Genomic DNA, 57,671 nt, shown 5'->3' on the forward strand with positions numbered 1-57,671 from the left:
CATACCACAATCTTTTGCAGCGTTGAACAAGGCAATATCCAATACCCGCCCCATACATAAATGTTTCTCTACCGTCCACGAAATGGTGGACAGCAACAATAGCAAAGCCATTGTTATAGAAAAAAGTTTATGGAGTGAATTTTTCATTATTACAAAATTACAAAAAAATCGATATTTAAAATCCTAAATATCATTTCTTTAACGAAACATTGGCGCGATTAACTATAATTCTCTCATACTTGTTTAAAAAACAGGATTCTTAGTATACGATTATTGTTGTTTTCAAGTTAAAGGAGTAACACATTTTAACAGTTAACTATCATTAACCATTTTAAACACTAATTATTAAATTTAAAAAAACATGAAAAAACATTTAAAATACACGTTTCTAATATGTACTATCGCTCTTTTTATAGGTGGTTGTAGCTCTGACGACGGTTCAGTTTTTGACACACCAATTCCTGACAATACAGGTGGAGAAGATGGTGGTGATGAAACAGAGGAGCCCGAAGTAGCTACCATAGTTTTTAACGAAGCTGTTCCTTCTTCAAATATTACAACAGCCTCTGCAAGCGGAGAAGCAGGTACAACCGTTACTGGTAGAGTTATTTTTACATCAGACGCTACTACCCAACGTAGAATGTACATTACTCAAAATTATTTAGGACAAGGAGAAATGCCTTTTAGTTCTTTTGATTTGGTAAGTGATGATTTAACTAAAGCTTTAAAAGCTGATGGTTCTATTGATTTAGATGGTGCTACAAAAAAAGAAATTGATTTCTCTTTCCCACTTCCAGTTCCAGATATCGATAACGGAGAAATCGTTTACACTTTTTGGACTACAACCGGTAAAGGCGACTTTAGAGATGTCACTAAAAGATTAGCTCTTGGAGCTGGTCAAATAACAGTAACAGTTGGTACAGGTACTAACCCTGCTGCTGCAGTTAGAGAATTTACAGACATTAAATTATTTGCTCCAGCACAAGATGGAACAACAGAATCTTTCTTTTCCCTATTGAACGAAACCGTTTATAGAATTAATGTGGGACCTGAATTTAGAGCATTCTGGGATTTTGGTTACTATTATGGTGCTTCTGGTGATTCAGCCGGTGACAATGCTTCTTTTGCTTCTACCGAACAATATGATGCATCTTTTGGATTTGCTGTAGATGGACTTGAGCCTGGCGCAGACGAAGAAAACTCTGAAACAGAAACATTGAATCAAATGTTCTTTGCTAGCTCAACAACAATAGACGCTGCTGCATTTGACGCAATCACTTTAAATGGTGAATTAAATTTTATTGCTAGCTCTGATGCTCAAAAAATTACAAATCTAAGCGTTGGAGATGTAGTAGAGTTCGTTGACAACTACGGTAAAAAAGGTTTAATAAAAATTACTGCCATTGAACCAGGTTTTAATAATAATGATTTTATTGAATTTGACGTTAAAATTCAACCATAAGTTCAACAAACAATATTGAATTTTAAAAAGAGGATGTTTTAAAAACATCCTCTTTTTTATTTTTATAAGATTGATAACACTACCAAATATGAACAATTCTTACTTTTGCAAAAAAAAGTTATGTTAGAAGCACTTCGTCCACAAGTAAGTTCTATTATAGATTCAAACAACACTGCAGATGCCAAAATGCAAGAGATTTGTGAGCTTTTAAAAGCCGAAGTACCTCATTACGACTGGGTAGGGTTTTATTTTAAGAATGGTGACAAGCGTGAGCTAAAACTAGGTCAGTACGCAGGTGCACCAACAGATCATACCATTATTCCGTTCGGAAAAGGTATTTGTGGTCAAGTAGCAGAAAGCAACGAAAATTTTGTTGTGCCAGATGTTCAGGCTCAAGACAATTATATTGCATGTAGTATTACCGTTAAAGCAGAAATTGTAGTTCCGTTGTTTGTAAACGGCGAAAACATTGGTCAAATAGACATAGATTCTAATACACCAGACCCATTTACCAAGGCAGATGAGAGCTTTTTAGAATTCGTAAATTTTGAAGTAGCCAAAATTCTTTAAAACTTTAGGCTTTTTGTTGATAAACTTGCTCATTTGGTAGCTGCAAAAAAATTACTTTTGCTTGCTTATTAAAAACATTTAAGCATCATACAATGAGCAGTGTAAAAAAAGCGTCTTCAGCCTTAATTTCAGTTTTCCATAAAGATGGGCTAGAGCCTATAGTAAAGAAATTTCAAGAATTAGGAATCACTATTTATTCTACCGGTGGTACAGAAAAATTCATAACCGATTTAGGAATAGATGTTGTTCCCGTAGAAGATGTAACCAGCTACCCTTCTATTCTTGGCGGAAGAGTAAAAACTTTACACCCAAAAGTATTTGGTGGTATTTTAAATAGACAGGATAATGAAAGTGATGTTGCACAACTTGCCGAATTTGAAATTCCACAAATAGATATCGTTATTGTTGATTTGTACCCTTTTGAAAAAACGGTTGCAAGTGGAGCTTCTGAACAAGATATTATTGAAAAAATCGATATAGGCGGAATTTCACTTATTCGCGCTGCTGCCAAAAACTTTAAAGATGTTACTTGTGTTTCTTCAATGGAAGACTATGCAGATTTTCTTGAAGTAATTTCTGCAGATAATGGAAACATTAGCCTAGAAGACAGAAAACGTTTTGCCGCTAAATCTTTTAATGTTTCTTCTCATTATGATACTGCTATTTTCAACTACTTCAATAAAAACCATGATACCGCTGCCTTAAAAATTAGCGAAACACAAGGTAAGGTTTTACGTTATGGAGAAAATCCACATCAAAAAGGATTCTTTTTTGGAGATTTTGATGCTATGTTCTCTAAATTACATGGAAAGGAATTATCCTATAACAATTTATTAGATGTTGATGCTGCGGTAAACTTAATGCTTGAGTTTAAAAACGACGAACCAACATTTGCCATTCTAAAACATAACAATGCTTGTGGACTTGCACAACGCGATTCCTTGCACCAAGCTTACGTAGATGCTTTAGCCGGAGACCCAGTTTCCGCTTTCGGAGGTGTTTTAATCAGCAACAAAGAAATTGACAAAGCTACTGCCGAAGAAATTCATAAATTATTCTGTGAAGTGGTAATTGCACCAAGCTATAACGCTGAAGCTTTAGAAATTCTAAAAGGAAAGAAAAATAGAATTATTCTAATTCAGAATGAAGTTGAAATGCCACAGATGCAAGTAAGAACTTGCCTAAACGGTATACTTCTTCAAGAAAAAGACCATAAAACAGATACAGTTGACGATCTTACCAATGCGACCAATACGAAGCCTACAGATCAAGAATTAGAAGATTTGATCTTTGCCTCTAAACTTTGTAAGCACACGAAATCGAACACGATTGTTATTGCAAAGAACAAACAACTATGCGCAAGCGGTACGGGACAGACCAGTAGAGTTGATGCTTTAAACCAAGCAATACACAAAGCACAAACGTTTAATTTTGACCTTAAGGGTTCTGTAATGGCGAGCGATGCATTCTTCCCTTTCCCTGACTGTGTGGAGATTGCAGACAAAGCTGGCATCACTAGTGTAATTCAACCTGGTGGCTCAATTAAAGACCAATTAAGTGTTGATTATTGCAACGAACATAAAATTTCAATGGTGATGACGGGTACACGTCATTTCAAGCATTAATTTCATTACTTTTGTCGATGAAATACACCCTTTTATCTAAAATTTAAACATCACATATGGGATTTTTTGATTTCTTGACCGAGGAAATAGCTATAGATTTAGGTACAGCGAACACCCTTATAATACATAATGACAAGGTAGTTGTCGATAGCCCATCCATCGTTGCCAGAGATAGAATTAGTGGAAAAATCATTGCGGTTGGTAAAGAAGCCAACATGATGCAAGGAAAGACCCATGAGAACATTAAAACAATTAGACCTTTGAAAGATGGTGTAATTGCAGATTTTGATGCATCTGAAAAGATGTTGATGATGTTCATTAAAAATATTCCGGCATTAAAGAAAAAATGGTTTCCACCTGCATTGCGTTTGGTAATTTGTATTCCTAGTGGCATTACCGAAGTAGAAATGCGTGCGGTAAAAGAATCTGCCGAACGTGTTAACGGTAAAGAGGTATACTTAATTCATGAACCAATGGCTGCCGCTATAGGTATTGGTCTAGATATCATGCAACCAAAAGGTAATATGATTGTTGATATAGGTGGTGGTACTACTGAAATTGCAGTTATAGCTTTAGGAGGTATCGTTTGTGATAAATCGGTAAAAATTGCGGGTGATGTATTTACAAATGACATCATTTATTACATGCGTACACAGCACAACCTATATGTTGGTGAAAGTACAGCAGAAGCAATTAAAATTGAAATAGGATCTGCAACTGAAGACTTACAGTCGCCGCCAGATGAGAAATCTGTTCAAGGACGTGATTTGTTGACAGGAAAACCAAAACAAGTTCAAATATCATATAGAGAAATTGCAAAAGCTTTAGATAAATCTATTTTACGTGTTGAGGATGCCGTGATGGAAACATTATCTCAAACTCCGCCAGAATTAGCTGCCGACATTTATAATACTGGTATTTATCTTGCAGGTGGTGGTTCTATGCTACGTGGTTTAGATAGAAGATTGTCTCAAAAAACAGACTTACCTGTTTATATTGCAGAAGATCCATTACGCGCTGTAGTACGTGGTACAGGTATTGCACTTAAAAATCTAGAACGTTATAAGAGTATATTGATTAAATAAGTTGGTTGTACCAACTTATTTAATCTTAAAAATTTAGGGGTGAATGCAGCAGATTATAAATTTTCTAATTAGGTATAAGATTTTTTTACTATACCTTTTTCTGTTATTAATATCCTTTATTTTTACTTTTCAATCACATTCATACCACCAATCTAAATTTTTAAATTCTTCTAATTTTATTACTGGAAGCATTTATACTTTTTCAGACAATGTAACTTCTTATTTCAGCTTAAGAGAAGAGAACAACAAGCTTGTTGAAGAAAATAAAAAACTTAGAGATAAGCTATTCAATAATGTATTACTTTCTCCTTCAAAAATAGACTCTACTACTGTAGATTACGAAGTTGTAAGGGGTCGAGTTATAAATAACAGTTATGCTGATCAACGTAACTATATTACTATCAACAAAGGAAAGAATGATAGTATAGTTCAAGATATGGGTGTTATAACCGACAAAGGAATTTTAGGTATTGTTGAGAATACATCAGATAATTTTTCTACTGTACAAAGTATTTTAAGTGACAAATCTAACATCAATGCCAAGATCAAAAACTCTAATCACTTTGGATCTTTAGTTTGGGAAAATACAACAGATTATAACGTTGTTCAACTTATTGATATTCCAAGATTGGTACCACTTACTATTGGCGACACTATTGTAACAGGAGCCATGAGTAGTATTTTTCCGGAAAACATTCCTATCGGCACCATTAAAAGATTTGATTTAGACAACTCAAAAAGTTTCTATTTTATTGATGTAGAACTATTCAATGACATGACCAATATTGGTAACATTTACATCATTAGAAATTTAAACCGAAAAGAAGTTTTAGAATTAGAAGCAGAAACAGAAGCCAATGATTAATAGTACTTCATTTTTAATTGTGCTCCGATTTATTTTATTGGTGCTAGTGCAGGTGCTAGTATTCAATAAACTAAATTTTTTCGGCTATATAAATCCGTTGATTTATATTCTGTTTCTTTACTGGTATCCTATCAAACAAAATAGAACTACCTTTATTATTCTATGTTTTTTTTTAGGACTATGCGTAGATATTTTTTCTGACACACTTGCCATAAACGCGGCAGCTACCGTTACCATAGCTTATCTACGACCAACCATTATGCGTTTTGTCTTTGGTGTCAATTATGAATTTCAAAGTTTTAAGTTAAACAACAGTACTAAGGCACAACAATTCACGTTTTTAGCGTTATTGATTATAATACATCACTTGGTATACTTCACTTTAGAAATTTTCAGCTTTTCTAACAGCTTGTTAATTTTGCAAAAAACACTAACAGTGGGTGTATCTACATTGATTTTGGGCATATTGTTCAGTACGTTATTCAGCAGTAAAAAAGAATGAGAAAAATTCTTTTATCATTAATAATAGTTGTCATCGCAATTACCTTTTTGGGAAGGCTATCCTATTTGCAAATTTTTAGCTTTTCTGCAGAGCAAGTTTTAGAAGATCCGGCAATAAAAGCTATTTATGACTATCCTGAACGTGGCTATATTTACGATAGAAATGGTCATCTATTAGTTGGTAATGATCCCGCATACGATGTCATGGTTATACCAAGAGAAGTTAAACCCTTAGATACTTTAGAATTTTGCGGTTTACTTGGTATTAACAAAGAAAAGTTTATTGAAAAATTAAGAAAAGCAAGAGTTTACTCCCCTAGACTTCCTTCTGTTTTGGTTCCTCAGCTCTCTAAGCAAGATTATGCCAAATTGCAGGAGAAAATGCGTAAATACAAAGGTTTCTATATACAGAAAAGATCTTTACGCTATTACGACACCCCAAGTGCAGCAAACGTTCTTGGATACATTAGTGAGGTTAACGAAGGTGATTTAGCTGTCAACAAATACTATGTTCAAGGCGAACTAAAAGGTAGAACCGGGGTAGAACGTTATTATGAGGATTTACTTAGAGGAAGAAAAGGTGTTCAGTATATACAGAAAGATAGATTTAATAGAGATATTGGACCCTATAAAAATGGAACCATAGACACTTTACCAGAACAGGGTAAACAAATAAGCATCACCATTGACAAAACATTGCAAGAATATGGTGAATTATTAATGAACGGTAAAAGAGGTGGTATTGTAGCCATAGAGCCTGCTACGGGTGAGATTCTTTCTATGATTTCTGGACCAACCTATGACCCTGCATTATTGGTTGGGCGTGAGCGGTCAAAAAATTACACAAAGCTTTATAACGATACAATTGCAAACCCTACATGGGATCGCTCCATTCATGCACAACAACCTCCAGGATCTCCTTTTAAAACATTAAATGCTTTAATTGCATTACAAGAAGGAGTATTGGACGAATCTAGCACTATTCAGTGCTATCATGGTTTTTATGTTGGCAAGAAAAAGAGAGGTTGTCACTGTGGCGGTGGTTTACGCAATATGAACCAAGGTATATACCAATCATGTAATGCTTATTTTGCCGGAGCATTTAGAAAAATATACGAAAAATTTGAAACTACCGACGAAGGCATGGATGTTTGGGAAAAACACATGCGGAGTTTCGGCTTGGGAGATTACCTTGGATATGATTTACCTTTTGGTCAAAAGGGACGTATACCAAGTAAAGAGTATTATGATAAATGGTATGGTGACAATAGATGGAGCTCTTCTTATATAATTTCAAATTCAATTGGACAAGGAGAAATATTAGCTACACCTGTGCAACTGGCAAATATGACAGCGGCAATTGCCAATAGAGGACATTACTTTACACCTCATATTCTTAAGAAAATTGAAGGTAAGGATATTACAGAACCTAAATTTACGGAAGCTAAGCACACTACTATAGATCCTAAACACTTTGAACCTATTGTTCAAGGTATGGCAGATGTTTACCGAAAAAGAGGAGGTACAGCTTATTGGCTTCAAATTCCAGATATTGAAATTGCCGGTAAAACAGGTACTGCCGAAAATTTCACCAAAATTGATGGTGTACGTACTCAATTGACAGACCACTCAGTTTTTGTGGCTTTTGCACCTGTTGAGGATCCTAAAATTGCTATTGCCGTTTATATTGAAAATGGTTATTTCGGCTCTAGATATGCTGGTCATATCGCTACTCTTATGATAGAGAAATATTTAAAAGGCGAAATCACCAGAACCGATCTTGAAAAAAGAATGCTAGAAAAAACATTAGAGGCAGAATACGCGAAACCCTACAGTGGGGAAGAGTTCAAAATTAACGAGCGTGTCTGGTAGAAGCATCTTAAAAAGAATTGATTGGCTAAGTGTCTTTATCTATTTTGCACTTGTTTTTATTGGCTGGATCAATATATACTCAAGTACATTCACTGACGAACATAGTTCCATTTTTGATTTTGGCACTTTATATGGCAAACAATTATTCTTTATTGGTGTCAGTCTAGTTACTATAGTTATAATCTTGGCACTTGAGGTAAATTTTTACGAACGCTTTTCTAGTTTGCTTTATCTAATATCCATGATATCCCTTCTTGGGTTATTTGTATTTGGAAAAACAATTGCTGGCGCTACATCTTGGTACGACCTAGGTTTTTTTAACCTACAGCCTTCTGAGTTAGCGAAGGTGGCCACTGCCCTAGCTCTCGCCAAATACCTCAGTGATATTCAAACGGATATAAAGCGCAGAAAAGATCAACTTTATGCTTTTTTAATAATACTTATTCCTGCAATATTAATTATACCACAACCAGACCCAGGTAGTGCATTGGTATTCTTTGCAATGATATTTGTAATATTTAGAGAAGGATTACCCCTTTTCTATTTAGTTATTCTATTAAGCCTTATTCTCGTATTTGTCATCACCCTAATGTATGGTACTGTTTGGCTAATTATTGGTTTGGCTTTATTGATTATAATTTTATTCGCATCAAAACGTAAAACTTTAAAAATACCGGTAATTCCTCTTAGCTTAATCAGTGTAGCAGTTATCCTATTCTCCTTATCGGTGAACTTTGTATTCAATAATGTTTTTGAACAACGACACAGAGACCGTTTTGGACTATGGCTACGATTAGAAAAAGACCCTAATAAATTAGAGCAGATAAGAAAATCTATTGGATATAATACTTATCAATCTGAAAAAGCAATTGAATCTGGTGGGTTCTTTGGAAAAGGTTTTCTTGAAGGCACACGTACAAAAGGTGATTTTGTACCTGAACAACATACAGATTACATTTTCAGTACAGTTGGTGAAGAATGGGGATTCTTGGGTACTGCCACAGTAATAATATTATTTTCGGTTTTATTCTTACGATTGATATCCTTGGCGGAACGACAGAAAAATGCGTTTGCCAGAATGTATGGCTACGGCGTAATTTCTATTTTATTGATACACTATTTCATTAACATTGGTATGGTAATCGGTATTTTACCAACTATCGGTATTCCTTTACCTTTCTTCAGCTACGGTGGATCAGGACTATTATTTTTTACGATTTTACTCTTTATCTTCTTGCGATTAGATACCAACCGATTGAAAGAAAGTTTCTAAAATTTCCAGCCAGTAGTATTTTTACTTCCTTCGAAAGCACTTTGTTGCTTTTCTGATAGTTTGGCAAAAAAGTCGATTCCAGTTTCTTTTTCTATCTCATCAACAGACACTACGAAATTTCGTAAAGATGAAAATTGAGGTTTATTCGGTATCATAAAAGATATTGAATATATTTTGTCTCCATCTTTGCGAGCAATTATTTTATAAAAAACATCTGGCACATCAACATCCTCTTGCCCGATCTCTTCTAATCCACTTTCTAACACGCCACCGGTAAATATATACAACGTACCATACTTTTTTGCCCAACGTCTTGTTTGCTGCTCTAAATCGTTCCATATACCAGCATTGAACTCTCTATCTTGCGGACTTATATTACTTGTATAAAATGTTTCATTATATGCTTGCAATGAAAACCTACGGTCACCTGCAGGCACTAAATGCCCACGATCATAACCAGACCCCTTATAATTACGCCAATCTGCAGATTTAGAGGAAACGTATGGGTCCTCTATAAAATACGGTCGCTTTCTATCATCATATGTCAAGTGACTTTTGTCAAGAGTATACGCCACCCACTCTGCCTGTTCATATGGTTCATTATAAGACAATGTAAAATATTCATGATTTACAATTTCACCAGTAGTTGACGACGGAAGCAGCTCTTTCGGGAATTCATTTGAGATTGGTTCCTTATCACTATTTGAATAAGTAGCCGGAGTATAAAAGTTTTCAAATAACCAAAAGCCAATTACACATACTAGAATTAAAACACTATAAACAGTTCCATTTTTTTTACGGTATGCCATGCGCCAAAATTACCGTAATTTTGTAAGATATTAGGTAATTTACCGACCAATATACCTGGTATTTAAAGTCTAAACGAAAGGAAAAATATGATATTAACTTGGAAAGATATAATTCATTTTTCAGTAGATGGTAACCCTAAACCTGATAGAAGAGTTGAAAAAACAGAACAGGAATGGAAAGAAATTCTAACCCCTGAACAGTTTAGAGTTACTCGAAAAAAAGGTACAGAAGCCCCACATTCTGGCGCACTATGTAGCGCCCATGAAGCTGGAAAATATGAATGTGTTTGTTGTGGCACGCCATTATTCGATTCTACTATAAAATTTGAATCTGGTACCGGTTGGCCAAGTTTTACACAGCCTATTAAAGAAAATGCAATAAAATACCATAAAGATGTTTCATTTGGTATGATACGCGTAGAAGTTTTATGCAATACTTGCGATGCCCATTTAGGTCATATATTCCCTGATGGTCCAGAACCCAGCGGATTACGCTATTGTATTAATTCAGAATCCATGCAATTAGAAAAGGAGGAATCCAATGGCTAATACTAATTTAGAAATTGCCACCGTTGGTGGTGGATGTTTTTGGTGTACCGAAGCGGTATTTCAAGAAGTGAGGGGCGTTCATAAAGTTGTCTCTGGATATACAGGAGGTAAAGCCCCAGGTAGACCAACATACAGAGAAATTTGTTCTGGATTAACTGGTCACGCAGAGGTGGTACAGGTTTCTTTTGACCCATCGATTATTTCTTATGAAGATATTCTTATCATTTTTATGACAACGCACGACCCTACATCTTTAAACCGACAAGGTGCGGATGCAGGAACCCAATATCGTTCTGTCATTTACCATCATAATGAAGCGCAACAGAAAAAGGCTACAGTAGTCTTAGAAGAGATGCAAGCGGTGTATGAAAAGCCTATTGTAACCGAACTGAGTGCATTAGGCATTTTTTATGATGCAGAAGCAGATCACCAAGATTATTACAAGAATAATTCAGAACAGGGTTATTGCCAAGTGGTTATTAACCCTAAATTGGCTAAACTTCGCCAATTTCATGCAGACAAGCTTTTGAATTAAATATATTTTAGCTGGTCTTAAGAAAAATTCCATTCAGCTACAGCTATTTTCAATTCACCTATGAAATCCTAAATATTTCATAGGTGAATTTATTTTTGAGATATAATAACATAAAACCTACTTATTATGAATTCTCAAAAATCAATTTATTATATTGTATTAGCTCTTTTCGCAACAGCGGTTATTGGATCAATCATTAATTCTATTGTAAATTTTGATGTAGTTTCAACCACATTTACAAAGCTAGGTTATCCAGTCTATCTAATTCACATATTAGGTGTATGTCAATCAATAGGACTGTTAATGATTTTTACTAATAAATCTCACTGGTCTTTAGAATGGGTATATGCAGGTTTCTTTATGAATTACACTTTAGGTGCCATAGCCCATTTAGCTATTAAAGATGGTAACGGTGCATCTGCAGTAGTTTGTATTGTCTTATTATTTGTTACTTATATTCAAAGTAGAAAAATACGTAACACCAACAACGACTTGGCAGAATTTGGAAAGCCTAAGTATGCCAAGTACATTTAAAAATAAGTATTCCCCAAAAACAAAAAAAACCGCTACATGTATTATGTAGCGGTTTTTTAATTAAATTTTTATTCTAGTTCTTAACACTAGCCAGTTTACCTTGCTTAATATTATTCATTTTCAAATCTTCTAAGACGTTTACTGCTTCTTCAACATAAACATCTTTTGCTAGAAATTTATGCCATCTGTTACGTTTTTCACGAAGTACAGAATCTTTAGTGAATAACTCTTCTTCATAACCCAAAGATTGAAATGTAAGTTTAGAATCATAATCAGTCAATCTTTTAAAGTATTCTGACTGTTCCTTATCCTTATCCTTTTCTTCTTTATAAACCTCGAAGTTTAATGAAATTTCGGTTTCATCTTGTTCTGCCTTTAACCATTTTGCATTTTCTTCAATCAACTTAATCTGTTGACTAGAAGCCATTCTTTTCTTACTGTCTGCAATGGTTTTTTCATAGTCAATATAACCATCCCAAGCTTTATAATCTGCAGGAGTAATCTTATCCCAACCTAATGGATTAGACTGATCTCTTTCTCCCAAATCAATATAACTATACCTGTCTGGCACAACAATATCACTCTTAACACCTTCTAACTGAGTAGAACCACCGTTAATTCTATAAAACTTCTGTGTAGTAATTTTTATAGCACCTAAATCTCCATGCTCATTACTACGTAGCATATTGTTTAAAGGAATTACGTTCTGTACGGTTCCTTTTCCAAAAGTCTGCTTACTACCTATTACAATAGCTCTTTTATAATCTTGCATTGCAGCTGCTAAAATCTCTGAAGCAGACGCAGATAATTCGTTTACTAGAATAACCAAAGGACCGTCCCATTGAATTCTCTCATCTTTATCATCATAGACATCTTTGCCCTTATCTTTTGACTGTACTTGTACTATTGGACCGTCTTTAATAAACAAACCTGCCATCTCAACAACAGTCTTTAAAGATCCACCTCCGTTATCACGTAAATCAAGAATAAGCCCTTCCATGCCTTCTTCCTTTAAACGCTCTACTTCTTTAGCAACATCGGTTGCGGCATTTCTTTCACTATAATCATTGAAATCAACATAAAATTTTGGAAGGTTTATAATCCCAAATTTCTCTTGGCCTTTTATAATATTGGCTGATTTAGCATAAGACTCTTCTAATTCAACAACATCTCTTGTTAAAGAGACAACATCTAAAGAACCATCTACTTTTCTAACGGTTAAGTCAACAATAGTACCTTGAGCTCCTTTTATCAATTTAATAGCATCATCTAAACGCATACCAATAATATTGATCGGCTCTTCTCCATTCTGACCAACTTTAATAATTTCATCACCAACTTCTAATCGTTGATCTCTCCAAACTGGACCACCAGAAATAATCTCAACTATTTTTGCTCCTTCAGATTTTTTCTGAAGCTTTGCTCCAATTCCTTCAAATTTACCAGACATACTAGTATCAAACTTCTCTTTTTCTTCTGGTGCGAAGTAAAATGTATGCGGATCAAATTCATCTACAATTGTGTTGATATATTGTACGAACCAATCTTTACGTTCTAAATCATCAACGAAATCAAAAAATTCATCTAAAGTCGTTTCAGTAGATTTTCTAGATTCTTCTTCTGCTTCTTCAAGAGAATGTGCATTATGATCATGCTCATCTGTACTTTCTATTTCTTTGTTCTCCATATGGGAGATTTTAGAATCATAAGTTCCTAACGTCGCATATTTCAATTGTTTTCTCCAACGTTCTTTAAGCTCTTCTCTATCTGCAGCAAAAGGCTCTTCATCATATTTAATGCTAATGCTTTCGTTTTCCGAATAATCAAAAGGTGTTTCTAAAACTTCTTTATAAATATCCTTAGCATCGCCCATACGTTGCATCAACCTTTCATATACTATATTGAAGAAAGTGATATCCGTATTCTTAATTTCATCATCAATCTGATATTTATACTTTTCAAACTCAGCAATATCAGACGCTACAAAATATCTTTTAGTAGGATCAATAACGTCAATAAAATCTTCAAAGACATGTACAGAAAAATCATCATTAAGCACTTTAGGCTCATAATGTCCTTTTTCTAAAACATATGTAATTAAATCTAACAACAACTTATCCTTGTCGTCATTTTCAAAAGTTTTATTTGTAAAACTGCACGATGCTACTGTTGCGAGCATTAATAACAGTACGTAGGCTAAATTTCTTTTCATAAAATTATCTTTTACTTTCCTTTTCAATATCTCCGAATTTGAGGGTTATTAGCGACAGCAATAGCCACTTAAACCCCTAAGGTAAAGAAAAAACCATGCCATTTATTGTGCTTAGAATTAATTTTTTGTTAAACGGCATTTCGGGCTTATCATATTTAAAAACGTATTTTTACTACAGAAAGTATGTGTTATGGAAAAACCATTAATCTTAGTAACAAATGACGACGGCATTACTGCGCCAGGGTTACGAATGCTAATTTCTATTATGAAAAAAATAGGCGACGTGGTCGTGGTGGCCCCAGATAGTCCGCAATCTGGTATGGGACATGCCATTACTCTAGATACAGCCCTCTTTTCTAAGAAAATGAAGATTGACCTTGACAGCGATAATATTGATGAATATAGCTGTAGTGGAACACCGGCAGATTGTGTGAAATTAGCACTTCAAGAACTATTGCCAAGAAGACCAGACATTTGTGTTAGCGGCATAAACCACGGATCTAACTCTTCTATAAATGTAATTTATTCCGGCACCATGAGTGCTGCGGTTGAAGCAGGTATTGAAGGTATTCCCGCAATAGGTTTTTCTTTATGCGATTACAATTGGGAGGCAGATTTTACGCAGGCACAAGACTATATTTACACTATAGTTACCCAAGCTTTGGAAAACGGTATTCCTAAAGGGACCGTATTAAACGTAAACATCCCTAAGCTTCTTAAAAAGGAAATTAAGGGTATTAAAGTTTGTAGACAAGCAAAGGCAAACTGGAAAGAAAAGTTTGATAAACGCACCAACCCAATGGGCAAAGATTATTACTGGCTTACAGGTGAATTTGAGTTATTGGACAAAGGTGAAGATACCGATGAATGGGCGTTAGCCAACGGGTATATATCAGTAGTACCAACTCAATTCGATTTAACCGCACATCACGTAATTCAGGAACTAAATACGTGGGACTTTTAATAAAACACATTCATAGATTACAATAATTACGCATAAAAAATTTAAATGAATACCAAAAAAGAAATCCTCATCGGTTTTATAGTAGGCATTATCGCCAATGCTATTGGCACTTTGCTATATATTCTTATATTCTCAGAATTAAGTATTGCTGAAACTTACAAAGCTGCTGTAGCACAAGAACATGTTGGCAGTCTTTTAGCCTTAGGCGCTATTCTAAACCTCATTGCTTTTTTCGGTTTCCTGAAAATTAAGAGAGACCATAGGGCAAAGGGTGTTTTAATTGCTACCATCTTAACCGCATTTGTAATACTTTACTACAAAGTCTTTTAAAATGAAATACTATATAATTGCGGGCGAAGCATCTGGCGATCTTCATGGGTCTAATTTAATTAAGGCGCTGAAGAAACAAGATGAACATGCCAATATTAGATGTTGGGGCGGTGATTTAATGGAACAAGCTGGCGGCACCTTAGCAAAACATTACAAAGAGTTAGCTTTCATGGGATTTTTAGAAGTTATTTTAAACCTAAATTCCATTTTTAAAAACATTAAATTTTGCAAACAAGATATAGCTGCATTCAAACCTGATGCAATTATATTTATAGATTATTCCGGATTTAACTTACGTATTGCAAAGTGGGCGAAGGAACATAATTTCCAAACTAATTATTATATCTCCCCTCAAATATGGGCTTCTAGAGAAGGTAGAATAGAAAAAATTAAAGCGACGGTCGACCACATGTATGTGATTTTACCATTTGAGAAAGAGTTCTACGAAAAGAAACATAATTACCCAGTCAATTTTGTTGGTCACCCATTATTAGATGCAATTGCAAATAGACCGGAATTAATTGAACATTCTTTTAGGACCGCCAATGGACTGGATTCTAATAAACCAATAATTGCACTATTACCAGGCAGTCGTAAACAAGAGGTGCAAAAAATGCTTACCCTAATGCTTTCGTTGACTGAAGGTTTTAATGATTATGAATTTGTTATTGCCGGCGCTCCTAGTTTAGACAAAGAGTTCTACGCTACATTTCTAAATGATGCCAATGTAAAATTCATTCAGAATAAAACATACGATCTGCTCACTATTTCAACTGCCGCATTAGTTACTAGTGGTACGGCAACTTTAGAAACAGCTCTTTTTAAAGTACCACAGGTTGTTTGCTATAAGGCAAATTGGATTTCTTATCAAATTGCAAAGCGAATCATCACTTTAGAATATATCTCTTTAGTGAACCTAATAATGCAGAAAGAAGTAGTTAAGGAACTAATTCAGGATGATTTTACAAAACAGAATTTAAAGAAAGAACTGAACTTAATTTTAAAAGGAGAAGCAAGAGCCAAACAACTAAATGCCTATGAGGAGCTTATTGCCAAATTAGGAGGTTCTGGCGCAAGCTCAAAAGCTGCTTCGTTAATCATTAAAAATGCCAAAACTTCTTAGGTTTAATTATTTTAAAAAATAATTATATAATTTTGAGGTTATACGTACTAAAAGGTACACTCTGTTTTTATGCGCATACTACCATATTTTATTGTTATTTGTTTTTTAGCCAGTTGTGGCGTTAAAAAAAATAGTACTTCTGATAAGGAGCGAAAAATTTCTGTTGCAGCTGCCAATAATGAACGGACAGGTAATACAACAGTAACAACCAGAACAGAAGAACGAACTGTCAACACCTCATTTACAAATACCAAGGCAGACGAAATAATCAATACAGCACTTTCATTTTCTGGCACTAGATATAAGTTTGGTGGTACCACAAAAAAAGGAATGGATTGTTCTGGTTTGCTTTATGTTTCCTTTGGCGAGCATGATGTTCAACTACCAAGAACTTCTTTTCACATGGCAGAAGAAGGGCATCGCGTTACGGTTAAAAATGTAGAAAAAGGTGATTTATTGTTTTTCAAAACTAGCAGAGGTTCTAAACGTATTAACCATGTAGGTATGGTTGTAGGTACCGATAATGACGAAATAACTTTTATTCACGCATCAACATCTCGAGGTGTTACCGTATCATCTTTAAGAGACGGCTTTTGGAACCAAGCATTTGTAAAGGCTACAAGAATTTTATAACATGAAACTCTTAGCGTTTATTCCTATCAGATTAACGCTATTACTAATTGTTGGAATTTTAATAGGTCATTACTTTTCGTTCAACCCTACACATCTCCTCTTTACAACTCTTTTTCTTTTTGTTCTTCTTGCTAGTATTTTCGTTTTTGAAAAGAACACGAAATCTATCCTTTTCGGAGCAATTGCTACGCTATCGTTTATACTCCTTGGCATCTACAGTTATACTGCTGCTCAACCTATAAATAACCCTAGCCACTATAGCAAATACACACAAGCAAAAGATGCGCTTTGGGGTTTAAAAATAAAAGAAATACTAAAACCAAATCAATTCTCTAATCGGTATTTTGCAACGGTTGAAGGTATTGATGACAAGAAATTTAGTGGCAACCTATTAATTACTATACCAAGAGACTCTACTTATCAAACCTTGAATGTTGATGATGAATTGTTAACCTATGCTGATATTCAATCTATTCCCAATCCTTTAAATCCACATCAATTTAATTACAAAAAATACTTAGAAAATCTTGGGATTTATCATCGTATGAACATTACCCCTGGTACATTTGTGAAAATAAAAAACTCGCGTGCAACCCTAATAGGCACTGCTGCCAAGGCACGTAATTATATTATTAAAAAACTTGATCAAGAAAATTTCGGAGCAGATGAATTAAGTGTTATTCAGGCTTTGCTACTAGGTCAACGTTCAGACATCTCAGAAGAGACTTATACGAACTACCAAAAAGCCGGCGCCGTTCATATTTTAGCTGTATCGGGCTTACATATCGGTATTCTACTATTACTAATTCAGTTTTTACTAAGTCCACTACAATATTTCCCTAAAGGCAGAACTATTACCCTAATCCTATCTGTTCTTTTGTTGTGGACATTTGCATTTATTGCAGGACTGTCTGCAAGTATTATACGTGCTACTACAATGTTTACTTTCGTAGCCTATGCCCTCTATTTAAATAGACCTAGCAATACATTTAACATTCTTGCACTTTCCATATTGTTCATTCTTCTATTCATTAATCCTAATTTGTTATTTCAAGTGGGATTTCAAATGAGCTACGCTGCCGTATTTGCCATTTTATGGATATTTCCTTTGCTAAAAAAATTATGGTTTCCGAAGAACAAAATCATAAGATACTTCTGGCAGTTGCTGTGTGTTAGTGTTGCTGCTCAATTAGGTGTTTTACCTATTAGTTTATATTATTTTCATCAATTTCCGGGATTGTTCTTTATTTCGAACTTAGTAATCATACCTGCATTGGGAGTTATTCTAGGTATGGGCATTTTAGTAATATTCTTGACCTTGCTAAATTGGCTACCTTCTCAATTAGTATGGTTTTACAATGAAGTTATCGGTCTTATGAATAGCCTTATCGCATGGGTCGCTAAACAAGAAAACTTTATTTTCAGTGCAATCTCTTTTGATTTCATTCAGCTAGTTCTAGCTATTCTAGTTCTTGTTATGGGCATTGAACTTTGTACAAAATTCACCTATAAACGAATAATTTTCTTCTTAATAAGCATCTTGTGTTTTCAAGGCTGGACGGTGTATCGAAATTTTGAGTCTAATAAAAAGTCGGAAATATTAGTTCTACATCAAACAAGAAAAAGTATTATTATAAATAGAAATGGAAATAATTTATCCATCATCACCAACAAAAATAATACGCCAGATTATTTAATATCTGATTACAAAACTGCAGAACGAATAGATAATGTAAAATTTGATTCGTTAAACAATAGTTATACTTTTCTAGACAAATCGCTATTGATTATTGATAGTACAGGAATTTATCGGAAATCAACATCTAACAGAATACTTCTAACACAATCCCCTAAAATTAATTTAGACAGACTTATTGATAGTTTGATGCCAAATGAAATTATTGCAGATGGTAGTAATTACAAAAGCTATGTTAACCGTTGGAAAGCGACTTGTATAAAAAACAAAATCCCTTTTCACTATACTGGCGAAAAGGGATATTATAATTTTGAATAAATTAAATTAATGAACTTTACCCATTAATCTTTTTATTAGAGGAGATGCCAAAAGAACAATTGCTCCAGCACCTATAGCGTATTTAGCTATTAGCATAAACCCATCTGTATATACAGTTAGCGTTTCAAAACCACCTACGTTTTTATCTGTACTTTCAATTGCAAGTTGCTTACCAATAAAGCCTACTATCTGAAAAGCAAATGCTGATGATAAAAACCAAACACCCATTATAAAAGCAATTAAACGCAATGGTGCTAAATCTGTCATTTTAGATAAGCCTACAGGAGACATAAACAACTCTCCTACAGACAATAAGAAATACATCAATAATAAATATGTGAATGGAACAAAGCCACTTTCGTTTGCACTACCACCACTTAAGGCAAGTACATAGAAACTTATACCCGCAAAAAGCAATCCTAATCCGAATTTATATGGTGTTCTAGGATTCCACTTTTTCTTACTTAACCATGTCCACATCATTGAAATTGGAATAGCCAATATAATAATGAACATAGAATTCAATGAATTTGTTTGGGCTGCAGACATAATACCATCTAAGTCAATGTTTCTAGCTGCAAACAGCGTAATAACACTACCTGACAACTCATGGAAACCCCAAAATATGGTCATAAAAAATGTAAGCAATACCGCGACAAATAACTCTTTTCTCTCCTTTACATTAGCCTTAAACATTTCATACGCCAAGTAAGCAAGTACCGCAATACCTATTCCTGTAAAGATTACATTGACTATATTTTGATCTGCGAACATACCATCAGTAGCAATAGCTTTATAAGATGCCAATAACAAAGCAATTAATGGTGCAGAAAGCACAGCCAGCACTGGCACCAAAATTCCCTGCTTAACTCCAAGAACCTTTTTTTCTAATACATGCTCATTTGGTGGTAAACCCCTATCTCCAAATACATTGGTCTGGATACCTCTCCAAAATACGATTAAGCCTGTTAACATACCAATACCTGCCAAGCCAAACCCATAATGCCAACCGTAGGTGGCAGCTAACCAACCACACAATAAAGGTGCTACCCAACCACCAATATTAATACCCATATAAAATATAGTAAAACCAGAATCCTTCTTGGGATCTCCTTTTTCATATAAGGTACCTACGAATGTGGAAATATTAGGTTTAAAAAAGCCATTACCTACAATGATTAATGATAGGGCTAAGAAAAAAGCCATGTTATCTTCAATAGCCAAAACAAAGTGACCAATAGACATAAGTATTCCTCCCAAGAAAATTGAATTTCTCATTCCCAATATCTTATCCGATAATTTTCCGCCAATTACCGTAGAAGCATAAACTAACGAACCATAAGAAGAATATACCGCAGCGGTAGCGTAATCTCTTTCAGCCAAAGCTTGAAAGATTACATCTATCATGTAAAGTGTAAGTAGTGCACGCATACCATAGAAGCTAAAACGCTCCCATAACTCGGCAAAAAATAAGTAAAACAAACCTTGTGGGTGTCCAAAAATCTGTTTCTGGTCTGAAATTTCAGTACTTTCAGTCATAGTTCAATTTGTTAGTTATAAGTTCTCTTTTATAAAATTGGTCATTTTGTTATACAGGTGAATTCTTGTGTTTCCACCATAAATACCGTGATTTTTGTCTGGATAAATGCCCCAATCGAACTGCTTGTCCGCTTGAATCAAAGCTTCTATCATACGCATAGAATTCTGTACATGAACATTATCATCACCAGTACCATGAATCAATAAATAATCTCCTTCCAATAACTGTGGATAGTTAAATGGCGAGTTATCATCATATCCACTTGGGTTTTCCTGTGGCGTTTGCATATAGCGCTCCGTATAAATTGTATCATAAAATGCCCAGGACGTAACCGGTGCAACTGCAATTGCCATTTCAAAAGTATCATTACCCTTTAATATGCAATTGGTCGACATAAAGCCGCCATAACTCCAACCCCAGATACCTGTTCTTTGTTCATCAACATATGCCAAATCACTTAATTTCTTTGCTGCAGCAATTTGATCTTCTACCTCGTACTTACCTAGTTCCTTTTGAGTGACCTTCTTGAAATCTCTCCCTTTTAAACCTGTGCCACGACCATCTACACATGCAACAATATACCCCTCAGACACCAACATTTGATGCCAATAATCATTTGCACCCATCCAGCTATTAGAAACATTCTGAGAACCAGGACCGCTATATTGGTACATAAATAAAGGATACTTCTTAGCTGGATCAAAATCTTTTGGCTTAATCATATACATGTTAAGATCATTGCCATTAATAGAAATTGTAGAGAACTCTTTTGGACTAACAGCGTACCCATTCAATTTTTCCAATAACTGTTTATTGTCCTTTATATCTTTTACTTTCTTACCATTAATTGCTTGATGTAATGTATACATCGGAGGCATTTCTGCACTAGAGAACGTATTTATGAAATAGGTGAAATCTGCACTAAACGAAGCATTGTTTGTGCCTTCTGTTACCGCCAATGCCTTCTTGTCATCACCACCGCTACTAATATTGTAAACGCCACGATTTATAGAACCATTTTCTGTAGATTGGTAGTAAATTTTATCTTCGTTTTGGTCATAACCATAATATTTGGTTACTTCCCAATCACCTTTTGTAATCTGATTCATTAAACTACCATCTTCCCCATAAAGGTAAATATGGTTCCAACCATCTTTTTCGCTAGACCAAATAAAACTATCATCTTCTAAAAATGTTAGGTTATCAGTTATATCTACATAAGCATCGTCTTTTTCTTCTAACAAAACAGAAACATCACCTTTTTTGGCATCAATAGAATACATCGTTAAATGATTTTGATGTCTGTTCAAGGTTTGAACACTCAACATATTTTTATGGTTTTTCCACTTGATACGTGGTATGTAATAAGCGTCATTTAAATCCACTGCAGTAATTGCACCACTGGCAACATCTAAAAGATGTAAGGTGACAATCGAGTTATTCTCCCCTGCTTTTGGATATTTAAAAACGTGAGGCTGTTGATATAACCCCGTTCCATAAACATCCATAGAGAATTCTGGAACATTGGTTTCATCAAAACGAAGGAAAGCTATTTTAGAACCATCGGCATTCCATTCAAAAGCGCGAACAAATGCAAATTCTTCTTCATAAACCCAATCAGTTACTCCATTTATTATTTCATTTTTCACTCCGTCAACCGTAACCTGCTTGGTTTCACCTGTTGCTATATTGAATAGGTAAATATTATTATCTTTTACGTAGGCAACTTTCTTTCCATCTGGCGATAGTGTTGGCTCTTGTATTTTGGCATCGCTTATTCTAATTACTTCCTTAGCGTCTATATCATATACATAAAATATACCTAAAGTAGAGTGCCTAAATATTGGCTCTATCTCCGTTGATAATATCATCTTTCTTTCATCGTCACTAAAGCTGTATGCTGAAAAGGAAGAAATACCTTGTAAATCTGCTGATGATACTATTGTGGAAACCTTGTTTAATGTTTTATAATCATATTTATCAACCGTAGTTATTTGGTTAAATCTATTTCTGTTTAGAACGGTATATTGAGTGCCATTCTTCATAGATCTTAGCGCATCCATCCCTTCAGTTCTAAAAGCGCCTTGATAAATCTCGGAAATTTCAATTTGTTTTTCCTGTGCCCAAGTAAATACGCTGAATGAAAGTAAAATCAACGCAAATAAGTGTGTTTTTCGCATAAATTATTGAATTTTGTTAAATCTCTCAAGTTTACCACTATTTCCTCAAAAAAACACGCTTTACCCCGAAAAAGAAACCGCATTTAACGCTTTGCCAAGTTAAAATAGATTCTTGTCAATATGCTTATCTTTACTACCGTAATAACATGTACGATTTTTGTAAATTTTGATCTTTACATAACATCAATCATAGAAGAAAGTTATACCTAAATGACCAAGCCAATAAGTGGTTTCTCCAAACTTACGAAAGAAGAAAAAATAGATTGGATCACCGCAAATTACACTCAAAATAAAGAACAATCAAAGAAAATTTTGCAAACGTATTGGAATGAAAACGAAAGCATTCAACAGCTGCATGATGAATTTATTGAAAATACACTCACCAACCTTTACGTACCTCAGGGCATTGCGCCAAACTTCTTAATTAATGATACGCTTTATGCCATACCAATGGCCATTGAAGAAAGTTCTGTTATTGCCGCAGCAAGTAAAGCTGCTAAGTTCTGGTTAAAAAGAGGTGGGTTCAAAGCTGAAATTTTAGGTACTGAAAAGGTAGGTCAAGTTCATTTTATTTTCAAAGGTGATGCCACAAAACTGAATTCGTTTTTCACTTACTTAAAGCCCATATTATTTGCAGAAAGTGCTTCTTTAACCACCAGCATGGAAAAAAGAGGTGGCGGTATTTCTGATATTGTTTTAAGAGATAAAACCTTAGACTTAGATCATTACTTTCAACTTCATGCAACCTTTCAAACGAAAGATGCCATGGGTGCCAATTTCATTAATAGTTGCTTAGAACAATTTGCCACTACCTTAAAAAAAGAGGCTGCAAATTTTGACGGATTCTCCGCTCAGGAGAGAGACGTAGAAGTTGTTATGAGCATCTTATCCAACTACGTTCCTAATTGCACAGTACGCGCCATGGTTAGCTGCGCTGTAGAGGATTTAAAGTTGACTACTGAACTAACTCCGCAACATACAGCTGAAAAAATAATACAAGCCATAAAAATTGCCCAAGTAGAGCCTTACCGTGCCGTTACGCATAACAAAGGAATTATGAACGGAATAGACGCTGTAGTTCTAGCCACTGGAAATGATTTTAGAGCTATAGAAGCCGGCGTACATGCTTATGCATGTAGAAACGGACAATACAGTAGTTTAACGCATGCCGAAATTGATAATGGAATTTTCAAATTTTGGATTGAGCTTCCACTTGCCTTAGGCACCGTTGGCGGACTTACAAATTTACATCCGTTAGTAAAATTAAATCTTGAAATTCTTCAACGTCCATCTGCAGAAGAATTAATGCAAATTGTTGCGGTTGCCGGACTTGCCCAAAATTTTGCAGCGGTGAGCTCTTTGGTAACTACAGGAATTCAAAAAGGGCATATGAAAATGCACCTTTTAAATATCTTAAATCAACTAGGTGCCAATGAAAATGAAAAAGCTACATTGGTAGAATATTTTAAGACCAACCCTGTAACACATAACGGAGTTGAGCATCAACTTAAAAACCTCAGATAATAAGACGTTCATAAATGACCAAAGAATTTTATAGTAACGGAAAATTATTGCTAACAGGTGAATATGCCATTCTTGACGGTGCTAAAGGCTTAGCCTTACCCACCAAATTTGGACAGTCATTAACATTATTAGGTTCAGATTCAGAAAATTTTGTCTGGAACAGTTTAGATGAAAGTGATAATATTTGGTTTAGTTCTGAATTTTCAAAGAAGGATTTAAAAACAATTCATACCTCTGACAGAGAAGTAGCATACCGGTTATCTCAAATTCTTATAGAAGCAAAAAAAATAAATCCTTCATTTTTACAACATTCAACTGATTTTTATTCGGCAGAGGCCAAAGCTACTTTCCCAAGAGATTGGGGACTTGGTACATCTTCCACATTAATTGCCAATATTGCTACTTGGGCAGAAATTAACCCATATCAATTATTAGAAGCTACCTTTGGTGGTAGCGGTTATGATATTGCTTGCGCAACGCACAATACTGCAATCACCTACCGAAGAAATGGTTTTGAACCAATAGTAGAAAGAGTGGTTTTTGACCCTAACTTTAAGGACCAACTGTTTTTTGTATACCTCAATCAGAAGAAGAATAGCCGAGATGCTATTAATAGTTACAGAAATTTAGATTTCAATAAAGAAAAGCTGATATTAGAAATAGATGAGATAACCGATCAAATAATAATGTGTGAACATTTAAAGGACTTTGAACTTCTATTGAATGAACATGAGACTATATTATCTAAAACGCTACAAATACCTACTGTAAAGAATTCTCTTTTTTCAGATTACAATGGAACTATTAAAAGCCTGGGAGCTTGGGGCGGGGATTTCATTTTAGCCACAGGAACTGCAACTGACATGTCTTATTTCAATAACAAAGGCTACAATACTATTCTACCATTTCCAGAAATGATTCTATAAAAAAAGCATCCATTTTTGGATGCTTTTTTATAACTCTTAAAATTACTACTAGTAAAAAGTAGCTCTTTTATCCTCAATTTCAGAACCGTCTTTTAACGCATTGTAAACTGCAGTGTTTACACGGCTAGCTGCTCCTGTTTTTAAAGCATTAGCATATACACTATAATTATCTAATTTAGGAGCTTCTGTTTTCTTTACAATTTCTATTTTAAAAACTCCTGTATTTCCTTGAATTAGACCGGAAGTTGATCCAGCTGCCATTCCGTAAGCAGTACCTACAACTACTGGCTCACTACCTGCTCCTGGAATAGTTGGAGATTTTACAGTAAGTGCAGAAGCATTAGAAATACTTACACCATTATCCGATGCAATTGCACTCATATCCTTGCCCTTGTTGTCAGCTATTATTTTTGCCGCCTTACGTTCTTTTCTAATAATCGGTAAAACAAGAACAGAAGCATCTTCAGCACTCATTACACCTTTAGCATAACTACCTGTTAACTGAACTACCGCATAACCATTATTAATGTTGAATCTTTTGATATCACCAACTTCAGTATCAGCATTAAAAGCCCACTGAACAATATTTCTTTGATTAGATAATCCAGGAAGATTTTCGTCTAAAGCCTTAATTTTATTTACAGGACGAACTACATATTCTTCTTTTTTAGCTAAAGCAGAAAATGCACTTTCATCATCTGTAGTTTCCATTTCAAATTTAGTAGCATTTGTAAACAATGTATTAATTGTTTCTTCAGAAGCTACTATTTCTCTAGATATAGTAGCTATTTGAACTACATCCTCTTTATCGTCTATTTTAATAACATGAAATCCAAAATCAGTTTCAACCAATCCAATAGAACCTTCATTATTGTTAAAAGCAAAATCATTGAATTTAGGAACCATAACTCCTTTTTGGAAATATCCTAAATCACCACCGTTCGGTGCAGACGGTCCGTCTGAGTTATCTCTTGCCAATTCAGCAAAAACAACTCCAGATTTCTTAGCCTCTCTCAATAATTCCTTTGCCTTAGCTTCTGCTTCTTCTTTAGTTCTTGTAACTGCAGGGTTAGCTCTTGTAGCACCTGTATAAGCTAAAAGAATATGACTTGCTTTTACAGAACCATTTGGCTTTCTAGCAATCATTTTAGAAATCTTGTATGAATTTCCATCTTTATAAGGACCGTAGATTTGACCAATATTTAAGCTCATTAAAGTATCTGCTACGCTAGAAGGTAAATTTTTCTTTGCCTTGTATATTGTATCAAATTTAGTATCAGAATATCTATCTAAAAATGCAGTAACATCTTTTGTATTTCTGAATCCTTTAATAGTATCGTTACGGTCTGTTTGAGAATTATATTCAACAGTATCATCTAACAGTTTAGTGATCTCTTCTTTAATAGCATTTTGATCTGCTTCAGATGGCTTCTCTTGAAAATACACATATTGTAAATCTCTAGCAGGATCTTGCTTGTACTCTTCTTTATGCTTACTAACGTAATCCGCGATTTCGCTTTTAGTAACATTTATAGTACTATCTGGAATAGATGTGTAAGGTACTCTTACATACTTAATATCCATTTTTTCGTTAGCTAATTTATAATCTAACTCTCCTTCTTTCAAAGTAGCACCAACACCAGCCTTTACCATATTAAAGTACGTCTGTTCTTTTGCTAACTGAACGATTTCGTTTTCAGTTTGTAACCAAGCACTGTATTGTGCTGGATTGTTAACTTTCCAATCAGCTACCGTTTGCTTAAAGATGTTAGGATCAAACTGACCGTTTTGGTTTTGAAACTGAGGATTCTGTGCGTACCCAGTAGTTCTAAGAAAATCAACAATTTGATCTTGCTCTATACCAATACCTAAATCTTCAAATTGTTCTCCTAAAATTGTTTGTCTAACCTTGTTCTCCCAAACCTGATTTACAACTTGCATAGAAGATGTAGTTGGACCGACTCTATTTGAAGCTACTTCAACTTCTTGTCTGAATTCATCAATAGAAATATCTTCTCCATTAATTTCAGCTACAGACGAGCCTACTTTTTCTCCACCAAAATTACTACTGGTAAATACCCCAGAAATAACAAATGCAAAAAGCGCTAAACCTATTATCAAGATCAACACTGTTGTACGTTTCCTAATATTTTCTAATACTGCCATTCTTATTAACGTTTAAAATAATCGTTTGTGGTTATTGGGAGGCAAAACTACCATTTTTAATTGAAATAATAAAAACTAAAAAGACTCCTAATTTATTGATTGATGCACTGTTATTCCTGTTCCAAAACTTCTATCGAAATCAAATCTATTTTGGTATTGGAAACTTCTAATACCGTAAACTTATAAGTCTCTATTGTAAGCTCTACTTCTTTTTCAGGAATTTCACCTAATGTATGTACTAAAAGCCCGCCAAGTGTCTCATATTCATCAGACACCGGTAGATTTAATTTATAATTTTCATTGATATCATCTACCTCTAAACGTGCAGAAAAAAGGAAATGACGGTCATCAACCCGCTCTTCCCTTAAGTCAGTCGTATCATGCTCATCTTCAATTTCTCCAAAAAGCTCCTCTACAATATCTTCTACCGTTACCAAACCAGAAGTACCACCATATTCATCTAACACTACTGCAATGCTTTTACGTTTCTTGATCAGCACATTAAGTATATCTTGAATTAGCATAGTTTCTGGAACAAACTCTACTGGCAATAAAATGCTTTTTATAGTTTTTGGTTTTTTAAACAACTCATATGAGTGTATGTAACCAATAACATTGTCTACAGTATCATTATACACCAGTACTTTTGAATAACCGGTTTCGGTAAATATTTTAGCTAAATTTTTTGGCGTCTCATGTACTTCTACAGCAACGATTTCCGTTCTTGGAACCATAACTTCACGCGCTTTTACAGCTGCAAATTCTAATGCATTCTGAAAAATTTGAATTTCGGTATCTACCTCATCTTCTTCTTCTACGGCTTCCATCTGTTCGGTAATATAATCACCAAGTTCTAACTTACTAAAAGCCAACTGCACTTCATCACCAGATGTTCCAAATACATATTTTAATATAAAATCTGATATCCAAATAATGAAATCTGAAATAAACGAGAACAAAATGTAGAACAAAAAAGCTGGAATCGCCAATAACTTCAACAGGTTATTAGCATAAATCTGAAAAAGAACCTTAGGTAAAAATTCTGCAGTTATTAATATTATAAATGTAGATATTAAAGTTTGGGTCAGCAGACTAAAATCTGTAATCAATAACTGTAGAATAGCATTATCAGGAACAATGCCCGTAAACCAATTCATGAGTAATTCTCCCATGAATAAGCCATAAATAACCAATGCTATATTGTTACCAATAAGCATAGTCGCTATAAATTTTGATGGTTTTTTGGTTAGCCTGGTAAGTACCATAGCCAAAAATCCCTCTTGTTTTTTCTCTATTTCAATATGGATTTTATTCGCAGAAATAAAGGCAATTTCCATTCCTGAGAAAAATGCTGAAAATACTAAGGAAAGTATAATGATAATACCGGCTGTACCCACTATTTATTGTTATTATCCCGTTTACGTTGTTCAAATTTTTTCCGGTAGTTTCTTCTAAACAAGAACATTCCAATAGAGACTACTGCGAAAAATATGAAGAAATAAGCCATACTTCTATCAGTGTTCCAATCACTAAATATTCTATAAACCGAAAAACCTGCTACTAAAACATATAAGTACTCTGTATACCTTAAAATACTAATCATTCTCTTGTTCTTTATCTTCTTTAATCAACATTAAACCATACGTTTTATGGGCATTTAAAAACTTAAGGTCTTTTTGAATATCCATTCCCTCACCATCCATTACCGTTCCATCATCAGGATTGGTAAACGTAAACTTTTCTTGGGTGAACGCCCACTCGTTACCGCGATCGTAATAAAGTTGTGATGTTGCCAATTTCTTACCATCATCACCTTTAATAAGTACATTACCTCGCAAATCTACGATAGAAGTCTTAGAGTACAATACTCCGTAATCTGCTTCTATAGTAGTTTTCTCATTCTTCTCATTGAAAATTTCCACTAACAAGCCTTCTGGGAAGGTTTGATACGGAAATGTAAGTTGTTCAAAATCGTTTCTAATAGGACCGGACAAAACTGCCAGCACCTTAGAAGAACCAACATCCTCAGATCCCAATTTTTCTGGAGATTCGGTATAGGTAAGCACAAAATCTTCAACTACACCTCTAGGGTATACTTTTTTTGCAGCTTCTTCACCAACTCTCTTGTAATTATCTTGACAAGATAAAAAAAGCATTGCCATGGTAGATACCACGGCAATGCCCTTAAAAATATAAATCTGTTTCATTTTTTCTATAAAGAAGGTACTTTCACACTACCTCCAACCCAACAGCCGAAAGTAACAGTTTTACCAGCCATACCTGAACTAAAGATCATTTCTTTAGATGGCGCTTTTGCACTATAACTGGTTGCTGCCTGACTAGAAGAACCACTTAATGATGGATCTACTCTACCAGCTTTTCTAGCCATATCTGCTGCTTTCCAATACATTGCTCTTTTCTCAAAAGCGCTAGCACCACAATCATTTGCACTAGTTGCATATAAGTTAGCTATTAATAAGTATGCTCGACCGTTAGACGCGTTAGCATCTATTGCCTTTTGTGCATAGCTACGTGCTGTAGACTTACTTCCTTTTCTTTTATTAATTACCGCTACTTTGTAAGCAATCTTAGATTTTTTCTCATTATTCGTTTCTAAAGACAATGCTTTATCGAAATCTGCAAGAGCTCCTTTAGTATCTCCATTCTTCATTTTCAAAGTACCACCGTATACATAAGCATCGGCAGATGGATCTAATCTTAACTGAGCTTCAAATAATTTCTGGAACATTGGATCATCTGTACATTCTTTGTTGAACATAAGACCAACAGCTCTTTTTACCCAAACAACATCGTTCTGTTTCTCTTCAAAACTCTTTTCGTAAAGAGGAATTAAGTTGCTACAATCAGCTAAAGGACCTAATTTAGAATCTATACTTCCTGCAATTTTACCGTAAACTTCAGAATAAGAATTATAAGATTTTAAACGAGATTTTTCTTTAGAAGTTAATGTACCAGCTTCTTCTTTAGGTAAAAGCTTAGCAATTTTACCAGTAAGTTGTTCGTTTTCAACCTCAATTTTTTCAGTAACAGCATCGTACACATCAAATACTTCTTGCAAATCTTTTCTACCAGCCTTATGCTCATCTACCAAACTCGAGAAATAGATATATAATGCTTTAGGGCTTTTAAAATTCTCTTGATCCTTTGTAAAGGCATCACTTAACATACTGTACATTTTAGCATCGTCTGCCATTTTATTATCATACATCACTAACGCTTTGTCAACTTCAGTTTCAGCTACGCTAGTTTTAGATGCAAAATACTTCATCTTATTGTCGTAAAGACCCATAAGATCATTTGCAAATTTTTCTTTGTCGGCGCCCGTTGCCTTACCCATCTTATCTTTTAGTATACGCTCACCATATACATAGATAGCATTATTTAATTGAGGACAAGTTTCATAAACCATTTTCCATGGCTCATAAGCCGCATCATAATTTTTAACTTTCGAATGCTCAGAAAATATAGACAGGTTTGTCATACATTCAGGGTTTTGTGCCTGCGCATTGCTCACCCCCATCATTCCAAGGAACATTATTGCCGTGAAGTAAAGTTTCGATTTCATTTTTTCTCTTTTTAAATGGTTAATGTACTAATTTTTTATTAATTGATTTTTCTTTTCTGGAACCAGCGATCGTTAAGTGAAAGACCTACATTAAACTTAAAATAGCTCTCTTCAATTAAATCTGCTCTAGTAGTTCCTCTTTTACCAAATTCAAAACCTAAGTTAAGATTAGAAAAACTTCTACCCAGTGGTAACCCTAATCCAAAAGTTATGCCAAAATTATTTATATCAACATCATCCACCAACATACCTGTCTGATCTAAACGTAAACCTGCACGGTAAGTAACTCTCTTTAAGTAACTTGAAAAAGAATTATGGTCAGGTGTAATAAAAGCACCTAATGCAAACGAACTTGCATCCTCATAAGAAATATTATCCGCTCCTAGAAAAGAATTTTCAAAAGAACTCATCTCTTGAAAACTATATTCCGCACCTACAAACCATTTATAATCTTCACCGTAACCTATACCCAACGTAGTAGTTGTAGGTATTTTTAATTCTGTATTACTTAAATTCTGAGAAGCTAAGTTCACCTCTAATTCTTCAATTGTACCGCCATTAGCTACAGAAAAAGAACCTATTTGTCTTTCATTCTTAGATACCAAATTACCCTGAGTATTTACACGAATAGAAGTATGAAGTCTTTGTCTTCCTTTTATAATAGGGGTATAATTTAAGGCATAATTAAAATCGAATCCATTAACTCTAGAACTACGTCTATCAAAAGTTCCAAATTGGATATCCTCTACTTGTTGTAATCTTTCACTATCTAAAGTACCAAAATTGAAGTTTATGGTTGCTCCAATACTTAAATCCTCTATAATTTCATATCCTATTGAGTAAAAAGCACGCGTTAACCCACCTTCACCTGAATATACATTAACTAAAGAACCACTTGCAGTTGTTTGTTCTTCTGCCAAATTATAGCCTACAGAAGAATAAGGCATAATACCAAAGCCCATACCCAAACCATTACCAACACTAAAGCCTAAAGCTAAATAGTCCAAGCTGGTAATTGAGCTTTTTTGTTCTTCCGTAAAACTTTTGAGGGTATACTGCTTGTTAGATACACCTGCAGTATAGGTAACCAAACCTTCCTTATCCATTACTTCCAAACCTAACTTACCATAAGCGGCAGGGTTTTTCAAATTTAAATGAATACTATCGGCATATACGCCAATGCCTCCCATCATTTGATTTTCTACCGTACTGGCGTTTTTCAAATCACCGATTCCAAAGAAGGAATAAGGAGAAATAGTACCATCTTGAGCGTACATACCCACGGTGGTTATGTATACAATTGCAATTACAATTTTTCTGATCATTTAGTGCTTGTTGTATTCCAGCAAATAATTAAGCCCTTTCAGGAGAAATTTGGAATCCGCAAATATGGTATTTTTTAATCGTTTAGACAAAAATAGTGTGTCTCCACCGGTTAAAATAACTGTTAAATTTTCAAATCTAGCCTTGTAGAGATCAATGACACCGTCTATTTCAAGAGTAATACCATTTATTACACCACTATGCAGACAATTTTCTGTAGTATTACCTATATAGTCCAACAGCTCTTTTTTTTCGAGTAAAGGCAATTTTGCCGTTTGTTGATGCATGGCATTATACCTCATTTGAACCCCCGGAGATATTGCCCCTCCTAAATATTCATCAAAATCATTAAGCATATCATAAGTAACACATGTACCTGCATCAATCACCAAATTATTTTGATGAGGATTGAAATAATAAGCTGCCGTTGCCAAAGCTATACGATCAACACCTAAAGTCTGAGGCGAAGCATATGAGTTCTTAAATGGTACTTTTGATGCATTAGAAAGCTCATGTAGGTCACAAAAAACCGCCACAACCTTCATTTGCCCCTTAGAAAGCGACCCAACACTAGAAACTATGGAAGATTTTATATTTGGATAATCTTTAAATATTTTTTTTACCGATTCAACGAACAAATCGACAACAACAGTCTCTAAATGAATTAATTCCGACTTTTTAAATATTGCTAATTTGACGTTTGTATTACCTGCATCAATTATTAAATTCATGTTGCAAAGATTAAAAATTAAAAAAACATTTCTCTTTTTTCGCGATTTAGTTTGTAAATCCTAAAATAGAAATTATATTTGCAGCCGCTTACAGCGACATGGTGCCTTAGCTCAGTTGGTAGAGCAATGGACTGAAAATCCATGTGTCCCTGGTTCGATTCCTGGAGGCACCACAATAAATCCTTACTTAACGGTAAGGATTTTTTTGTTTTAATACCTATCTTTCAAATTACGAAAATATATAGGTTGTGTTACAAATAAACGAAGACAGTACATTTATTTCTCTTCAAGATTACTTAAAATCTAAAGGCTGGTTAAAAGATCAAGAGGAAATTACCCAAATATCTAAAGCAGGAGAAGGTAATATGAATGTAGTATTGCGTGTAACCACCAATCTACGCTCCATAATTGTAAAACAATCTAGACCCTTTGTTCAAAAATACCAGAACATTCCCGCCCCTATAGATAGAATTGCTGTAGAGCATACTTTTTACAAGGCAGTCGCAAACAGCACAATTATCTCTCACATACCAACAATCATCGGTTTTGATGCCCATGCCCACATTCTAGCAATGGAAGACCTTGGTGATTGTGATGATATGACTTTTTTATATGAACAACGAAATATTAGCAATGGACAGTTTAACATTCTTATTGCAGTAATTCACCAAATTCATAATACTAAGCCGCCTGAAAATTTCCCTGATAATATTAAAATGCGAAAGCTTAATCATCAGCATATTTTCATTTTACCATTTTTATCTGATAACGGATTTTCATTGAATGACATACAACCTGGTTTACAAGAATTATCAATACTTTACAAGGAAGATGAATTGCTAAAAGAAAAAGTAACGCTCATTGGAGAACGTTATTTATCTCAGGGAGATACGCTTTTACATGGCGATTACTACCCTGGCAGCTGGATGTCTAAAGACAATCAGCTTTTTATTATTGATCCAGAATTTGGCTTTTTAGGGTTTAAAGAATTTGACCTGGGTATAATGGCCGCCCATCTTATTATGGCTACTCATGACATATCCTATATCAAAAAAATAGAAAGTTCTTACCCTTCTGAAATTGATATTGAACTACTACAAAACATAGCTGGCATAGAAATTATGCGAAGATTAATAGGTTTAGCCCAACTACCACTCAACAGAACCATATTAGAAAAAGCGGAATTATTAACCATGGCAAAAAACTTAATTCTATCATGAAATATGTATTCTTCTTAATTATTATTTGTCTAGTAGGATGTAAAAATGATGCCGAAAAATTTGATATTCCCTCTCCAACTTCGAGCAATTATACAAACAACGTAGCTCAGTTACCAGATTCTGTTTACTACGATAAAGTTCTGGGTGCTTTAGTAGGCTCTGCAATTGGAGATGCTATGGGTGCATCTACCGAAATGTGGCACAGAAAGGACATTCAATTAACGTACGGATACATTACCGGACTAACACCTGCCGTACGTGAACAATCACCAGAAGGCACTTGGGACCACAACCTTTTAGCTGGAGCTACAACTGATGACACCCGATGGAAAAGCTTGATGGTTCATTATTTTAAAGCCAATAAGAACAAAACGAATCCTGATAATTTCACTGAATTCATTATTGACTATTATAATACATTAACGACAACGTTAGGTAATAAAGAAATCCAAACTAGTACGGATGCATTAGATACCCAAATTGAAAAAATAGATTGGATCAAAGAATGGGCACGCGTTGCATTAGATTATAAAAAAGATAAAGACAGCTATATAAAAGCCCAGAATAGATTTTATGGCGGAGAAATGTCTTGTGCCGGACAATTGTACTCACCAATGATCGGTCTTATTTCTAAATCGCCATTAGAAGCATATGACAAAGCTTATGATTTGAGTTTATTTGATATTGGCTATGCTAAAGATATTACTGCCTTGGTGTCTACAATGACCTATATGGCAACAAGAACCCAAGACCTGGACTCTATTATGAATGCACCTAAGTTTATAGACCCAATAGGTTATGCAGATAGTAGATTAGTTGGGCGCATACCTACCGCCATCTTAAACAGCGCCCAGATAAATGTTCGTCGTATAAATGAAATAACTTTTGATTCTCTTTTACTACAAGACACACTTACTTACAAAGTACCTAAAGGATTTTTAGGTACTAAAAAGGACTGGATTCGTCAAGAAATGCTTTTCCGCTTATTAGAAAAAGATGAACGTGGTATTGCATTTCATTCTGCAGAAATTTGGCAAATACTTGTTACCGCCCTAGAATATGGTCGAGGAGATTTCGAAAAAACAATGCAATTTATTGTTAATTACGGTCGCGACAATGATACAGTGGCCGCCATTGCTGGCATGATACTCGGAGCCAAATTAGGCTACAAAGCTTTGCCACCGCAACTGAGTGAAACCATTATAAATGTAAATAGAGAAAACATGGGCATAGACCTTGAAGTTTTAGCCCGTGAAATGTCTCAATAAAAGACTAGTCCCAAACACGTTCAACTTTATGCTCTGCAAAATCATCAATTTCAAATTTTTCTTCTGATGTGTTTACAATAGATATTGACCTGTAAAATTCATTAGGAAAAATTTGATTCGTCATCACATATTGCCCACCATTAATAAATAACTCTATTGAAGAATGATCTAATATAAAAACGATTTCAATAGGTCCATCTGGAATATTAGGTATCGGCATTTGCTGAACTCCCGAAGAAAATTTATCACTAAAATCAACCTTGCCAGATTTTCTTCTATCAAAAGTGACTAGTTTTTTATCTCTATTAATATCAATACTTAAACTATCGCCATTTTCGCCCCTAAAATACACTTGCGTATTTGGCACTTTTAAAGTGAACTTTGTTTTACTTTGGTTACTGTATTTAAGTGGAATTATCCTTTTTCTTGTTGGTAATATTTGAAACACACTTTCAGGATACGCCAAGGCAACGTGCTTCTCAAAACTTTTAAGGGGATAATTAAACAATGACACCTCATCTCCCACTTTACGCAAAGTTAGTTCTCTTGGTATGGTCATAGCACTACGCCATTTTTCCGTTGGTGTGTCACGTGCATAATCCCAATTACTCATCCATCCTATAAAAACACGTTCATCGTTTGGTGCGTCATTATAAGTTACACCAGCATAATTGTCCCTACCTAAATCTACCCACTTATTCTCTTTTTGATCTGTGGTAAACGTTGTTCCATCAAAATCACCAATAAAATATTGAGTACCACTGCCTCCATTTGGGGCACCAGGATTAATACTAATTAGAAGTACCCATTTCACTTCTTCTGTACCTTCTATTTTCAATGGAAACAAATCTGGACATTCCCAAACACCTCCATGTGCACCTTTATTCTTGCCAAATTCACTTACTTTTTTCCATTCTTTTAAATCAGGAGAATTCCATATTTGCAAATGATCTCCCGCCACTAAAAGCATGGTCCAGTTTTCTTCAATTTCATTCCAAAATACTTTAGGATCCCTAAAATCTTTGATTCCCGTATTTCCTATTACTGGATTTCCCTCATACTTCGTCCAACTATCGCCGTTATCTAAACTATAAGCAATACCTTGAGTTTGAAAATCTTTTTTCCCTGCCTGCTCGCCTTCCATGTCATGATAGGTGAAAATAGCTACCATTGCCGTTTTATCTTCTGTGCCAAATCCAGAAGTATTATTATGATCCATGACCGCACTCCCAGAAAAAATTAATCCGTTTTCATCAGGGAATAATGCAATAGGCTTATGTTTCCACTTCATCATATCTTCACTAACGGCATGTCCCCAATGCATAGGACCCCAAACCGTACTATCAGGGTAATATTGGTAAAACAAATGGTATACTCCATCATTATAAACGAGTCCATTAGGATCGTTCATCCAACTCTCTTCGGGTGTAAAATGAAACTGAGACCTATACGGTTCCACATAGTGCCCCGTAACTTCTATTTCGTCTGTAACGACCTCATTTTTTGCTTCTTCCTTACAACTAAAATTGCACAGAACACATAGTAGTACAACTAGCTCTAAACCTCTATTTCGTATAGTTTTAACCATAAATTCACTTTTATACAGATACTCCTTATATCTTAATTATAGTACCTTTGCGACCATGAATTTAATCAATTATAAATTAACATTCTGCTTACTCATCTTCCTTTCTATTTCCAAAATAGGTTTAGGACAAGATGAAATATCAAAAGTTTTGGATACTTGGAACAAAGGCTCCATACCCTACGCGTATTTCAACAATATACCTGAAGCCGATTCCATCGTATTTTTAGACACCAGAGAAAAAGAAGAATTTGATGTTAGCCACCTAAAAAATGCCGTTTGGGTTGGGTATAAAAATTTTGATAAAGAAAAAGTACGCCAAACTGTACCTGAAAAATCACAACCAATTATCGTTTATTGTTCTATTGGGGTTAGGTCAGAAAATATTGGTGAAAAATTAAAAAAACTAGGATACACTAAAATTCTCAACCTTCATGGTGGTATTTTTGATTGGAAGAATAAAGGAGGAGCCGTTTTTAACGACAAAGAAATAGTAACCGATAGTGTTCATGCTTTTAACAAACACTGGGGAAAGCTATTGCATGAAGGAATTAAAGTTTACTAGTTAGTATAATTAAAATAATACTTTGGGAATATTACAGAATAACAAAGCGGAGCGAGACGACAAGGTCATAGATTTTACACTCGCAAACTCAAATAATTTATTACTTATTTTCACCCGAAATCCTGAACTTGGAAAGGGAAAAAGGCGTTTGGCTGCTACTGTTGGAGATGAAGCAGCATTAGACATATATAAATTTTTATTAGACCATACCGTAGCGATTACCAAAAATTTATATGCCGAAAAAGAAGTGTATTATTCTGAAGAAATTTGGGAAAATGATATTTGGGACAATCAAAAATTCGGTAAAAAAATACAAGTAGGCGAAGATTTAGGTATTCGTATGGCAAATGCCTTTCAAGAAGGTTTTCAAAACGAATATCAAAAAATCATTATCATTGGCAGCGACATGCTAGACCTTTCTCAAGAAGATTTAGAAAATGCTTTTAAATCTTTAGAAAAAAATGATTTTGTAGTTGGCCCTGCTGAAGATGGTGGTTATTATTTACTTGGCATGAAGAAGTTTATGCCTGCACTTTTCAAAAACAAAACATGGGGAACAGAAACCGTTTTAAAGGATACGTTAGCTGATCTCGAAAATGAAAATACTGCCCTATTAGAAACAAAAAACGATGTAGATTATTACGAGGACATAAAGGATATTAAAGCCTTTGAGCCCTTTTTAAAACATATAAAGTTATGATGAAAGAAGAACTTTTAGAATCTGTAGCATACCTTAAAAACAAAGGTTTTGATCAACCAGAAATTGGGATTGTATTAGGTACCGGATTAGGGAAATTAGTAAATAGTGTTGAAGATCCTATTGAAGCACATTACAATCATATTCCATTTTTTCCTTTAGCAACTGTAGAGTTCCATACTGGAAAATTAGTATATGGAACAATTAGTGGTAAAAAAGTTGTAGTGATGCAAGGCCGTTTTCATTTATATGAAGGGTACGACTTTTTAGATATTACATACCCTATTCGCGTTATGCACATGTTAGGTATTTCTAAACTGTTTATATCTAATGCTGCTGGTGCCGTAAACCTTGATTTTAAAAAAGGTGACATGATGTTAATTGAAGATCATATTAATCTACAAGGAGGTTCACCCTTGGCATTTAAAGGTGTTAGTGAATTTGGTGAGCGTTTTGCAGACATGTCAGAACCTTACGACCTAGATATGCGCAACAAGTTAATGTCCATTGCTAAAGAGCATAACATTTCATTAAAAACTGGTGTATATGCTTCTGTAGTTGGACCACAGTTAGAGACTAAGGCAGAATATAGAATGATTAAATTAATAGGCGCAGATGCTGTTGGTATGAGTACGGTGCCAGAGGTTATTGTTGCCAATCATTTATCGCTACCTATTGTTGCAGTTTCTGTTTTAACCGATGAATGCGACCCAGACAATCTTAAACCGGTCGATATCAGTGAAATTATCGCAATTGCCGAAAAAACCGAACCTAAAATGGTAAAGTTATTTCAAGAATTGATCAAACAATTGTAAGGAATTCTATCAATTGGCTACCATAAAAAGCAAACATTGAGTTATGAATGCTAAGCAGCCAACTATAAGTATTATTATTCCGGTGTTGAATGAAGAAAAGTACATCAAAGATGTACTTTTCTCTATTTCTACTAATGCGAGTACAGACCGTATTAAAGAAATACTTGTAGTAGATGGTGGCAGCACAGACCTTACTATTAAAAATGCTCAAGAATTTGGTGCATCTGTAATTAAGAGCAAAAAAGGACGTGCAACCCAAATGAATATTGGTGCAAACAGAGCTACTGGTGATATTCTTTACTTTCTACATGTAGACTCCTTACCTCCTAAAGATTTTGACCAAGCTATTTTAAATGAAATTGAAAGCGGTTTTGAAGTAGGCTGTTTTCAAATGCGTTTTAATAGTAATAGTCGTTTTCTAAAATTCTTTGCGTGGTGCACCCGAATTAACCATCAAGTTTGTCGTGGTGGTGATCAATCACTTTTTATTACTCACAAACTGTTTCATCATATTAACGGTTTCAATGAAAATTTTGTCATTTATGAAGACAATGAATTTATTCAACGGGTATGTAAATTAAGATCTTTTAAAATTATTTCATCTGCCGTTACAACATCTGCCAGACGCTATGAAGAATGCGGAATGGTTAGATTACAATGGCATTTCGGAATGATTCATCTAAAATATTACTTAGGTGCAAAACCAACAGAGCTGCATCAGTATTATTTAAAACACATTGCAACATAACCTTTACTTTTCTTCAAAATCAAGCAAAATACCTTCACTAATCCATTTAGCAAGTGCTTGACGATTATCAGGGTCTACAATTCTTACTTGATCCTTGGCATTTCTAATATTTCCAATTTCAATAAAAGTCATGGCAGGGTGTGTTTTCTTTACTAAATAAAGAGATGTTCTATCTTCAAAAGTACCTGCATAACTTCTATTTGGCTGGTATTTCTTGTACTTTGCTTCAAAGGTTTTATGAATACTCTCCGCCAGCTTTTTACCGTTCTTACTATGCTCATGATGGTAAAAGAAGACATCTATATTCTGACCTTCACTTCTACTATCTACGTGGGTAACAATTAGTCTTTGATACTTGCCCTTGTTAGATTTATACAGATTATTTACTATCTCTACACGTTGTTTTAGGCGTGCTACTTGGTTTAAAGGAATTGTTTTATCTGGGTAAGCAACCTCATCATGGTCTATTTCTAAAACAAAATCATCCCTAATTCCGTCATTTTCATCTTGTATAATAATATAAACCTTTGCACCATGAGCCATTAATTCCTTTGCCAACCGCAGGGTAATATCATAAGCATATTCATCTTCAGCAATTGCCTTACCCGCATATACACCCATTGCACCAGGATCAGGACCTCCGTGACCGCTTACCAAATAGTAAATATTACCTTTTAAACGTTCACTTTTAGATATTACGTTCTTATGCTTATCTCCAAAAATATCATAAGCAACACTCTCTAATTTTTTAATTTCCTTTGCTTGTTGTTGTAAAGAATCTACAATGGCAACGGTATCTAATTTCACATGCGGAATTACATAAATTTTGCCTGCTATTAAATGTACACTATCACGTAAATCGTGATTATTCAAGGTTACAAATTCATCATAAACATCATATGGATTAACGCCATGCTTTCTCAATAGAGACAAAATTCCGTCACCGGGTTCTGCCACTACCGTTTTCAACGAATCTTGCGCAACGCAAAAGACGCTCAAAAACAATAAAAACAAAATTGTAAAACTGTTGTGTTTCATGCTATTATTAACCGCAAGGTCTATGCCATAGTTTATTTATGACTATCTAGTGAAGTACAAAGATTGCTAAAAATATTGACCAATACCAAAGACAATTCCGTTGTCTCCGTCTTTTGTGATTCCGTAGCCGTAATCTATCCTAAAAATGGCATTGAAAATTCGCTTGTGCATAAATCGGAGTCCTACACCCGGGTAAATTCTAAGATTCTCACTCTTTAGCAAATCATCAAATCCGCCTGCGGGATTTCTCCATGTACCTCCATCTATAAATACGTTTCCTTGCAGTACAAACTTATTTTTGTCAATTAAGGTTTGTCGGTATTCGGTATTCAAAACAATCATACCTGTACCTCTATCAATAGTATTTCCTACACCGCGTATATTTAAATTATTATCTACGGTAAATGGTGCAAACGGACTATCTACATTACTTGCCAAACCTAAACGTAACCTGTTTGCCCAATTGCCTCTATCTCCAATTCTTTTGAAATAAGTAAAATCATTAAACCCAATTAAAAATTCTGGCAAGTTTTCATCTGTACTACCCACATATTGTAAATTAAGCTGGCTTCTAAAACCGTCTAAATAATGATAGAAGTAATTCAACCTATTATAATCATAAATGAATTTGAATAAATGTTTATCTACATTTAAAGCTAAAGGAACCGCGTCATTTGTTGCTCCGGAAATATAAGTATAGTCTTCAGTAAAAAAACTAAAACCTAGCTCTAAACGGTTTTCAAAATTTAGCTCATACAACCCCAACAGCTCAACCCCTGTATTACTATACTTATAATCAGCAGTATTATCCTGAAAAAAAACAGGCTCTAGTGTAGTAAAGTTATTATAGTTCAATGCTAGCCCAAACTTATTGGACAATAGGTAAGGAGCTCTAACACTTACCCCGTAAGAACTATAGTTATCGTATTGATAAAATGCACCTAACGTAATATTACGTCCAAGAAAATTAAACTCTTGAAGTCCAATTCTAAAAGCAAAATCATCGTTCGATGAGCTGAAGAGATTAGCAAACGGAATTAAAGTAAAATTCTCTTCAATAATATATTGTATCTCACAGCTATTTTCATTCAATAAATTTACCCGATAAAAAGCATGAGATATAGCAGGTAACCTTTTAAGACGTTGAACATCTCTTTCCATTAATAAGGTATCTAATAGCATACCTTCCCTAGCTTCCACCAGATTATTTAAAAATGATATTTTTGTATTATTTGCACCTAGAATCTCTAATGTTTCAACCCTTATACCTTGCCCATTTGCTGATAAATACGCGAATAATAGAATTAATAACGGTAGAAATTTTACGTTCATTTATAGAATGCTCATATTATATTATTCGTTATATAGATTTTCAATATAGAACAAAATTAGTGCTCCGTCAATTTTCATTTAAAATCCGCAAACTATTAAAACCAAAAAAGAGCTTGGTTGCACTACACAACCAAAGCTCTTTTAAGGAACACTCAAATTCTATTAAAAAATACCTCTTAATCCTAAATTAAAAGTTTGCCCAAGACCAGTATTATTACCACGAACAAAATTGGTATAAAGTACTTCTAGGTTTAAGGCATCTGTAAGCTGATATTTTGCACCACCGCCCAAAGCTGTGAAATCTTGCGTAAAATTATTACCTAAATCTAGACGTTGAGAATGCTGTGCCAATGCCAAAACGGTAAATTTATTAGTTGGAAAATAGCTAAGAAATAAACCCGGGCTAAGATTTAAACTGTTGTTTGCAAAACTCTCTTCTTTATCTCCAAAACTTAATTCTGAGTTAAGCTCACTAAAAAGCTGCCATTTATCTCCTGGAAATGTATAGTCATAAAAGAATCTGTTTTGCCAGATATACCCTTTTTGATCCAAAAAGACTCCGTTTTCAGATTCGTTATCTACTAACGGAATAAAAAATGAACTTTGAATAGAAAAATTACTGACTGAAGCAATAGGTACAAATTTTACCGATGGAGCTATCGATGTTAGCCCCGATCTAGCTGTATTATTATCCCCATCAAATTTAAAGACATCTAAAGCATCTCTATCACCTACCACGTTTGATCTGAATTCTAAAATGGCACCTACATTCCATCTATTATTTTTACCAACACCTGTATACCCTTCTAATGTAGAAGTAAAAAAAGTTTGCCTTGGCTCTTTACCTTCTGTAAATGTGCTTTCGGTTTGTGTATATAAATTATTAAACCACTTAACATCATACTGACCTTTGCCCACCAATTTAGATGGCGTATACTGCTGTATATTGCTTTTCTGTTGCAAACTATCTTGGCTATACCCCTTAAATAAGGCACAAAAAGCCACTGCAAGAAATACATTTCTAGTTAAAATATTCATTTTTAGGTTTTTAAAATTCTTAGTTGATTATTTAGCTTCGTTCAAAGACCAGTCATACGGGTAATAAGAAAGTTTTGCGTTTTCTGGCAACTTCACTTTTCTATACTTATTGATAAAATCTACCGTACTTCCTTTTTGTTCAAAATCGCTTTTGTACCACTCAAACAATTGTGAAATCTGAGCTTTATTCTTATTTACTTTTATAAAAGTAGGATTGTTCAATGCCATTACGGTCTGCTTTTGCAACTGATTTTCTAATGTTTTAGGTGTGTAAGCAGTGTTTATTATTGGTGGACATCCTAAACCTGCGCATACCAATACAAAATGAAACCTTGCTTCTGTTGGGAATTTTGCTCTCAGCAAATCATTTTCTATTCCGTTTAAGGTTAAGGACTTACCTCCTATTTCATGCTTTTTTTTATCAAAAAAACCAGCAACATCTAAGGGAGATTTTAATGGATAATTTTTTACGATACCATCAATTACAAGTAGGTTATATGCATTGATCCAAAAGGCTTTGTATGTACTGGCATCAGTTTCTGATACAGAAATGCCTTTTGCAGATTCTAAAATAGCATTCAACGTTTTTGGATTATTTTTGATATCAGCATACTTCACTTTACCATCCATAACGTTAGTTTCAAAAAAACTATCGGCACTATTAAAAAACTCGTCTAAATCTTGTGCGGATATACTGGTTACCGTTAGAAATAAAAACAATGTCTGTATAAAAATTCTTTTCATAGTATTTGAAATTTAATATCGCTTTTGAGTTTGTATAGGTCGGTGTTGTTATGAAAACCATACAATCAAAAAAAATTATTATTAATATTCTTTATAAATTTTCAACCAACTATTACCTGATTTTCTGTGTATTACGAATCCGTTTTAAGTCGATTAAAACGCAAACTACGTTTAAAAGTATCACAGAATCATAACAAGTTTATAATCTTTCTAAATAAAAAGGGAGCTGTTAAGTTATTACCTTTAATACCGACACACCCATCAACAAATGTATTTTATGGATCATATTGTAATTATTGGTAATGGTATTTCTGGCGTCACTTTAGCGAGACATATTCGAAAACTATCAGACAAAAAAATAACTATAATTTCTGCTGAAAGCGACTATTTTTTCTCACGTACCGCATTAATGTATGTTTATATGGGGCACATGAAGTTTGAACACACACAACCTTATGAGAACTGGTTCTGGAAGAAAAACAGAATAGATTTAGTTAACGGTTTTGTAGAAAAAGTAGAGACTGACGCTAAAAAGCTTGTTTTAAAAGATGGCTCCTCTATTTCATATGATAAACTAGTTATCGCTACAGGTTCTAAACCAAATAAATTTGGCTGGCCAGGGCAAGACTTAAATGGCGTACAAGGTCTGTATTCTAAGCAAGATCTAGAACTGTTAGAGAAAAATGCACCTAACAATAAGGTCTGCAATCGTGCTGTTATAGTAGGTGGCGGACTAATTGGTATTGAAATGGCAGAAATGCTACGTTCTCGCGAAATACCAGTAACCTTTCTTGTTCGCGAAAAGAGTTTTTGGAACGGGGTTCTACCTGCTGGGGAATCTGCTATGATCAATGAGCATATTCTAGAACATCATATCGATTTACAATTAGACACCAATCTTGAGAAAATTATTTCTGATGATAATGGGCGTGCAAAAGCGGTTGTAACCGATAAAGGCGAAACTATTGAATGCAACGTGGTCGGCTTAACAGCCGGCGTAACTCCAAACATAGATTTCCTTAAAGATTCTGGTATTGAATTGGGCAGAGGTGTTAAGGTCAATCGATTTTTAGAGACCAACGTAAAAGATGTGTTTGCCATAGGGGATTGTGCAGAACAACATGAAGGTATTGGTAGTAGAAGGCCTATTGAAGCGGTTTGGTATACGGGTAGAATGATGGGCGAAGCTCTTGCGCAAACCTTATGTGACAAACCCAGAAAATATACACCAGGACATTGGTTTAACTCCGCTAAATTTTTAGATGTTGAATACCAAACCTACGGATGGGTATTTAGCGAACGTAGCAAAAAAGATAATGAACAACATTTTCATTGGCGCCACCTTTCTGAAAAGATATGTATTACAGTTGCATTTGATAAAGACAGTCATCAGTTCTTAGGACTAAATACTTTTGGCATTCGCATGCGACATGAAATATTTGACCAATGGTTAACAGAGAATAGAGACATTGATCATGTAATGACATATTTAAGAGATGCTAATTTTGACCCTGAGTTCTATAAACTCTACGAAGAAGAAATTGTAGCCAAATACAATGCTGATTTCAATAAGAATATCAGTCCTAAGAAAAAAAGCTGGAAACGTATCTTCAGTATCGCCTAACTAAATAACAAACACAAACAACACCTACTATGGGTAATTTTGACAGAAGTATGTCACTTGCGGGAGAGCCGCCAAAAGCACTAAACACAGGCCAGAAATTGGCTGTTTTAATGGGAATGACCGGTATGGGCATTCTTATATTACAATTGTTCAATTTAAACTTAGGCAATACAGCATTATGGCTTTCGGTTGCTATTCTTGCAATTTTCACCGGTATAATTTGGTTTTCTCAAGCTGCATATGCACATAAGCAAAAAGGGATTAAAAATGATGGAGTTTGGTTTAAATCAATATCTAGCCGTGGTGTACTAGCTTGGATGGCAGGTATTGCGTTAACCGGGTTTTACATTGTATTATATTTCTACCCTGAGTATTTAGGCTTGGTAAAAGACGGTGATAACACTGGCTTAATTGCACTTTTTGATCCATTGAGTAAAGGTTTAAGCGGTAACCCTGCCAGCCAATGGTTTGTATATGGTACCATGTACACCGTAGCTATTTTAGCTTTTGGAGTTAAATTCATATGGAAATATCGTCATAATAAATATGAGCAATTGAGAACGGTAAGTGTTATGTTTTTTCAAACTGCCTTTGCCTTCTTTATTCCAGAAATTATGGCAAGATTAAATGGAGACCTACCGTATTATGACCTTAAGAACATGTGGCCTTTAAACTATTACAATTTTGAGCGTTACCGTATCAATGGCTTTATAGATTCTGGTAGTGTTGGTATGACAATGTTGTTCTTCGGTATCATATCCATCTTTGTAATCTCACCATTTCTAACATATAAATACGGTAAACGTTGGTATTGTTCTTGGGTATGTGGTTGTGGCGGATTGGCTGAAACTGCAGGAGATTCTTTTCGCCAGTTAAGCGACAAATCTAAATTTGCCTGGAAAGTAGAACGTTGGGTGGTACATAGTGTTGTGGTATTCGTAACCTTAATGACTACTGCTGTAATTTATTCTTATTTAGGTAATGATACTAGTAAATACTGGCTTACAAAAACGGTATTTATTTCTGGAGTAGCATTTATTCTAACCGCGGTTTTCGCTTGGGTAATGATTTATAAAAGAGAAGAACTAGCAAAAGATGCCAAATATGGGGCTATAGGCTACTTTACCATTATCGTTGTACTAATAGGAATGCACTTTTTTAGTGACTCAGGTAACATATTCATTTTTAAAGCAGAGACTTTGCGTTCTACCTACAGCTTTTTAATAGGCAGTATTTTCTCTGGTGTTATTGGAACCGGATTTTACCCAATTTTAGGTAATAGGGTATGGTGTAGATTTGGCTGCCCAATGGCTGCAGTTTTAGGTTTTCAGCAACGTATGTTCTCTAAATTTAGAATTACTACCAATGGTGGTCAATGTATTTCTTGTGGTAACTGTTCTACCTATTGTGAAATGGGTATAGATGTACGTGCATATGCTCAAAAAGGAGAAAATATTGTACGTTCTAGTTGTGTGGGCTGTGGTATTTGTTCTGCGGTTTGCCCAAGAGGAGTTTTAAAATTAGAAAACGGACCTGAAAAAGGACGTATCAATTCTAAAGATGTCTTACTAGGTAATGATGTTGATTTAATGGACCTAGTAAATAACAAATAGAATTTATTTATAAACGGCACTATATATAGCAGCAAAAGGATCTTTTTTGTCATGTTAGCCTAAATTATATATCAGGAAAAAGTTCATGGAAGGCTGGTTTTTGCCAATCTTTCATGACCTTTACATCCTATCAACACCAACTTATAACATTAATGAATCGCTTATTTATTTTCATCTTTATAGTTTCCCTGCATGTTCAAGCACAGAAGGAAGTTAATTATCCTGAGGTTGTTTATGGTAAAGAAAACATACGCGCCGCTTGGGTAAGCCACCCAGATATTAAAGGTGGTGAAGATGTTGCCGTATTGTTTCGCAATACATTTAATGTTGATGATTTAAGAGAAGATTTCATCATTAATATTTCTGCTGACAATCATTACTTTTTATATGTAAATGGTCAATTTATTACTCACGGACCTCAATTGAGCGATATTCAGCACTACAAATACGAAACCTTAAACCTTAAAGATTACCTGAACCAAGGGAAAAATGTTATTGCGGTTAAGGTGATTAATTTTGGTAAAAGAAGGTTTTTAGGTATGCAGTCCATTTTTACCAGTTTAATGGTAAATGGCGTTTCTGAAAATGCCAAAATTATTAATACAACCGGATTCAACGATACTTGGATAAGCACCATTGATAAGTCTTATAAAGCGAATGAAGTGGTGTGGCGCGGAGATAAAGAAAAAGCTATTGTTGGCGGATTTTATGCCAACAACCCTACCGATATTGTAGACATGAACAACTACCCTACTCATTGGGAAACATTAAATTTTGATGATTCTGATTGGAAAAAAGTTGAGTTTTTTGAAAATGCCAGTAGTATGGGCGGATCAATTGCCTATTTGCTAGAGCCACGTAATCTGCCGTTACTTTCTTGGGATGAGGAAAGAATAGGAAGTATTGTAAGATCATCTAAACCTATTGCTACAGAATTTCCGGTATTGGGCGAGTTAAAAATTGCTCCAAACTCTAAAACTACCTTTCTTTTGGATCAACAATATGTTACCAACGGATTCCCAGAATTAATCTTCCGTAAAGGAAAATCGGCTAAAATCAGCATCAAATATGCCGAGAATCTTTTTGGTCCCAATAATGAAAAGGGGGATCGTAATGATTTAGAAAACAAACAGCTTTTAGGCTACTACGATGAAATCATTTCTAACGGAGAAGATGCGCAGAAATTTATTCCAAACTGGATGCGTACTTTCAGGTTCATTGAATTTGAAATTGAAACGAAAGACCAAGAACTTGTTTTACAGAAATTTGTAAACCATAGATCAAGAACTACCATTCCTTCCATTGCAGAATTTACATCAGATGATGAAACATACAATGAGATTTTTGATATATGTAAACGTACTATTGATATATGTACACAAGATTACTTTTTAAGTGATGCTTATTACGAGACCATGCAGTATGTTGGCGACACTAAAATACAGGGGTTAATTTGGCAAGCTATGAGCGGTAATGCCGAGCATACTAAAAATGCCATTAGACAATTTGATCATTCTAGAGATTCTGAAGGTAATATCTTAGGTGCCTATCCGCTTCGTTCTACATTTATTTATCCTACTTACTCCCTAGTTTGGGTAGATATGATCGCCGACTATTACAACACCTCTAGCAATAAAGAATTTATTCACACTTATAAAGACGGAATCGTAAATACTTTGGCTGGTTTTGAAAAAAACATGAACGAGCTAAACTTGGTCAACAAAACCCCCTACCGCTATTTTGTAGATTGGTATACAGGACCAAATAACGGTAGTGGTACGGCAACAAAAAATGACGGTCTCAACTCTGCAGTAGTAAGTTTACACTATGTGCGTGCTTTACAGAATGCATCTCGCCTATTTCAAGAAGTTGGAGAGGAACAAACTTCGGTAACATTTAAAAATCGTGCTGAGGAAATAAAAAAATCAGTTTACAATCTGTGTTACGATACCGAACGAAATCTTTTTGCCGAAAGACCGGACAAGACCATATATGACCAGCACACCAATATCATGGCCATATTGACAGATGCTATTCCTGAGAATGAGCAAAGAGCACTTTTAGATAAAATCTTAAATGAAGAAGATTTATTACAAGCTACCTATTACTATCGCTTTTATCTTTTTGAGGCAATTAAAAAAGTAGATGCTCCAGAGTTGTTCGATGCTGTACAAAAACCGTGGGAGAAAATGATTGATGACAACATGACCACAACCCTAGAACGTTTTGAAAGTGCAGAAAAACCAACACGATCAGAGGTTCACCCATGGAGTGCGTCACCTGCATATTTCTATTTTAATTACTTAGCAGGTATCCAATCTGTAAAAAATAACTTTGGCGAGGTGCGTATTGCCCCTGTATTTGGCAAATTACATGCTATGGAAGGCATACTGCCTACAGCGAACGGGAATATAATATTCAACCTGAAAAGAACTAAGAATAAGCTAACCGCAGAAATAAAGATTCCCGAGACAATGACTGGCACATTAGTATGGCAGGGAACTGAAATTGCGCTCAGCAAAGGAAATAAAACCTATAAACTTAAGGGCTCAAAATAATATATTGATTTCTGGTGTTTAAACGATGATGAAGCTCTTAACCTGAAATAATTAGATATGAAACTATTAAAACCAGTATACGCCGTACTTATTTGTTTTGGATTGTTAGCTTTTATAAATCCTGAAGACAAACGTTACGAACGCACCTATTATGATGACGGCTCTTTGGCTAGCGAAGGATGGATGCGATATAATACGAAAACAGATTATTGGACTTTCTATCATAAAAACGGTCATAAGTCTGAACAGGGGTTTTTCGCTTATGGCAAAAGAGAAAAATATTGGTTCTTTTACGATGAAAACCGCATTAGAACAAAAGAAGGCAGATTCGCTGAACATGAAGAAATAGGCTGGTGGTTGTTCTATGACAAAAAAGGTCGTATAAACCATAAATGTCAATTGACAAAAGGCATTAAAGATGGTTACTGTTTAAAATACGAAGACGCTAAATTGATATCTGCCGAGAAATATAGCAAGGGTGAAAAAATAAAAGAATGGAAATCTTTTCGTGCTTTTACCCATGAAAATAGTTTATCTGATTTAAAATAATGACAGACATTAAAGTAATTATACCAGCTTTTAACGAAGCAGATTCCATTGCCCATGTCATCAATGAAATACCAAAAACGGTTTCTGAGGTTATTGTGGTGAATAATAATTCTACAGACGACACTGTAAAAAATGCAGAAAAAGCAGGTGCCACTGTGCTTAGCGAAACTAGAAAAGGTTATGGGTACGCCTGTCTTAAAGGACTAGATTACATTGCCGCGAAATCTAAACAACCAGACATTATCGTATTTATTGATGGGGACTATTCAGATTATCCCGAGGAACTGGACAAGATAGTTGCTCCTATTTTGGAAAATAATATGGATTTTGTGGTAGGTGCTAGAACAAAAAGCTTGCGAGAAGAAGGTTCCATGACCCCACAACAAGTATTTGGTAACTGGTTGGCAACATTTTTAATGAGTTTATTTTTTGGTGCAAAATTTACGGATTTAGGTCCTTTTAGGGCAATTAAATACGAAAAGCTCAAAGAATTGAACATGGAAGACAAAACTTATGGATGGACGGTTGAAATGCAATTGAAAGTTCTTAAGAAAAAAATGACATATACCGAAGTACCAGTACGTTACAAACGAAGAATTGGCATATCAAAAGTGTCAGGAACCGTAAAAGGTAGTATATTTGCGGGCATAAAAATATTGGGGTGGATCTTCAAATACAGTATAAAATAATATGGCATTAGCTCTTGCGTATCTTATCATCGTAATTTATAGTATCTCTTTACTATTAATTTTCTTTTATAGCTTGGCGCAGCTGAATCTATTGATCAATTATTTATCACAAAAAAGAGAGAACACTACCGCGCCTAAATTTAATCTACTAGATCCAAAAGAAATTCCATTCGTAACTATTCAGCTTCCAGTTTTTAACGAGGAGTATGTGATGGATAGATTATTGGAAAATATTGCCAAAATAGAATACCCAAAAAGTAAGCTAGAGATTCAGGTATTAGATGATTCTACAGATGATACCGTAATTACTACCGCCGCTAGCGTTGCAAAACTACAAGAGACCGGTTTAGATATTCAGCACATTACAAGAACTGATAGATCTGGTTTTAAAGCAGGAGCTTTAAAAGAAGGACTTAAAGTAGCAAAGGGTGAATTCATCGCTATTTTTGATGCCGATTTCTTACCGGCCTCAGATTGGTTGAAGAAAACGGTCATTTATTTTAAAGATGAAGAAATTGGTGTGGTACAAACCCGTTGGGGACATTTGAACAGGGACTACTCTACATTAACAAAAATACAGGCATTTGCCTTAGATGCGCATTTTACTTTAGAACAAGTTGGGCGTAACAGCAAAGGACATTTTATCAACTTTAACGGTACAGCAGGTATTTGGCGTAAAGAATGTATTATAGACGCTGGTAACTGGGAAGGCGATACACTTACAGAAGATCTTGACCTTAGCTACCGTGCACAATTAAAAGATTGGAAATTCAAGTATTTAGAAGATGTTGAAACTCCTGCAGAACTTCCGGTTGTAATTAGTGCCGCACGTTCTCAACAATTTCGTTGGAACAAAGGTGGTGCAGAGAACTTTAGAAAAACAGTTTGGAGCGTTGTTACAGCTAAAAACATACCTTTTAAAACCAAGTTTCACGGTGTAATGCATTTACTGAACAGTTCAATGTTCTTATGTGTTTTCTTAGTTGCATTATTAAGTATCCCATCACTTTATATCAAGAACACTTACGGTCATTTAGACTGGGTATTCTCTCTATTAAGCTTATTTACCGTAAGTACAATCATATTATTCGTTTGCTATTGGTTTACGTATAAGAGTATACAAGGTAGCGGCTTTAACAACTTTGTAGATTACATACGTATTTTCTTTACGTTCTTCTCTGTAGCCTTAGGCTTTTCTTTGCACAATACCATTGCGGTTATTGAAGGTCATATGGGTAAAAGAAGTGAATTTGTACGTACGCCTAAATTCAACATCAGTACCATAAAACAAAGCTGGAAAGGCAATAAGTATTTAGCTAAAAAATTATCGCCTAACATGATTTTAGAATTTGCTCTAATGATTTACTTTATGTTTGGTATGTACAGCGCTATACCATTGAATGATTTCGGGTTGTTTCCGTTTCACTTTATGTTGTTCTTAGGCTTTGGGTTTGTATTTTTTAAATCATTGACCTCAAGAGCTTAAAACAGCTTTAAATAAGATATTAAAAAGGGATAGCCATTTGGCTGTCCCTTTTTTTACTTTAATTCTTCTCATTTGTTTAACTTACACATAAAACAGGAATAAAATTACTAGTGATCTTATTCGTCTTAAATAGCGTATAAAGTAACTTGTTACCTTATACAATTGTTGTGCATAATTTGAGAAAACTATAAATTGAAAAGAACAATATTTTATTCATGGCAGTCTGACCTCCCTAGCAATTCAAACAGAGGTTTTATCGAATCTTGTTTAAAAAAAGTAATTAAACAGGTTGATAAGGACATGCCATTCCAACTAGAGTTTAATATTGATCGAGATACAAAATCAGAAATTGGTACGCCTAATATCTTGGAATCTATTTTTAAGAAGATTGATCGATCAAAAATTTTTATAGCTGATATATCAATCATAAACTCTGAAAGTACTGGTAGAAAGTGTCCTAACCCCAATGTTCTAGTCGAATTGGGATATGCGGCAAGAGTGTTAGGATGGGAAAGAGTCTTCTGCTTCTACAATACTGATTATGGAAGCATTGAAGAATTGCCTTTTGATTTGAGACAAAGAAGACCTATTCAATACAGTTTGGATGGATTAAATAAATCAGAAGTTAGAAATTCGGTTGTTCAAATTCTTTCCGATTCAATCATAAAACTTCATGAAAATGGAGGACTATTTGACAAAGTAGATGACTATATAAAACAGAAAGTTGATACCGAAATATTAACAATTGCTGGGCATTTAGGGAAATTGTTATTTGGTTACGAAGGAAAATCAGCTCCTGAAATGCTACAACGCGTTTCGAACTTGACTGACAAAGAAATTGAGGAAACAATAAAATCTCAGAAACCAATTGGATTTCAGATTTTTAAAAACCTTCAAGTTCAAGAAAAGAAATTAAGAGAAATTGCCGATAGTGCAATCTCTTCAGTTCATCAAAATAGAGAAATGGCAAGACCAATTATTGAATTGGTAAGTTGGGTAGGAAGATTTGATGCTTTAAACTCCCCTCGAAATGAAGATACATGGTTTAAAGAACTTGATTCTGTAGACACGAATTACAAAATTATTCCCCCTTCTCAAACTGGACAAAATGATGACTTGCCAAATCGTTTTATCCTATTGAAAAAGATTGACAAAGAAAAGGGAGTTATTAGTGATTTTGGAGATTTTATCTATAAGCCAAGAATTGAAAAACTAACAACCTTTTATGAGTTAGATGACAATAACCTAACCACATTTATATCTATAATAAGACATTTCATCACGGCTGTAGACGACTGGTTAGATTTGACGAATGGCGAAATAATCATTGACTTATACCACAATTTTGAATTAAGAAAAACTAAGCACAACAATGTGTAAAAATGCATTAAAACGCATTTTACACTAAACGTTAAACTCAATATAACTAGATGTCAGATATTAGTACTTTTAATTTTACATGTTCTTGTTGTGATGAAATTCACAGGGGAGTTCCTAATTTAGGTAGCAATGCTCCAAATTACTATTTCTCAATTCCTGATGAAGAAATTAAAAAAAGAACCTTTTTAACTTCTGATACCTGTGTAATTGATGATGTACATTTTTTTGTTAGAGGATGCTTAGAGATACCATTAATTGGAAATGAAGAAGTTTTTAGCTTTGGAGCCTGGGTTTCATTAAGTAAAGAAAATTTTGAGAAATTTGAATCTTTATATGACGTGAAAAAACGTTGAGATAACGAACCAATGTTTGGATGGTTTTCTTCTTGGGTCTGGCCTTTTTATACAGACACAGAAAATATCAAATCCATAATTCATTTAAGAAATGATGGAATCAGACCTTATATAGAACTTGAACCAACAGAACACCCGCTAGCTTTAATACAATCTGAAGGTATTACTTCTGAACAAGTAATTAAGATGTATGAATACTATGTACACGGGAAAAAATAATCATTAAGAAAGCTATAATGAATACGGAGTTTTGTTTTTTTCATACTTCGGTGACGATTGAAAAGTTCGCCAAGACTAATTAGAAAAATAAAGAGATATACAGCTTGCAAACAGAAATTAAAAATTCAAGAATTAAATGTTATAAATGCATGAGACCTTCAAGCACATGCATTTGCAAACACATTAGTCCTTTTAAAACAAAGGCACGTTTTATTATTCTTATGCACCCTAAAGAGTACAAAAAAGAAAAAAATGGAACGGGACATATGACTAAGCTTCAACTTAAAAATTCAGAAATTATAGTGGGTGTAGATTTCACCAATAATAATCGTGTAAATGAAATACTGACTAGAGAGAAAAATTCTTTTTTACTTTATCCAGGAAAAGATAATTTCAACTTGTCTATAAGAGAAAGTTCAGAAATAGATTCATTTATAGGTACTAACCCACACATTTTCATTCTAGATGGTACATGGCCCTGCGCCCGTAAAATGCTTAAACTTAGTAAGAACTTGCAGAACTTAAAAAGAGTGAGTTTCGATAATAAAATAAAATCAAAATTCATCATTAAACAGCAACCAAATTCTCTCTGCCTTAGTACTATTGAATCTGTTTATACGGTCTTAAATTTACTTAAGGAAGGTGATTTAGAACAATGCGAGACAAAGGATTTTCTTATTCCTTTTGAAAAAATGATTGAACATCAACTAGAATATTTGCTAAACCCAAATAGCAAAAACTATTCTTCAACTGCAAAAAAGACCATAATAACTAAGGACATGTATAAGAAAAGTACGGAAAGAAATATAATTTTTGAACTAGAGTAAGTTTGAAAATGCAAGTAAAATCATAGTTACTACTTCGCAATTGGCTTATAAGTTTTTTTTTGGAAATTTGGTTTTACTACCACAGAAAAAGAATATTGGGGATAATGACTTGATCTTTTTGAAGTGGAGCTGGTAAATAATAAATCAATTTAATAATATCTACATCAATTGCTTTAGCATACTTAGGCTTCTATTTACTGTATCGTGTGATTAAAAAGCATACAAATTGCCATTATAATTCAACATTAATTTAAAGTTAGAAATATGCAAAAGATAATTTATTATGTAGCAAGTTCTCTTGTTAAATATATTGATGATTCTGATGATGACATAAGTAAATTTACACCTAGAGTTAAAGGCGTAGAAAAGTATCTATAAGATTTACAATAGTTTAACACCATTAGAATAGGTAAAAGAACCTATGAATTCGGGTATTAATATGGATTGATTATCAAAGTGTCGTCTTATTTACAAAAAACAACTACAAGGTATATGCAACCATGCGCAACCTTAAGAAAGGCGTTGAATTAAAAAAAGCGATTGAGTTGAAATACACCAAACAGTACGGCAATGAAGTAGAAAAATTGATAAATGAAAATTGTAAGTAAAAAAAGGATAGCAAAAAAGACTTGTGACCTAAACAACAATCTATTTGGTTAGTTTGATTTAAAATACCACCTGAAATCAAGCAAACCACTAGCTATCCTCTCTTTTTAAAATTTTATACTGTATTCTATTTGAATAAATGCACAGAAGATTCCTTAAGATTTAACTTTGCAGCTTCTGGAAATTCTGCGTGAACTATTAACACATTTTCATGATGTTGCTCTAATTCGCTTAACACATTTCTGTTTAATAATAATATGGTAGAATGACCATGATGGTCTAATTTATCTAAAATTGTTTTTCCGTTGAACTCACATATCCAATGGGTTTCAGACATTTTTTCTTCGTAAAACACCTCAATAGTAGGTACTTGATAATAATCATGCTCACCAATTCCCTCAAGATCAAAAACTAAACGAAGCAATCCGCTTTCTAACTCTGCGACTTCACTAGAAATTCCTAATTCTTCAAAAGATACTTTACCAGAAGTTGGCTCATTGAATTTCACTTTAATCTCTCCTTGATTAATCTCTACCTTGTTCATCTACGTTTGTTTTTATGATACCACCAAAGCTAGATAACAACGCTAATTTATAATATGATATTTATCAGGATTGGTCAATCTTATACATCGTAGTTATAATAACTCCCTTTCCATCCCTTACCTTCAATAATTGTTTTTCTTTAACTATTTTTAAATTAAAAGGTGCAACTAAAAGATCAATTCCACTCTTTTTTTTTAATCGGGTTCCTTGTCCCGATATAATATCGATATTGGGCACAAAATCACCTTCAGGCACATGTTCCGTAACTATTAGATATTTATAATCATATAACTTATCTATAACTTTTTTCACCTCTGCATTTGATATATGTTGCAGCACTTGACGAACAATAGCACAATCTGCAATTGGCAACTCATCTACGGCAATATCTAAACATTGAAATTCTAGATTTCCCAATTCAAACGCCTGCTTGTTTCGCTCAATTAGCTCAGGTACAATATCAACGGCAATGTAGTTCTCAGTATACATCACCAACTCCTTGCCAACGTTAAAATCTCCGCACCCTAAATCGCACACCGAAACCGGACTTTCAAACGCATTTAAGAATTTGACCAGAGCTTCTACATAAGGCGCTACAATTTCTGAACGATGTGATCCATCACCAGAGTAAAAATCTGAAGTACTGCTACCCCACAGGTTCTTTTCATAGACCTGTTGCATGGCATCTTTCGTAGGCCATGGTTTTTTATTTCGTTTCGCTTTATTTTCTTTTTTATTCACCGTACTCTATATTAAAAAAAACAAGCCATAAACTTTCGTTTATGGCTTGTTAATATACTTTAAAATAGATGAATTCTAATTATTTCTGAGTTGCTATCCAAGTCTTTACTCTACGTTCTAACAATTCTAAAGGCAAAGCACCTCCGCCAAGAATAGTATCGTGAAATCCTTTGATATCAAATTTATCACCTAACTCGGTTTCTGCCATTTTACGCAATTCTTGAATTTTAAGCATCCCAATTTTATAAGAAGTCGCCTGCCCTGGCATTACCATATACCGCTGAACTTCTGCAACAATAGCACCTTGAGAAATTGATGAATTCTCTGTAAAATATTTTACAGCATCTGCTTCTGTCCATCCTTTTGCATGTATCCCTGTGTCTACCACCAAACGTATTGCTCTCCAAATTTCATTTACCAAGCGACCGAAATCATAATATGGATTCTGGTAACCGCCCATTTCTTTTGCCAATGCTTCTGAGTATAATCCCCAACCTTC

At 34.4% G+C, this 57,671-nt stretch carries 51 protein-coding genes, 1 tRNA gene and 1 pseudogene (2 of these 53 cut by a window edge); 34 read left to right on the forward strand and 19 right to left on the reverse strand.

Annotated elements, in window-relative coordinates:
* On the reverse strand, positions 1-147 hold the beginning of the coding sequence (locus BM296_RS01000; protein WP_245786949.1) for an HYC_CC_PP family protein. The gene continues 267 nt to the left of window position 1, outside the view; only the first 147 of its 414 coding nucleotides appear in the window; its start codon is at positions 145-147; its stop codon lies beyond the left edge, outside the window.
* Between the two features lie 214 nt (positions 148-361).
* Between BM296_RS01000 and BM296_RS01005 the strand changes: the two genes are divergently transcribed.
* From BM296_RS01005 to rodA, 8 genes are all read left to right on the forward strand, one after another.
* A complete protein-coding gene (locus BM296_RS01005) occupies positions 362-1,462 on the forward strand; it encodes a hypothetical protein (RefSeq protein ID WP_091900745.1) in 1,101 nt (366 codons plus the stop codon).
* Between the two features lie 120 nt (positions 1,463-1,582).
* Positions 1,583-2,032: an XrtF-associated fRMsr-like GAF protein gene (locus tag BM296_RS01010; RefSeq protein ID WP_027066024.1), complete on the forward strand. Its 450-nt coding sequence runs from the start codon at positions 1,583-1,585 to the stop codon at positions 2,030-2,032.
* Positions 2,033-2,124: 92 nt separating this feature from the next.
* A complete protein-coding gene (gene purH / locus BM296_RS01015; RefSeq protein WP_091900747.1) occupies positions 2,125-3,657 on the forward strand; it encodes a bifunctional phosphoribosylaminoimidazolecarboxamide formyltransferase/IMP cyclohydrolase in 1,533 nt (510 codons plus the stop codon).
* A gap of 56 nt (positions 3,658-3,713) precedes the next feature.
* Entirely contained in the window at positions 3,714-4,742 is a 1,029-nt protein-coding gene (locus BM296_RS01020; RefSeq protein WP_027066022.1) for a rod shape-determining protein, read from the forward strand.
* 43 nt (positions 4,743-4,785) lie between these two features.
* On the forward strand, positions 4,786-5,607 hold the full coding sequence (mreC, locus tag BM296_RS01025; protein WP_027066021.1) for a rod shape-determining protein MreC: 822 nt from the start codon (positions 4,786-4,788) through the stop codon (positions 5,605-5,607).
* Positions 5,600-6,109, forward strand: a complete 510-nt coding sequence (gene mreD / locus BM296_RS01030; RefSeq protein ID WP_027066020.1) for a rod shape-determining protein MreD — start codon at positions 5,600-5,602, stop codon at positions 6,107-6,109. Before mreC ends, mreD begins: the two co-directional genes overlap by 8 nt.
* Positions 6,106-7,980, forward strand: coding sequence for a penicillin-binding protein 2 (mrdA, locus tag BM296_RS01035; RefSeq protein WP_091900749.1), 1,875 nt, complete (start codon positions 6,106-6,108; stop codon positions 7,978-7,980). The genes mreD and mrdA overlap by 4 nt, the downstream gene beginning before the upstream one ends.
* Positions 7,970-9,253 carry a rod shape-determining protein RodA gene (gene rodA, locus BM296_RS01040; RefSeq protein ID WP_091900751.1) on the forward strand — a complete coding sequence of 428 codons (1,284 nt, stop codon included), beginning with the start codon at positions 7,970-7,972 and terminating at the stop codon, positions 9,251-9,253. Before mrdA ends, rodA begins: the two co-directional genes overlap by 11 nt.
* Here the strand turns inward: rodA and BM296_RS01045 are convergent.
* Positions 9,250-10,062, reverse strand: coding sequence for a DNA/RNA non-specific endonuclease (locus BM296_RS01045; RefSeq protein ID WP_091900753.1), 813 nt, complete (start codon positions 10,060-10,062; stop codon positions 9,250-9,252). The two genes, rodA and BM296_RS01045, sit on opposite strands and share 4 nt — an antisense overlap.
* A 90-nt stretch (positions 10,063-10,152) precedes the next feature.
* Here BM296_RS01045 and msrB point away from each other — a divergent pair, with 90 nt between their 5' ends.
* From msrB to BM296_RS01060, 3 genes are all read left to right on the forward strand, one after another.
* Positions 10,153-10,611 carry a peptide-methionine (R)-S-oxide reductase MsrB gene (gene msrB, locus BM296_RS01050; RefSeq protein ID WP_027066016.1) on the forward strand — a complete coding sequence of 153 codons (459 nt, stop codon included), beginning with the start codon at positions 10,153-10,155 and terminating at the stop codon, positions 10,609-10,611.
* Complete coding sequence (gene msrA / locus BM296_RS01055; protein WP_091900755.1) at positions 10,604-11,146, forward strand: peptide-methionine (S)-S-oxide reductase MsrA; 543 nt, start codon at positions 10,604-10,606, stop codon at positions 11,144-11,146. The genes msrB and msrA overlap by 8 nt, the downstream gene beginning before the upstream one ends.
* 126 nt (positions 11,147-11,272) lie before the next feature.
* Positions 11,273-11,680 (forward strand): DoxX family protein, encoded by a 408-nt coding sequence (locus BM296_RS01060; RefSeq protein WP_091900757.1) that lies wholly within the window; start codon positions 11,273-11,275, stop codon positions 11,678-11,680.
* A 73-nt stretch (positions 11,681-11,753) separates the two neighbouring features.
* Here the strand turns inward: BM296_RS01060 and BM296_RS01065 are convergent, their stop codons facing one another.
* Positions 11,754-13,892, reverse strand: a complete 2,139-nt coding sequence (locus BM296_RS01065) for a carboxy terminal-processing peptidase (protein ID WP_091900759.1) — start codon at positions 13,890-13,892, stop codon at positions 11,754-11,756.
* Between the two features lie 190 nt (positions 13,893-14,082).
* Here BM296_RS01065 and surE point away from each other — a divergent pair, with 190 nt between their 5' ends.
* The 5 genes from surE (at position 14,083) to BM296_RS01090 (ending at position 18,956) form a co-directional block, all read left to right on the forward strand.
* Positions 14,083-14,856: a 5'/3'-nucleotidase SurE gene (gene surE, locus BM296_RS01070; RefSeq protein ID WP_027066013.1), complete on the forward strand. Its 774-nt coding sequence runs from the start codon at positions 14,083-14,085 to the stop codon at positions 14,854-14,856.
* Between the two features lie 45 nt (positions 14,857-14,901).
* Entirely contained in the window at positions 14,902-15,186 is a 285-nt protein-coding gene (locus BM296_RS01075; protein WP_027066012.1) for a hypothetical protein, read from the forward strand.
* 1 nt (position 15,187) lies between these two features.
* Positions 15,188-16,309, forward strand: a complete 1,122-nt coding sequence (gene lpxB / locus BM296_RS01080) for a lipid-A-disaccharide synthase (protein ID WP_091900761.1) — start codon at positions 15,188-15,190, stop codon at positions 16,307-16,309.
* A gap of 69 nt (positions 16,310-16,378) precedes the next feature.
* Complete coding sequence (locus BM296_RS01085) at positions 16,379-16,942, forward strand: C40 family peptidase (RefSeq protein WP_036145995.1); 564 nt, start codon at positions 16,379-16,381, stop codon at positions 16,940-16,942.
* 1 nt (position 16,943) lies between these two features.
* Positions 16,944-18,956, forward strand: a complete 2,013-nt coding sequence (locus BM296_RS01090; protein ID WP_027066009.1) for a ComEC/Rec2 family competence protein — start codon at positions 16,944-16,946, stop codon at positions 18,954-18,956.
* Between the two features lie 6 nt (positions 18,957-18,962).
* Here BM296_RS01090 and BM296_RS01095 read toward each other — a convergent pair whose 3' ends face one another.
* Together BM296_RS01095 and BM296_RS01100 are read right to left on the reverse strand one after the other, a co-directional pair.
* Positions 18,963-20,495 carry a peptide MFS transporter gene (locus BM296_RS01095; protein ID WP_027066008.1) on the reverse strand — a complete coding sequence of 511 codons (1,533 nt, stop codon included), beginning with the start codon at positions 20,493-20,495 and terminating at the stop codon, positions 18,963-18,965.
* Positions 20,496-20,510: 15 nt separating this feature from the next.
* On the reverse strand, positions 20,511-22,676 hold the full coding sequence (locus BM296_RS01100) for a S9 family peptidase (protein ID WP_091900763.1): 2,166 nt from the start codon (positions 22,674-22,676) through the stop codon (positions 20,511-20,513).
* A 210-nt stretch (positions 22,677-22,886) separates the two neighbouring features.
* Here BM296_RS01100 and BM296_RS01105 point away from each other — a divergent pair, with 210 nt between their 5' ends.
* Both BM296_RS01105 and BM296_RS01110 read left to right on the forward strand, forming a co-directional pair.
* Positions 22,887-24,200, forward strand: a complete 1,314-nt coding sequence (locus BM296_RS01105) for a hydroxymethylglutaryl-CoA reductase, degradative (RefSeq protein WP_027066006.1) — start codon at positions 22,887-22,889, stop codon at positions 24,198-24,200.
* Positions 24,201-24,214: 14 nt separating this feature from the next.
* The gene (locus BM296_RS01110) at positions 24,215-25,126 is read left to right on the forward strand and encodes a GYDIA family GHMP kinase (RefSeq protein WP_091900765.1); all 912 of its coding nucleotides are present in this window, start codon (positions 24,215-24,217) and stop codon (positions 25,124-25,126) included.
* Between the two features lie 48 nt (positions 25,127-25,174).
* On the opposite strand, the gene BM296_RS01115 is transcribed toward BM296_RS01110, so the two are convergent.
* The 6 genes from BM296_RS01115 to BM296_RS01145 all read right to left on the reverse strand — a co-directional run bounded on the left by BM296_RS01115 (position 25,175) and on the right by BM296_RS01145 (position 32,932).
* Entirely contained in the window at positions 25,175-27,292 is a 2,118-nt protein-coding gene (locus BM296_RS01115) for a peptidylprolyl isomerase (RefSeq protein WP_027066004.1), read from the reverse strand.
* Between the two features lie 110 nt (positions 27,293-27,402).
* Positions 27,403-28,629 carry a hemolysin family protein gene (locus BM296_RS01120; RefSeq protein WP_051638274.1) on the reverse strand — a complete coding sequence of 409 codons (1,227 nt, stop codon included), beginning with the start codon at positions 28,627-28,629 and terminating at the stop codon, positions 27,403-27,405.
* A 258-nt stretch (positions 28,630-28,887) separates the two neighbouring features.
* Positions 28,888-29,499, reverse strand: a complete 612-nt coding sequence (gene lptC / locus BM296_RS01130) for an LPS export ABC transporter periplasmic protein LptC (RefSeq protein WP_027066001.1) — start codon at positions 29,497-29,499, stop codon at positions 28,888-28,890.
* A 5-nt stretch (positions 29,500-29,504) separates the two neighbouring features.
* Positions 29,505-30,878 (reverse strand): tetratricopeptide repeat protein, encoded by a 1,374-nt coding sequence (locus tag BM296_RS01135; protein WP_177214904.1) that lies wholly within the window; start codon positions 30,876-30,878, stop codon positions 29,505-29,507.
* Positions 30,879-30,916: 38 nt separating this feature from the next.
* Positions 30,917-32,203 carry a BamG family beta-barrel-assembly machinery protein gene (locus BM296_RS01140; RefSeq protein ID WP_027065999.1) on the reverse strand — a complete coding sequence of 429 codons (1,287 nt, stop codon included), beginning with the start codon at positions 32,201-32,203 and terminating at the stop codon, positions 30,917-30,919.
* Positions 32,204-32,932 (reverse strand): type III pantothenate kinase, encoded by a 729-nt coding sequence (locus BM296_RS01145; RefSeq protein WP_091900769.1) that lies wholly within the window; start codon positions 32,930-32,932, stop codon positions 32,204-32,206.
* 100 nt (positions 32,933-33,032) lie between these two features.
* On the opposite strand from BM296_RS01145, the gene BM296_RS01150 reads away from it, so the two are divergent.
* The 3 genes from BM296_RS01150 (at position 33,033) to BM296_RS01160 (ending at position 35,420) form a co-directional block, all read left to right on the forward strand.
* Positions 33,033-33,105: transfer RNA gene (locus BM296_RS01150), tRNA-Phe, on the forward strand.
* Positions 33,106-33,180: 75 nt separating this feature from the next.
* Positions 33,181-34,152, forward strand: a complete 972-nt coding sequence (locus BM296_RS01155) for a phosphotransferase (RefSeq protein ID WP_091900771.1) — start codon at positions 33,181-33,183, stop codon at positions 34,150-34,152.
* Positions 34,149-35,420, forward strand: coding sequence for an ADP-ribosylglycohydrolase family protein (locus BM296_RS01160; protein WP_091900773.1), 1,272 nt, complete (start codon positions 34,149-34,151; stop codon positions 35,418-35,420). The genes BM296_RS01155 and BM296_RS01160 overlap by 4 nt, the downstream gene beginning before the upstream one ends.
* 4 nt (positions 35,421-35,424) lie before the next feature.
* Here the strand turns inward: BM296_RS01160 and BM296_RS01165 are convergent, their stop codons facing one another.
* The gene (locus BM296_RS01165) at positions 35,425-37,008 is read right to left on the reverse strand and encodes a glycoside hydrolase family 32 protein (RefSeq protein ID WP_091900774.1); all 1,584 of its coding nucleotides are present in this window, start codon (positions 37,006-37,008) and stop codon (positions 35,425-35,427) included.
* Between the two features lie 55 nt (positions 37,009-37,063).
* Between BM296_RS01165 and BM296_RS01170 the strand changes: the two genes are divergently transcribed.
* Genes BM296_RS01170 through BM296_RS01185 form a run of 4 tightly spaced genes read left to right on the forward strand, consistent with a single transcriptional unit; the run spans position 37,064 to position 39,830 of the window.
* Positions 37,064-37,570, forward strand: coding sequence for a rhodanese-like domain-containing protein (locus tag BM296_RS01170; RefSeq protein ID WP_091900776.1), 507 nt, complete (start codon positions 37,064-37,066; stop codon positions 37,568-37,570).
* A gap of 22 nt (positions 37,571-37,592) precedes the next feature.
* The gene (locus tag BM296_RS01175) at positions 37,593-38,270 is read left to right on the forward strand and encodes a TIGR04282 family arsenosugar biosynthesis glycosyltransferase (RefSeq protein WP_177214905.1); all 678 of its coding nucleotides are present in this window, start codon (positions 37,593-37,595) and stop codon (positions 38,268-38,270) included.
* Positions 38,267-39,082, forward strand: a complete 816-nt coding sequence (locus BM296_RS01180) for a purine-nucleoside phosphorylase (RefSeq protein ID WP_027065992.1) — start codon at positions 38,267-38,269, stop codon at positions 39,080-39,082. The genes BM296_RS01175 and BM296_RS01180 overlap by 4 nt, the downstream gene beginning before the upstream one ends.
* Before the next feature lie 43 nt (positions 39,083-39,125).
* Positions 39,126-39,830 (forward strand): TIGR04283 family arsenosugar biosynthesis glycosyltransferase, encoded by a 705-nt coding sequence (locus BM296_RS01185; protein ID WP_091900778.1) that lies wholly within the window; start codon positions 39,126-39,128, stop codon positions 39,828-39,830.
* Between the two features lie 3 nt (positions 39,831-39,833).
* Here BM296_RS01185 and BM296_RS01190 read toward each other — a convergent pair whose 3' ends face one another.
* The 4 genes from BM296_RS01190 to BM296_RS01205 all read right to left on the reverse strand — a co-directional run bounded on the left by BM296_RS01190 (position 39,834) and on the right by BM296_RS01205 (position 43,982).
* Positions 39,834-40,868 carry an N-acetylmuramoyl-L-alanine amidase family protein gene (locus BM296_RS01190; RefSeq protein ID WP_091900780.1) on the reverse strand — a complete coding sequence of 345 codons (1,035 nt, stop codon included), beginning with the start codon at positions 40,866-40,868 and terminating at the stop codon, positions 39,834-39,836.
* 66 nt (positions 40,869-40,934) lie between these two features.
* Positions 40,935-42,200 carry a BamA/TamA family outer membrane protein gene (locus tag BM296_RS01195; RefSeq protein ID WP_091900782.1) on the reverse strand — a complete coding sequence of 422 codons (1,266 nt, stop codon included), beginning with the start codon at positions 42,198-42,200 and terminating at the stop codon, positions 40,935-40,937.
* Between the two features lie 162 nt (positions 42,201-42,362).
* Entirely contained in the window at positions 42,363-43,238 is an 876-nt protein-coding gene (locus BM296_RS01200) for a hypothetical protein (RefSeq protein ID WP_177214906.1), read from the reverse strand.
* Positions 43,239-43,265: 27 nt separating this feature from the next.
* A complete protein-coding gene (locus BM296_RS01205) occupies positions 43,266-43,982 on the reverse strand; it encodes a DUF547 domain-containing protein (RefSeq protein ID WP_091900784.1) in 717 nt (238 codons plus the stop codon).
* A gap of 277 nt (positions 43,983-44,259) precedes the next feature.
* Between BM296_RS01205 and BM296_RS01210 the strand changes: the two genes are divergently transcribed.
* The 9 genes and pseudogenes from BM296_RS01210 (at position 44,260) to BM296_RS01255 (ending at position 55,280) form a co-directional block, all read left to right on the forward strand.
* Positions 44,260-45,606 carry an NAD(P)/FAD-dependent oxidoreductase gene (locus tag BM296_RS01210; RefSeq protein WP_091900786.1) on the forward strand — a complete coding sequence of 449 codons (1,347 nt, stop codon included), beginning with the start codon at positions 44,260-44,262 and terminating at the stop codon, positions 45,604-45,606.
* Positions 45,607-45,635: 29 nt separating this feature from the next.
* The gene (locus BM296_RS01215; RefSeq protein WP_091900788.1) at positions 45,636-47,219 is read left to right on the forward strand and encodes a 4Fe-4S binding protein; all 1,584 of its coding nucleotides are present in this window, start codon (positions 45,636-45,638) and stop codon (positions 47,217-47,219) included.
* A gap of 152 nt (positions 47,220-47,371) precedes the next feature.
* Positions 47,372-49,777 (forward strand): alpha-L-rhamnosidase-related protein, encoded by a 2,406-nt coding sequence (locus BM296_RS01220; protein ID WP_177214907.1) that lies wholly within the window; start codon positions 47,372-47,374, stop codon positions 49,775-49,777.
* A 57-nt stretch (positions 49,778-49,834) separates the two neighbouring features.
* Positions 49,835-50,326 (forward strand): toxin-antitoxin system YwqK family antitoxin, encoded by a 492-nt coding sequence (locus tag BM296_RS01225; RefSeq protein WP_245786950.1) that lies wholly within the window; start codon positions 49,835-49,837, stop codon positions 50,324-50,326.
* Positions 50,326-51,015 carry a glycosyltransferase family 2 protein gene (locus BM296_RS01230; RefSeq protein WP_091900792.1) on the forward strand — a complete coding sequence of 230 codons (690 nt, stop codon included), beginning with the start codon at positions 50,326-50,328 and terminating at the stop codon, positions 51,013-51,015. The genes BM296_RS01225 and BM296_RS01230 overlap by 1 nt, the downstream gene beginning before the upstream one ends.
* A 1-nt stretch (position 51,016) precedes the next feature.
* The gene (locus tag BM296_RS01235) at positions 51,017-52,501 is read left to right on the forward strand and encodes a cellulose synthase family protein (RefSeq protein WP_091900794.1); all 1,485 of its coding nucleotides are present in this window, start codon (positions 51,017-51,019) and stop codon (positions 52,499-52,501) included.
* A gap of 300 nt (positions 52,502-52,801) precedes the next feature.
* Positions 52,802-53,881, forward strand: coding sequence for a hypothetical protein (locus BM296_RS01240; RefSeq protein ID WP_091900796.1), 1,080 nt, complete (start codon positions 52,802-52,804; stop codon positions 53,879-53,881).
* Between the two features lie 50 nt (positions 53,882-53,931).
* A pseudogene (locus tag BM296_RS19580) lies at positions 53,932-54,453 on the forward strand (DUF2199 domain-containing protein).
* A 104-nt stretch (positions 54,454-54,557) separates the two neighbouring features.
* Positions 54,558-55,280 carry a tRNA-uridine aminocarboxypropyltransferase gene (locus tag BM296_RS01255; protein WP_262493885.1) on the forward strand — a complete coding sequence of 241 codons (723 nt, stop codon included), beginning with the start codon at positions 54,558-54,560 and terminating at the stop codon, positions 55,278-55,280.
* 733 nt (positions 55,281-56,013) lie between these two features.
* On the opposite strand, the gene BM296_RS01260 is transcribed toward BM296_RS01255, so the two are convergent.
* The 3 genes from BM296_RS01260 to BM296_RS01270 form a co-directional block, all read right to left on the reverse strand.
* On the reverse strand, positions 56,014-56,430 hold the full coding sequence (locus BM296_RS01260; protein ID WP_091900803.1) for a hypothetical protein: 417 nt from the start codon (positions 56,428-56,430) through the stop codon (positions 56,014-56,016).
* Between the two features lie 64 nt (positions 56,431-56,494).
* A complete protein-coding gene (locus BM296_RS01265; protein WP_091900805.1) occupies positions 56,495-57,172 on the reverse strand; it encodes a class I SAM-dependent methyltransferase in 678 nt (225 codons plus the stop codon).
* Positions 57,173-57,251: 79 nt separating this feature from the next.
* A protein-coding gene (locus BM296_RS01270) for a DUF885 domain-containing protein (protein WP_091902919.1) crosses the window boundary here: on the reverse strand, positions 57,252-57,671 show its 3' portion. The gene runs 1,383 nt beyond the window's last position; the window shows 420 of its 1,803 coding nt (coding positions 1,384-1,803); its start codon lies off the right edge, out of view; its stop codon occupies positions 57,252-57,254.

The organism is Maribacter stanieri (assembly GCF_900112245.1).
In the GTDB taxonomy this organism is placed as follows: Bacteria; Bacteroidota; Bacteroidia; order Flavobacteriales; family Flavobacteriaceae; genus Maribacter; species Maribacter stanieri.

Coding starts and splice junctions, on each gene's coding strand:
- BM296_RS01115 (WP_027066004.1), bottom strand. CDS start 27,292: ATGGCAGTATTAGAAAATATTAGGAAACGTACAACAGTGTTGATCTTG.
- BM296_RS01200 (WP_177214906.1), bottom strand. CDS start 43,238: ATGAATATTTTAACTAGAAATGTATTTCTTGCAGTGGCTTTTTGTGCC.
- BM296_RS01185 (WP_091900778.1), top strand. CDS start 39,126: ATGAATGCTAAGCAGCCAACTATAAGTATTATTATTCCGGTGTTGAAT.
- BM296_RS01095 (WP_027066008.1), bottom strand. CDS start 20,495: ATGACTGAAAGTACTGAAATTTCAGACCAGAAACAGATTTTTGGACAC.
- BM296_RS01120 (WP_051638274.1), bottom strand. CDS start 28,629: ATGGAAATTGCCTTTATTTCTGCGAATAAAATCCATATTGAAATAGAG.
- BM296_RS01045 (WP_091900753.1), bottom strand. CDS start 10,062: ATGGCATACCGTAAAAAAAATGGAACTGTTTATAGTGTTTTAATTCTA.
- BM296_RS01215 (WP_091900788.1), top strand. CDS start 45,636: ATGGGTAATTTTGACAGAAGTATGTCACTTGCGGGAGAGCCGCCAAAA.
- BM296_RS01205 (WP_091900784.1), bottom strand. CDS start 43,982: ATGAAAAGAATTTTTATACAGACATTGTTTTTATTTCTAACGGTAACC.
- BM296_RS01225 (WP_245786950.1), top strand. CDS start 49,835: ATGAAACTATTAAAACCAGTATACGCCGTACTTATTTGTTTTGGATTG.
- mreC (WP_027066021.1), top strand. CDS start 4,786: ATGCAGCAGATTATAAATTTTCTAATTAGGTATAAGATTTTTTTACTA.
- BM296_RS01195 (WP_091900782.1), bottom strand. CDS start 42,200: ATGAACGTAAAATTTCTACCGTTATTAATTCTATTATTCGCGTATTTA.
- BM296_RS01060 (WP_091900757.1), top strand. CDS start 11,273: ATGAATTCTCAAAAATCAATTTATTATATTGTATTAGCTCTTTTCGCA.
- BM296_RS01110 (WP_091900765.1), top strand. CDS start 24,215: ATGACCAAAGAATTTTATAGTAACGGAAAATTATTGCTAACAGGTGAA.
- BM296_RS01180 (WP_027065992.1), top strand. CDS start 38,267: ATGATGAAAGAAGAACTTTTAGAATCTGTAGCATACCTTAAAAACAAA.
- BM296_RS01170 (WP_091900776.1), top strand. CDS start 37,064: ATGAATTTAATCAATTATAAATTAACATTCTGCTTACTCATCTTCCTT.
- BM296_RS01160 (WP_091900773.1), top strand. CDS start 34,149: ATGAAATATGTATTCTTCTTAATTATTATTTGTCTAGTAGGATGTAAA.
- BM296_RS01085 (WP_036145995.1), top strand. CDS start 16,379: ATGCGCATACTACCATATTTTATTGTTATTTGTTTTTTAGCCAGTTGT.
- mrdA (WP_091900749.1), top strand. CDS start 6,106: ATGAGAAAAATTCTTTTATCATTAATAATAGTTGTCATCGCAATTACC.
- BM296_RS01100 (WP_091900763.1), bottom strand. CDS start 22,676: ATGCGAAAAACACACTTATTTGCGTTGATTTTACTTTCATTCAGCGTA.
- BM296_RS01075 (WP_027066012.1), top strand. CDS start 14,902: ATGAATACCAAAAAAGAAATCCTCATCGGTTTTATAGTAGGCATTATC.
- BM296_RS01105 (WP_027066006.1), top strand. CDS start 22,887: ATGACCAAGCCAATAAGTGGTTTCTCCAAACTTACGAAAGAAGAAAAA.
- lpxB (WP_091900761.1), top strand. CDS start 15,188: ATGAAATACTATATAATTGCGGGCGAAGCATCTGGCGATCTTCATGGG.
- BM296_RS01220 (WP_177214907.1), top strand. CDS start 47,372: ATGAATCGCTTATTTATTTTCATCTTTATAGTTTCCCTGCATGTTCAA.
- BM296_RS01065 (WP_091900759.1), bottom strand. CDS start 13,892: ATGAAAAGAAATTTAGCCTACGTACTGTTATTAATGCTCGCAACAGTA.
- BM296_RS01260 (WP_091900803.1), bottom strand. CDS start 56,430: ATGAACAAGGTAGAGATTAATCAAGGAGAGATTAAAGTGAAATTCAAT.
- BM296_RS01240 (WP_091900796.1), top strand. CDS start 52,802: ATGCCATTCCAACTAGAGTTTAATATTGATCGAGATACAAAATCAGAA.
- mreD (WP_027066020.1), top strand. CDS start 5,600: ATGATTAATAGTACTTCATTTTTAATTGTGCTCCGATTTATTTTATTG.
- BM296_RS01235 (WP_091900794.1), top strand. CDS start 51,017: ATGGCATTAGCTCTTGCGTATCTTATCATCGTAATTTATAGTATCTCT.
- BM296_RS01210 (WP_091900786.1), top strand. CDS start 44,260: ATGGATCATATTGTAATTATTGGTAATGGTATTTCTGGCGTCACTTTA.
- BM296_RS01190 (WP_091900780.1), bottom strand. CDS start 40,868: ATGAAACACAACAGTTTTACAATTTTGTTTTTATTGTTTTTGAGCGTC.
- BM296_RS01135 (WP_177214904.1), bottom strand. CDS start 30,878: ATGAAATCGAAACTTTACTTCACGGCAATAATGTTCCTTGGAATGATG.
- purH (WP_091900747.1), top strand. CDS start 2,125: ATGAGCAGTGTAAAAAAAGCGTCTTCAGCCTTAATTTCAGTTTTCCAT.
- BM296_RS01230 (WP_091900792.1), top strand. CDS start 50,326: ATGACAGACATTAAAGTAATTATACCAGCTTTTAACGAAGCAGATTCC.
- lptC (WP_027066001.1), bottom strand. CDS start 29,499: ATGAAACAGATTTATATTTTTAAGGGCATTGCCGTGGTATCTACCATG.
- surE (WP_027066013.1), top strand. CDS start 14,083: ATGGAAAAACCATTAATCTTAGTAACAAATGACGACGGCATTACTGCG.
- BM296_RS01165 (WP_091900774.1), bottom strand. CDS start 37,008: ATGGTTAAAACTATACGAAATAGAGGTTTAGAGCTAGTTGTACTACTA.
- BM296_RS01145 (WP_091900769.1), bottom strand. CDS start 32,932: ATGAATTTAATAATTGATGCAGGTAATACAAACGTCAAATTAGCAATA.
- BM296_RS01090 (WP_027066009.1), top strand. CDS start 16,944: ATGAAACTCTTAGCGTTTATTCCTATCAGATTAACGCTATTACTAATT.
- BM296_RS01010 (WP_027066024.1), top strand. CDS start 1,583: ATGTTAGAAGCACTTCGTCCACAAGTAAGTTCTATTATAGATTCAAAC.
- BM296_RS01005 (WP_091900745.1), top strand. CDS start 362: ATGAAAAAACATTTAAAATACACGTTTCTAATATGTACTATCGCTCTT.
- BM296_RS01140 (WP_027065999.1), bottom strand. CDS start 32,203: ATGATCAGAAAAATTGTAATTGCAATTGTATACATAACCACCGTGGGT.
- msrA (WP_091900755.1), top strand. CDS start 10,604: ATGGCTAATACTAATTTAGAAATTGCCACCGTTGGTGGTGGATGTTTT.
- BM296_RS01020 (WP_027066022.1), top strand. CDS start 3,714: ATGGGATTTTTTGATTTCTTGACCGAGGAAATAGCTATAGATTTAGGT.